This window comes from Thalassotalea fusca, assembly GCF_053485835.1.
The window spans coordinates 288,356-346,026 of sequence record NZ_JBQRUN010000001.1; the positions used below are offsets into that span (position 1 = coordinate 288,356).

Consider the following 57,671-nt stretch of genomic DNA (forward strand, 5'->3'; position numbering starts at 1 on the left):
CAAGCAGTTAGTGCTGTGCATATGACTTGAGTCTTAGGATTAGCGAATAAATTTTTTAATGTAATAGTGGCGGGCATTAATCTCAATTCCTTGTTTCTACTAAAACTGTTGTGCTTTAAAGCCTATTCTAGGGGTACGTACTAGGTATCTGGGCATGTCGTTAAACGTTGATGCTAAACGTCGCATTGCGAGGAAGCGTGTTTTTTGATCTTCGTTAAATATTACCCAAGTGCCATCGTTACTATGTGAAACGTCAAAATACAGCATGATAGGCCCTTTCTTCTTTGGTAAATCCAATTGCAGTAGCTCACTGAGTTCATCATTTGTTATTTTGATATCGCAACTTTGCGTGGTAAGGATTTTTGCCATTTCAGGGAACGATTTAACCGCTTCGTCATAAGATAACCAATGTTGCTTATCAGTATCGTAAATATAGGCTCGTACAAATACTAGTTTACAGTTATTAGTTAAAAAAAACTGCTCAAGCGTATCATATCTGCGAGGCTCAGCGAGCAACCAATGCTCGTTCGGATCTACAAGGGTTTCTGCTAGCCACTGGTTTTCTGGCAATATTTCAACTGAGTTACTTTTTGCGAGCGAGCTATTCCCTATAGAAATGCTAGATAATAGCGCAATTTTAGTTATTAATATTATCGATTTTATTGGCATTTTAATTTCCTTATTTTGAGAGGTGGTGAAATTTTCACACCACCTCAATAGCTTAATCAGTTACGGGCACCTAATTGTACAAGGGTTAGATGCTGTACAATCTACCAATCCTTGTGGGGTTTCCGCTGTACACGTCCATTCACCATTTTTATCTCCGCAAACGCTATCACCACACGCCGCATAAACGCCAAACGCCACTGAACTTGTCAATAGCAATCCCAAAAGTGCTTTTTTACTAAGCATAACTTTGTTCCTTTTCCTTGTTGATTAAACAATAAACTAAATTGCTAACGGATGTAAATGCCTTGTTAGCGGTTTGTGATTGTCGTGCTTGTGTGACAATGTTCAAGTTGTGATTGAAGAAAAAATATTGTTTTTTTGTAGGGAATTGTTGTGAACTAGGGTTTGAGAGGGCTATCGAAATTAAAGCGGAAATTTATTACAGGCTTTTTTGTATGTTTAATTTGACCCGTCCTAAATAAGGTTGACACTTTTCCACCACTAAATTGGAGAGTGTTATGAAATCAACCACTAAACGCATTGTGCTTAACTCTTGAATCAAAATCAATAGACAATAGTGCTCTGCGAGAACTTGGTCTTTTTTATTTAAAATTTCATATAGTGTCAATCTATTCGCATTTTATGGTAATAAGGTGCTGATTATTATGTGTAATTTTCCTGTCGTGGTCGCAGTTGATATTTTTTGCACTTGGAAGTTGGTTAAATTTTTTAACTAATGCGGATATATTAAAATCTTTGCCAACATGGCTCACAATTGCCATGCATTTTAAAGAACGGCATACAATAAGGTCAGTTGAAGCAGATTCGTTTGGAGAAAGGGAGAGAATTGCATCTCTCACATACTCTTCATTTTCACTACTGTAATTCCCAAAGGTGCCAGTTTCATTTTCGTTAAGTGTATTCAATTCATCATAAAACAGCGTTTCATTTATTTCATAAGCTTCATCTGTAAAGGTATTGATATTTATTTCGCGGAATGAAACTGTTCCATCTGAGTTATGTTCTTTCTCATAATATATTTCGCCATACAAAAAATACGGATCATTACGCTCGATAGAATTTTCTTTGAGTAAAGTTAACTGATTAGTTTTTGATTCTAAACTGGGTTTCGATATTTCATTGCTGGCGTTGAGTTTCGTGGCGGTGTCTTTGGAAATTAAGGCCGTGTTTATTTGTGCCATTATTTTCGATGACTCGTGAGGGTTGTTGTTGTTGTTGTTGTTGTTGTTGTTGTTGTTGTTGTTGTTGTTGTTGTTGTTGTTGTTGTTGTTGTTGTTGTTGTTGTTGTTGGCTCGTGTATTTGAATAAAGGTTAGGATCTAATTTATCATCTTCGATAAAATTCCAAGTAATAAGTGCCAATGAGAGGACTCCGATAAATAACAACGTAGTTCTTAACATGGAATATATCCTTCACTTTATTATTTAATTCAATCTGAAATTCAAATATTTTCGTTACTTTAAATGTAAACGTAAATATATAGATATCGAACATCAATGACATTTTCAACCCAAATCTAATTGTTGCTCATCTTCGCCTAGATTCGTATCTGATGTGCTTGTGGAGTGGATAAATAGGAAAGAAACACTTTGCCTATTGGCGAATATAAAATTGATGTTGAACCAGACCTTTCACCATGAACAAAAGGTATAGAGTTAGTTTTTCAGATTGTAACTGGATCAGGCTGCTGTTTTGACTGCCTAACAATGGGAGACAGTGAGCAGGTTACAGCACTGAAAGCAGCAGTCGCTGCGTTTATAAAAATCACCAAAGCGACGGTATATGAAGTATGCATTATTCAGTTGAGCAAGGATTCAGTACACCATACAACCTTCTTTATTTTTTCGGGATTTGATTGTTTAAGCGGTGAGTCTATGTAATTAATGGAAAGTGAGTTTGATTCCTTGATAAAGTTTTGGCATTCCTGTAGATGAATTGATTGGGGAAGAATATATTGGCAATTGTTAAACGTTTGTAGGTACAAAACCCAATACGCTTTTATCAATGAAACGATAAAAGCGCGTTTGGCTAGCCACAGTGATGAGGCTTTATGACAGAATATGCTTAGGAATAAGCCGTACTAAAACTTGATGGCAATACCAACAGACACCGCGGCTTCTAAAAACATACTGTCTTCAAAATGTGCAACGCAAACGCTGTCCTCACAGAATAGTTCGTCTTCATCGTCAACTAACGTCGCGTAGCCTCTAATTTCTGTGACAATGGCAAAGTTGTCAGACACTTCGTAACGTGTACCAAACGCTGCTGTGGCAGATAGGTAGAGTTCTTCGCCATTCCCTTCAATGAGTGCGCCACCAAGACCAATTGAAAAAGTCGTGATGTAATTTTGTTGTCTAAACAAGGCAACGCCATTGAAATGTGCGTAAGTTATGTCGATGTCATATTCTTGATTATCAAAATCACTGGTAAAGTCGTGTGACACGCGGTTAATGAGAATTTGTCCTTGACCATTGGGGGATTCTTGCCAAGCAATGCCTAATCCAAAGTGCGCAGCATTATCTACCGATAAGGTATTGTCACTACTGACACCTTGCATATCTGAACTAAACATCTGGCCAAACATTGGCGTGATTTCGAATTCGCCCGCTATAGCTGAAGCATTGCAGCAAAGTGCAGTGCTTAGGCATACTGCAAGGAGTGATTTTTGTGCTTTTAACATGGCTTTACCCTGTGTTTCCCTATTATCCAATAGTGATGATTTGGTGTTGTAATTATTGGATAAGTGATTTCAATTTATCGCTAACTTTATCTTGTAACTTATTTTTCAGTTTATCTTCTAATTTTTTTGACTGAATCGCTTTGGTTTCTTGCCAAATTTTATCAACTAATTGACCCAATATGACCTGCCCTAATTTTGATGTGGGTACACCATTATCGCCTCCAATATTGCTAAGCGCGATGCGTGGTAACGTTATTTGATGTACATCGCCACCCAATGCTGACAGATCAAGTTGAGCGTTAATATTGGTTAATGATAGCTGAGTTATCTTGATTTTGCGGTCTTTTGTTTCATCGACCTCTACTTCTTTTTCATTCGGTGAAGCTTCTGGTAAGTTGATTTGTTTTTTAAGTACTTGAATATTTGAACGGCCATCACTGTCTACTTCAATGTTCAGTAAAGAACCATCCACATTTATTGCGTCAACAACCAACGGTGATTCTTTCAGGCTTTTTAAGTTGATGTCTAAGGTTATGTGATCTAATTGATATAGTTTTTTAGTAGAAAAACCTGCAACATTATCAATCGTCACTTGCTCAATTGTACCAGCGGCTTGGGATAGCCTGATATCAACAGCTGCAACTTTAACTGGTACTGCTAAAACGGAAGAACCTTGCGTCTCAATTTGGTTTTTGATGAACGCATTGATAGATCCGCTCGCTAAGAACCACATGGCACCGCCACAAAGGAGTAATATAACAATCGCGATGGCTGATAAATATTTCATGACTATCTCTAAGTTGTTAAACCGTAAACAAATTGATATCAGTGTAAGCTTTTGCGCTGCTAAATCAAAACCTATCTATAAAATTAGTATGCGTTGTTTAAAAGTTGAACGTCTTGCTCAAACTTTATACATGAGGTATAAGAGTTGGGGCAATAAAATAGAACAACAATAACAATAACAATAACAATAAAAAGAATAATATGAATAAACCGATGTTTTCAGTAAATAAGAAATTATGGTCATTTAACTTTGGCTGTATGATAGCGGGTTCGTTTGTCTGGTTGGTTAGTGTAGGTGCGCAAATGCCGGTACCTGAGGTATTACATGACCATGTGATATTTGTGCATCAATATTATGAAGGACTTGTAACGGCAGTATTTGCGGTTGTAACTACGATTGCGATGTTACTGGTAATGCACAGAGGGTTTCGCATATGCGTGAGCGAACATCCGTTTTGGGTATTAGTGCCATCGCTGTTTTTTGTAGTGCTTACCGCCATATCAGCGTTTGAATTACTATCAATGATCCTATTCGCTGCAGTACCCACTATGATAATGCTCGCTTGTGTGGCGATTAGCTTGCGAGTTACAAGGCGCAAACTGAAAAATCGTATTTCTTTAGAAAATTAAAAAGGCTTCACCCGGTGAAGCCTTTTTAACGTCTTTTCGCACCCGAGGTTATTGCGCTAGGGCACTGCTCGGAACGCTAGTCGGGCTGATATGTTCGATAGGGTAGCAACCTAATACCTTGATGAAATTTGTAAGCGATGTTAACTCTGTTATCGCTTCCTGCAAGGTAAGGGTCTTAAGGTTGGCTTCAACGTCAAGGTAAAACATTTCTTCCCACGGTCTGCCTTGTATTGGGCGCGATTCAAGCTTGCACATGTTGATACCTTTATCTTTTAACACCAGCAAGCATTCAACTAAAGCACCTGGTTTTTGGCCAGTGGCTAATATGATGGCGGTTTTGGCTGGAATTTGTTCTGCAACATCAATAGGCTTACGTGCAACTAAAATAAAACGACTGTGGTTTTCAGATTGGTTAGCGATGGATTTTTCGAGCGGGTGAAGATTATACAATTTGCCGCCTTCTTCACTACCAATTACCGCAACTGTGTCATCTTGCAACTCATAGGCTTGTGCCATAGCATCAGCAGTGCTATCACAGTATTCAATCCTAATACCTTGCTGTTTATCCAAGAAATTGCTGCATTGGGTGAACGGTTGGCCATGCGCATAAATGGTTTTAATGTTTTCCAGTCGAGTATTTACTGCGGTGAGCAAGCAGTGCTCAATTGGTTGAGTTATTTCACCCACAATCGACAGATTTGTGTGTTGCAGTAAATCGTAAACTTGATTGATTGAGCCTGAACTCGTGTTTTCAATAGGCAGCATGCCGTAGTCAACATGTCCTGATTCAACTTGTTGCATGATGTCGGCAAAGGTCTGACAGCCATACTCAATAATGTTTTCTGCGCGTCGCGAAAAATAGCGGTGGCTGGCTAAATAACTGTACGAGCCTTTATCACCTAAAAAGGCAACACTGACTGTTGGCATTTCAATGTTAGGATTGGCCAATGTTTGTAAGTAAGCTTGCTGATTTAATACCGAATCTTCGATAATGGTTTGGAAAACACTGGTCACGTAATGAGCATCTAAACCAAGCTCTTTGCCATGCTTGATGAGTCTAATGAGAAGTTCTTGTTCCCGCTGTTGGTCACGGACTGGGCGAACAATATGCGCTTTGCTCTTAGCTACCTGCAACGTCAGTGAACGGCGTTTGGCAAATAGGGCGAGTAGATCTTGATCTAACTGGGTGATTTGTTCTCTGATTTTGTTCAAGTCTAATTCGTCGTTCACAAACGGCTCCTGTTGCTCAATATTAAGTTAATACACTTTAAATGTACTTGCGCAACCACGTGTAATTCGTGCCAATACGCAAGTATAAAAAAACCTCCTAAGTGGAGGTTTTGTCTTATTAACGTTGAAACGACAATACCCTCCCTACGAATCCGGGAAAATAAAAAATAGGGTAAAAAGAATGCGTGTATTTCGTTTCATGGTTCTACTGTAGCGAGCGTAGCGCGATTGTTCAACCTTTTTATCTATGCAAATTTACGCCTGTTTATGCCCTAAATTGAATAAGCGAACAATTTAGGGAAATGGATAATGAAAAATGTCTGCTGCATTGTTATGGAATGCATTGATATAACATCACGAATGAACTGCATGTGGCAACAAACCATACTAGTGACCGAAGTGTGCTCAAGTTATATAGATATAACAAATGATATGTGATGCGCGCGCCAACGTGAATCATAGCGAGTTGCTGAATAAACTCTCCCGTAGTGTGTGTAGTGATGGCACATAGCACTGCAATAGCAAAAATCAGCAACGATTCAAACGCATTTTGATGCGCAGCTAATGCTCTTGCGCCATAGCCTGTTAGCTTTGATTGCTGTTCGCGGGGATGTTCATTATCGTAACCTCCCTGTTTGCTCATAGCGACTGCTACGGGAAGCTTGGCTAAATAGGGTAATAGTGCAGCGGCAAATAAACATAAAATTAATACTTCCACAATTCGTCCTTAATTATCGTTGTTGTTTTCTTAGTTTGTTCATAGTGAGACTAATAGCTATGCAAGGTTAGAGTATATTGGGTTTCCCCCGGTAAAAATGGTGATGGCTTACCTTGCTCCCAATCTTCATGTCCTATGCGGTAATAAGGACTCCATGGATGGCCTGATTGACTGGTTGGCATATGAAATATACCTTGTGACTCATACCCGGGAGATACAACCATACGTTCTGACGCACCAAATGCTTTGCCCTGAACCCTAGGCATATATGTGTCGCCTGCTAGAGGCGTATTAGGCATATCTAACCAGTTGCCCAACAATGGTACGGCGGCACTGAGTGGATGTTTTATGTTACTGGTGTTTTCTTGTCCCCATGTTGCGCTTGATAAGGGTTGGCCATCCGTTAGTTCACTTATCGTGTTCGTTAACGCAAGCTCAAGTAATGCCTGCCAGCTTTCTTGCTGCTTAAGTAGGTAGTTGTCGGGTTGCTCACTGACTAATTGCCATAAGGGGGTTTCCAACTGATGGCGAATACTGTGAAGTGAAAAGTTTTCATCCAACTGTGACAACTGTGTTTCTAATGGCTCAAAGACTAACGCTCGGGTTTCAATACGAAATTGACTGACAAGGCGATAACCAACTGAATCTACACTGGCAAACAAAGGTTTTTGCTTAACAAATTCAAGCGCTTGTTGCCATTTTGGATGTTTCTTCAGATTTTCAGGTGTTAAAACTTGCTCCAATAGTATCTTTTGCCAACGTGTTAAAAAGATCGCTTCATCATCGAGAGCTATGGCCAATAGCGCTTGTTCATTGAACTGTTCTTTAGCAAACAAACGCTTTTTAATTTGTTGGGCACGTGCACCTAGTGCGTAGCCACCATTGCCAATCTTGTCATACATCTCGCCACCAATAACACGCGAATTAGCGGTCCAAAGACGATCTTGAGCAGGGTTGATTAATTTGGGGTATTCGCTTGGCTCGTAATATCCTAGCCATCCATTACTACCATCGGCCCATGATGTCGGCACTTCACCCAAGCCGTCTGTTTTTTTAGGCATTGGCCCCATAATTGTCCAACCAATATTGCCTTGTTTATCACCTACCATGAAGTTTTGTGATGGAATACCTGCCATTGCTGCAATTTCAATGGCTTCATCAACACCTTGAGTGGTTTCTAGTTGCATATGAGTGAGGTTGACAGCATTTAGGTCATGGGCGACCCAGCGGTAGGCCATTTTGTTGCCTTGGTGGTCAGTACCTATAACCGGACCCCAGCGGGTATCATAGGTTGTAATTTTGACTGAAGGCGCACCTTTAACCGCGATGATTTGTTCTCGCGGAATGAAAGGTTCAAATCCATCGGGTGTCAAATACTGGCTACCATCTTCATTTGTTTCTAGTGTGATAACGTCACTCCAGTCACCATAGCTATTGGTAAAGCCCCATGCAATATGACCATTGCTGCCCACCACAACTATCGGTGTACCCGGAAGCGTGGCACCTGTAACTTTAATCGGCATATCGTCTTGTTGATACTCAAAAGATGCTCTAAACCACGTGTTGGGTACTCTAATGCCTAAATGCATGTCATTTGCGACGATGGCACTGCCCGTTTGGCTAATATTGCCAGACACCGCCCAATTATTTGAACCAGGAGAATAATGGCGATCCTTAATACTAGTGCTATTTACTTTAGTTTCGGCACTTATATTTGCGAGACTGGCTGATGCAGAGGGCCATGGCATTGAAGGCAAAGGTGATGCAGAGAATTCTGTATGGTCTATAGCGGCATCCCATTGGCTCCCCATGGGATTAAGAAAATGATACGCTTGCTTACTGAGGGTCGATTGCAACAAGCCAAGCGTACGCTCTCGTTCACCATCAGAATATTGCAGATCAATGTACATGCTTAATACCGTTAAAATTGTATCGACTTCTTGCCATTCAACAGGCTCTTGCTGCAATAGGTAATATTCAAATGGTTTGGCGTATAAATGATTCAACCCTTCGTTAACACCTTGCGTGTAAGCTTTCAAAATCGTTTTTTGTACGTCGGGCAAGTTATTGAAAATTGATTGAGCGCGTTCCCTAAAGCGGTGCTGTCTAATCTCTGTGTCATAATCAAGGGCGATTTGGCCAAACAGGCTTGATAATTCTCCAGCAGAATTTCGGCGCAATAAATCCATTTGAAAAAAACGCTCTTGGGCATGAATAAATCCGGTTGCTACGGCTAGATCGATGCGATCCTTAGCAATAATTGTTGGAATGCCTTGTTTATCACGATTGACAGTAACTGAAGCCGACAACCCGTAAATTGATTTTTGCCCATCGAGTTGTGGTAAGGAGCTATCTATTCGACTGTATACCCATGTAATAAATACGGAGAACGCTAAAATAAGCGTGAGAAAAATACCGAGAATAATTTGCTTGGTTATATTCATGGCTTTAGCAAGTTTATGGCAGATTAAATAGAGGTTACATTAAATGCACAATGTTAACAATTGATGACCAAAAAAATGAATGTTACAACAGATATAGCGCTAATGTGTTGTTAATATTGATTAATCGAAAATTAATTAGAAACTGTTAGTGAATCTTGATTGAGAATGCAATAATACGTACCGCTTGGAAAATGAAAGGTTTGTGGTCATTTATACCAATTGACTGAGATCTTTAAGCCAATTGGCATCATGTGCATTAGAACCAGTTTCTTAGATGGTGATTTACTGTGTTCGTCGAGCGCAATTTATTCCAGTGAAATAATACGCTTGTGTTTTCGACTTTCAGGCCAATATATGAAAGTTCGTAAAGCGATAAATATGTTGTTAGTTGTTTTTGCTCAATTTAGTAGATATACATTTTTTATTTGAGCTATCGCTAGCCCCCAATAACAAATAACCTAAGCCAGTATTACATAATGAAAAATCACAACTCGCGCTATGTCCAGATCGGAGAATGGGTATTTGAGCTAAAGACTGTTAGAGCACTAAAAGTCGACCAATATGGAAAGCCATATACAGCCATCGCCAACTGCAACATAAATGGTGATCAAATGTATATAGATGGGTTACTAAATAAAGATGATGAAAACATCACTCGAGAAGACTTTGAAACCTTCAAGGCGTTTGCAGAACATTTAGAGCTGGATGGATTTTCTTATCACCGTTTTCAAAATGGTCAATCAATTACACGTCAAGTCAATTTGTCTTCTGATGCAGTAGAATCGGAAACAGAGGCTAAGAGCGATACTGACAAAGTACCAATGCGCTTAGTGAAATAAGTCGCTTGCTTTAAAGAAAGTTAAAGCACTGTGCGCTCATTCGAAAAGTTGTTTGCTTAATATACACAACCGTCTGTTTTTCTTTGTGATTGGGTTCATGGTCGTGATAGCCATAGATTCGGTTAATTTCGTCATTAATCGTTACATTTAACAGGTTGTTGACGTTTAATTGTCCTGTTAGCGTATTGGGATTATAAACCGACAATCCCTACTTATGTCTTATACAAGTCCATGGAAGCAAGATTTCCCAATTTTCTCGTCCCATGCGCAACCATTCATTTGTTATTTAGATAATGCCGCTACCACGTTCTTGCCCAAAAGTGTGGCTGATGCCATGTATCATTATCAATGTTATCAACATGCCAACAGTCATCGTGGTTTGTATCGGCTGAGCGCAAAAGCAACACAAATTGTTGAAGATGCACGTTCACTTCTTTCAAGCTTTCTCAATGCCAGTTCTTCCCAAGAAATCATTTTTACTGCGGGAACTACAGAAGCTATTAACCTTGTTGCACACTCATTTGTAAGGCCACGGATGCATCAGCAAGCGAATATTCTTGTGTCGCAAGCAGAGCACCACGCCAACTTTTTACCATGGCAGGCTCTGTGTGCAGAGTACGGTTGTGAACTACGCGTGATACCAATCACCTCAGAGGGAGAAATTGATGTGCAAGCCTGTGCTGAACTGATGGATGAAAATACGGTATTGGTTGCAATAACACATGTTTCAAATGTACTTGGTGTTGTCAATCCGATAAAAGAAATTTGCCAAATGGCGAGCAAGCGTGGAATTTTGTCAATTGTTGATGGGGCGCAAGGAATCGTTCATTGCGATGTGGATGTGCTTGATATTGGTTGTGATTTCTATGCTTTTTCCGCGCACAAGCTATACGGGCCTACTGGTATTGGCGTGCTTTATGCTAAACACAGTGTTCAGCATGAGGCTTTACCTTTTATACTCGGTGGTGGCATTGTTCAAAAAGTAACAACGGAAAAAAGCGAATTCATCGACGGGCCATTAAAATTTGAAGCTGGAAGTCATCACATTGCTGCTATTGTTGGCATGGTAGAAGCAATTGATTATTTGGAATTTATCTCATGGCGAAAATTACATCTATACACCAGCAAGTTGAATGATTATTTACAGCATGCGCTCGAAGAATTGCCATTTATCGACTATTTACTACCAAATAACGAAAAGCCTATCGACAAACCCGCGCGTTTAGTGCATTCATTTACATTAAAAAATGTGCATAGTCATGATGTTGCGTCTATCTTAGATAGTGAAAATATCGCAGTTAGGGCAGGACATCATTGTACACAACCTTTACATCAAGCGCTGGGGGTCAAATCTAGTGTTCGTGCTTCGATAGGGATGTATAACACCCACGATGATGTTGACAGGTTAGTGAGCGCGCTGGCAAATGCACATAATACTTTGACTTAATCGCTTTGCTGCTCAGGTATGTTAAAGAACTGTTGAGTAGCAATTGGGAGGAACATAGTGGCTGAAGATTTGTATCAAGCATTGCTGTTGGCACATCATAAATCTCCAACAGGATATGAATTAAAGGGTGACTTTACCCATTTTGCAGAAGGCGAAAATGGGGCATGTGGTGATGAGGTTTTTGTTAACGCTAAACTTTCTGATAGTTGTTTTGAAGCACTTGGATTTGCAGGCGAAAGTTGTGCAATTTGCCGGGCGTCCGCTTCTATCATGTGTCAACTAATACCCGGAAAAACACGGCAACAAGTGCAAGATATTATACAAATATCGCTTAATTACCTTAATGTAGATAATTCAAATAATGCGCTGTTCGAAGACTCGGTCGATTCAGAAATGAAAGCTTTATCCAGCGTACACGCCTATCCCATACGTTTGCAATGTGCGAGGCTTCCCTGGACAACGTTAGCTAAATTAATGGACAACTGGCACTAATATGCAACAGCAATGGTCATCCTTTTCAAACGTTTTTAATACCCACAATGCTTTTGTGCTGGCGGTGATTGTTGATACCCAAGGTTCAACTTATCACAAAGCTGGCGCTATGATGTTAGTTGATAGTGCTGGAAAAAGTACCGGATTATTGAGTGGAGGATGTCTAGAAGAGGACATTTGTTTGCACGCTCAGTCAGTGATGCAGGGGAACCAAGTCAAGAGGCTGAGTTACAATCTGCAGAGCGACGATGAATCATTATGGGGGCTAGGACTGGGTTGTGATGGTTCTTTGGATATCGCATTGCTGCCGCTAAATCAGCAAAACGCTTATTTGTCTTTCGATAAGGTAATTGATGCCGTCAAAAATGGACAGAGCGGGCAATATCAGTTTTCCGTTGGTGACAAGCAAACTGCCTGTGCAAGTTTTGTAAATGAATCTCAGGAATCTCGCCCATCATCTGTTGGTGCTGCCACATTTCCATATGAACAATTTCAACTGTCGATTGAACCATCTTTGCATATTGTTATTTGCGGTGCTGGTCCTGATGCAGAGCCACTCGTTGCGATGATGAAATTACTAGGATGGACTGTGTCGATTATTGATCATCGCAAAGTAGCTCTACGTCGTCATGCTTTTAACTCATGCCAAAACAAAGTGTTGATGAAATCAACGGCAGAAATGGCGTCATTGTTCATGAAAGCTAATGGTGTTGTCATTATGACCCACAGCTTAGAGCGAGATGGGCTGCTACTGTCCACAGTGCTCAATGAGAATGTTGACTATATCGGCCTGTTAGGGCCTAAAACACGTCGGGATAAATTACTGGAAAGACAGTGTATTCCTGCTAACCAAATTGAAAAAATTCATGGTCCTATTGGGCTAAATATTGGTGGACGAGGTCCTGAAGCGATCGCTTTGTCAATATGTGCTGAAATTCAAGCGTACTTCGCCAAAAGCGTAGAGAAAAATTCGGAATTGATCGTTAGCCGTTGTCATGGAGAAGTTGAGTTTGGCTAAGTTAGCCATTGTTGTGCTTGCAGCTGGGGCGTCTACGCGTCTAGGGCAACCTAAGCAATTGGTAGAATATGAAGGAAAACCGTTAGTTGTTCGCCAATGCGAACTCGCACTAGAATTGCAGTCGGATGTTTATTGCGTGTTAGGGTGCAATGCCAATAATATTTCACCGTTGCTAACCAATTTGCCAATAAACCTGATCGTCAATGAGCATTGGCAGCAGGGCATTGGGAATTCAATTGCGTGTGCGGTTAGTCATATTCAACAGCAACATCAATCATATGCCGGAGTGATGATAGTGCTAGTCGATCAATGGCGATTAACTGGACAGCACCTTCAGGCGATAAATGAAGCATGGCGCCACGATATGACAAATATCTTCATCGCCCAAGATGACACAAATAACAACATTGGCCCCCCCGTGATCTTCCCAAATAGGCAATTTGAAGAACTCATGCAGTTGTCGGGTGATCAAGGAGCAAAAGTTGTAATCAATAATAATAAAAACTCGGTGAAGCATTTTGCGCTGTGGCAGGCGTTTTGTGACTTAGACACACCGGAACAATTAGCACTAATGCAATCAAGTTGTCTGCAACAATAAAAAAGTTCGCAATTCTTTGCGAAAAACAATCAAGTTGAAGGAATCGAGCAATGATCACGTTACAAGTAAACGGTAAAAAACATCAGTTTGACGAGGATGACCAAATGCCCTTGCTATGGGTATTGAGAGATATTTTGCAGTATACAGGAACCAAATATGGTTGTGGCAAAGGGTTGTGCGGCGCGTGTACGGTTCACGTGGATGGCCAACCTCTACGCTCTTGTAGTATTCCTGTGGCCGCTGTTGCAGATAAAGCGATTACCACTATAGAAGGGCTTTCAGAGCAAGGCGACCACGCGGTTCAGCAGGCATGGCAAGCGTTAAATGTACCGCAATGTGGCTACTGTCAGTCTGGGCAAATGATGTCAGCTGCCGCGCTGCTTAAGCAACATCCTAAACCAACGGATGAGCAAATTGATACCGCGATGAGTGGCAATATTTGTCGATGTGGCACTTACACTCGCATTCGTCAGGCGATACACATGGCTGCGGATTTGGCAGATGAATTAGCGACAGAAGTTAAGGGAGTATAACGATGAAGCAAATTGAAAATGTGAGCCGTCGAGGCTTTCTAAAAGGATTGGGCATAAGTTCAAGTGCATTTGTGTTAGGTGTGCAATTTTCGTCTGTTCTTGGGATACCTAAAGCATTAGCGAGGGTAACTGAGTCTACTGTTTTTTCGCCAAGCGTCTATGTTCAAATTGGTGTAGACAACATTGTCAGCGTGATTGTTCATCGCTCTGAAATGGGGCAAGGGATCCGTACCAGTATCCCGATGATAGTCGCTGATGAGTTAGAAGCAGACTGGGAACAAGTGGCTGTGATTCAAGGACTAGGTGATAAAAAGTTTGGTAGCCAAAATACCGATGGTTCTCGCTCAGTACGTAATTTTTATCAACCTTTACGGGAAGCCGGCGCAATTGCCCGTACCATGCTAGAACAAGCTGCTGCGCAACAATGGCAAGTACCATTATCAGAGGTATACGCTAAAAATAATGCCATCTACCGTCGTAATTCAGGTGAAAAATTAACGTATGGTGAACTGGTCGCGATCGCCAGTACGCTTCCCGTTCCTGATTCGAATACACTGGAGCTAAAGGCCAAGAAAGACTTCAAGTTTATTGGTAAAGACAACATTGCACTGGTTGATGGTAAAGACATCGCTACCGGGAACACCACGTTCGGCATTGATGTGCAGTTACCCAATATGAAAACAGCAGTGATTGCACGCCCGCCAGTATTAGCGAGCAAGGTGAAGTCTTTTGATGCAACTAACGCTTTGAAAGTTAAAGGGGTTGTGGATGTTATTAAACTTGCTGACGTAGAAGAGCCTGTGCTGTTTAAACCGTTAGGCGGTGTGGCAGTAATTGCTGACAACATGTGGGCTGCCTTAAAAGGGCGCGAGGCACTGGAAATCGAGTGGCAAGAAAGCGCACATGCTTCTTACGACAGTGATGTGTATAAAGAGTCGCTAAAAAACAGCTGTAAAAGTCCTACTGCAGTGTTGCGTGACAAAGGGGATGTTGACACAGCGCTGGCAAGTGCTTCAAACACGCTCTCTGCGAGTTATTACGTACCTGAACTTATTCATGCACCTATGGAAGCCCCAGCCGCAGCCGCACACTTTCATGACGGAATGGTTGAGATTTGGGCATCTACCCAAACGCCACAGTCGGCGCAAGGTAATGTGGCGCAATTCCTTGGGCTTGAACCCGAGAAAGTAAAGGTAAATGTCACCTTGTTAGGCGGTGGTTTCGGCCGTAAATCTAAACCTGATTTTGTTGTTGAAGCGGCCGTCCTGTCTAAGCAACTCAATTTACCCATTAAGGTTGTGTGGACACGTGAGGATGAAATTCAAAATGGTTACTACCATGCGGTTAGTTACCAAACATTAACGGCAGGTATTGATCAACAAAACAAGGTTACGGCATGGCATCATGTCGCTGCTGCGCCAACAATTAGTTCCACTTTTAGCAAAGGCGCTGACTTAATTGGATTTGAAGGCGATTTGGGCTTAGTCGATATGCCTTATGATATTGCCAATATTCGTTGTAGTGCAGGTAAAGCCACTGCGCATACACGCATCGGTTGGATGCGATCTGTAACAAATATCAATCAGGCATTTGCGGTTTGTTCATTTGCAGATGAATTGGCGGTGAATGCAGGAGTAGATAGTCAACAGTACTTATTGTCGTTACTCGGAGAAGATAGACACATTGATCCTAATAAAGAAAAAGCCAAGTATGGCAACTATGGTGAAAGCCTATCTGAGTACCCTATCGATACGGCGCGATTAAAACGCGTAGTTAAAAACGTTGGGGAAATGGCGAACTGGGGGCGTGAGTTACCTAAAGGTCATGGATTGGGCATTGCAGTACATCGTAGCTTTGCCAGCTATGTTGCCTGTGTTGTTGAAGTGTCGGCCAATGCAGGGGGTAAGATAAAACTCGAACATATTTGGATGAATGTCGATTGCGGTACCGCGGTAAACCCTGAGCGAATTAGAGCACAAATGGAAGGAGCCGCGGTATTCGGTATCTCATTGGCATTCTACGGTGAAATTACTGCTAAAAAAGGCGTGATTGAGCAAAGCAATTTTGATGGTTATGCGATGGCAAGAATGCATGAGATTCCACCCACAGAGGTAAGCATCGTTGCAAGTGATGCGCCTCCGGGTGGTGTTGGCGAACCCGGTGTGCCGCCGGTAGCACCAGCGATCTGTAATGCCATTTATCAAGCAACAGGTAAACGCTATCGAGAATTGCCACTAAAACAATATGGCATTGTGTAAATCGTGTCATTTAGCCTAGTAGAAAAGCAGCATTACGCTGCTTTTCTTTTTTCTCGTGTTTTGGAGGTTGTTGCGCAATAACAATCCTTGATATTATATCGACAGCATTATGTCACATTGAAGAATTGAGTTATGGCATCTTTACAGGAACAACTACTTAAAGCAGGTTTAACAACCAAACAAAAAGCGCGTCAGGCAAATACAGACAAGCGCAAAAAAAATAAGCAAAAACGCAGTGGAGTGAAGGTAGAAACTAGCATTGAAGAGCAAGTAAAAGACAGTGTGAGTGCTACTAAATTAGAAAAACAACGCAAAGACCAGGCGTTGAATGCTGCCAAGCAGCAAGCATTGGCTGAAAAAGAAGCAAGCTTGCGAATCAAACAAATTTTAGAGCATCATCAAATTACTGGCATTGAAGGTGAAACGGTATACAACTACACGTTTGAGAATATCGTTAAAAAGCTTTATGTTGATGAAAAAACATTGCAAGCGTTGACCAATGGCAGACTCGCGGTTTGTGGATTGGAGCAGCAAGTTTATGTGGTGACTCGTGAAACTGCCGATAAAGTAGCTGAGTTAGCGCCTTCGGTAATACTTGTTAAGAATGACCGTGTAGAAGAGCAAGTAGACGAAGATGACCCATATGCGGAATTTCAAATTCCTGATGACCTTATGTGGTAATGTTGCCCTGCATCAAAAACGAGCTAGTCGTTCATTAACGGCTAGCGATTTGATTATTGTTACCACTTCAACGATTACCTTATCTCCAACCTAAACCTCAACTACAATCTAAACCTCAACTACTATCTAAACCTCAACTACAGTAAATGAAATACCACTATCGTTAGCGCAACAAATGCACTAGGGATAAAAAAGCTCTTGTTAAGTTTTACCACGGATAGTGCCGTAATGAACGTCATGAGCGGCATGTACACAAGCACTGACGTCGCAAAATTTAGCCAGACCATCATCAGATAACCCACCAGTAAACTAAAAAATAATGCCATCACTGTTTCTTGAATTAAGCAACGTCTTAAAGACAAATGCGCTAACGCCAGATAATAGTGATACTTCTTTTTAAACGTTTGGTGTTCAAATTGTAGTGAGCCTATGAGTAACCCAAGGACATAACAGCAAATTAGCTGAATCTCTAAGGTTGCGATCTTTGATAATTTCAGTTGCACAAAAGCGATTAACGCTAAAAAAATGCAAATGAGTACTAGCCGTATAACGACAGAAAATGGAGCTCGTGAGATATAAATAGCTCTAAGTTGCCAATAAGTCTTGGCACGAATTTTAAGTGTTGAAAGTACTTTATGCTCCAGTGCTTTTTGTCCGATAAATTCAAGTATAAGCACGAGCAATAAACTTAAGTTGAACGTGCTCAATGACGGAAATGCAGCCGATATTTCGCCAACCGTGACCACAGTTACAATGAATAAAGCGGTAAATATCGGAGGTCGCCGACGGGTGATGCAATAGACGGCAACAAGCAATACGGTGATGCTAAACAAAACAAAGTGTGCGTGCTGCACCAATTGTTCAGTCGAAGTCACATAGGAGAGCAAGTAAAGTGGCATTAATAGGGGAAGGTTTCCTGCAACAGCTGCGATTAAACATGACACAGCGCCACTTTTTACTGGTGATACAGGTAAAGTGGCAAAATAGAGCTGATTGTCACCTCCCATAATCGCCTTTTTTTGAATTCGAATAAGCAAATAGGTTACTGCTAGATATAAACCTTGGTATAACGCTTGAGTAGACACTGGCTCTCGAATATCTTCAATGATGCTTAATGAAACGAGTGCAGTAAAAACAATGGCAGGAATTGCCAAATAGAGTACCATCATCAAAAACGTCAATAACTCCGCCAGTGCGGACACTGTTGTTTTTACGCTATGTTGGTAAACTCTAAACCTTAGCGACAAGTAACTCATCACTGAACTTTTTCTCCCGTTCCTTCTCCTTTTTTCTCTCCCTGTCCTTGAAGTTGGGCAAAAGGAAGTTGTAGGTATAACGGGTTGTCAATGAAGTCAGCTTCGTGGCTGGTCACAATGACAATGCCATGATAATTGGTGATGTGTGTAAGTAACCACTCTCGTGAACTACTATCTAAACCCGTGGTTGGCTCATCAAGCAATAGACATTCAGGACGATGAGCTAGCGCTAATATTAGCGAGAGTTTCTTCAAGCTACCTAACGATAATGCATTTACCAGATTAGGCAATTGAATATCAAAAAATAAGGCATTAATAATTTCTGTCGGGTAAGCGCAATGGTGTTGCTGACAATGGAAACGGATTAATTGTTCTGCGGTCAATAATTCAGGTAAAACGATTCTATCGCTGGATATGCCAATTTTTTTTCGCGTGATAGTCGTGTGAATACTAGCGTTATTTAGTGTCACTTTACCTGCGGTTGCGGGCTCAATGCCAGCAAGTATGGTTAACAATGTGGTTTTTCCACAACCATTAACACCGCTAATACAATAGTGTCTGCGTTTAAACGACACATTGAGTTTTTCAATGACAGGTTTAGCACCATAGTTTTTTATTAGGTTTTGTGCGACTAACATCTTGTGATAACAGGTATTCTACTTTGGGTTAGCGCTTACTATGCGTGAATGCAAATACAAACTCAAGACAAGAGCGTAAGCAAACATTTCTATTTGGTAGTCTGTTAGTGGTAATTAAACGATTGTTCATACTTTGTGGTACAATTGGCCGCTTCGAGAGCAATTTCTTATGCGGATTGGTATTATACGGATTGGTATAATTTGCTACAAAACAGATTTGAGGTAAAAAGGTAGAGCTATGGTTGTACTTCGTTGGATAATTGGACGAATTATTTTGTTTTTTGATTTTATATTTTCACCTAAACGCGTCAAGCGAGCAGCGGACGAGCAAGAGAAAGTGAATGCCAGTACACAGCATCTTAGCTTATATCAATTGCCTGCGTGTCCATTTTGCGTAAAAGTACGTCGTGTAATGAAAAGAGACAATTTACATATTGAGCTTCGCAATATTAATCAAAAGCCGGAGTTTCGTGAAGAATTGATCGCACAAGGTGGTAAGCGCACTGTGCCGTGTTTACGAATTGAAGAAAACAACCAAGTTACATGGCTTTATGAGTCGTCAGATATCGTTAATTATCTCGAACAGTTCGTGCCAGAAAAAGCCGCATAAATCGCATATTGAATTGAGAAAGTCCGTTTCATCTAGCTAATAAGAGATAAGATGAAGCGGATTTTTTTTGCCTGTTACAATTGATATCGTATTTTTGATTGAATCGAAAAGTAATTTGGCTGAAAGCAAATGTAGATATTCACTTTCTTATTAGCTGAGGACAGGAGAAGTTATGCTAATTAAGATCCCTAAGACAAGTGAATTAACCGACAGTCATGTTACTGATGAAAGTATTTACTTAAACCGACGCCATTTGTTAAAGCAATTTGGCTATATTGGTGCCGGTACGCTATTAGCGAGTGCCAGCCAAAGTGCCAAAGCAGATTGGTTTTCTAAGAAGCAAGAACGCTTTACAACAACACCTTTGAAATATAGCGAAAGCGTATCGCAAGACACGCAAACGTTGACGCCCGAAACCAAAGTGATTTCACATAATAATTTTTATGAATTTGGCACGAATAAAAGCGACCCTATTGAAAATTCACAGCATTTTAAAGTAAACCCTTGGAAATTACGCATTGAAGGTGAATGTGAAAAGCCTATGACACTCGACTATGACGACTTATATCGTCAACTTCCTCTGGAAGAGCGTATTTATCGTCTACGTTGTGTTGAGGCGTGGTCAATGGTGATCCCATGGATAGGGTTTTCATTGCGTGATTTACTCGCCAAAGTTAAGCCGACCTCTAAGGCTAAATTTGTCGCATTCGAAACCTTATACGATCCTGAGCAAATGCCCGGTCAGGCGAGCAGAAGAATTGGTGGTGGTATCGATTATCCATATGTAGAAGGGTTACGTATCGATGAGGCGCAACACCCATTAACCATGCTAAGCGTAGGCTTATATGGCAAAACACTGCCACCACAAAATGGTGCACCAATTCGTTTGGTTGTACCTTGGAAGTATGGTTTTAAGAGCATCAAATCCATCGTTAAGATTAAATTGGTTGAACATATGCCGCCAACCACCTGGAATATTTTAGCGCCACATGAGTATGGTTTTTATGCCAACGTAAATCCTAATGTCGCACACCCCAGATGGAGTCAGGCAAGTGAACGCCGCATTACGACAGGCGGCTTGTTTGCGCGCAATCGTATAGAAACACAAATGTTTAATGGCTATGGTGAAGAAGTGGCGTCTTTGTACAAGGGGCTAGATCTAAAGGCCAATTTTTGATGTTTACCTCAATTGTCAAGAAACAGCAGGTAATACTGTTGAAGCTGTTAATTCATGGTGTGAGCTTATATTTAGTGATCTCAACATTTTACTTAGCTGTGATGGATCAGCTAGGTGGAGACCCGGTTGAAGCGTTACTTCATTTTACTGGCATGGGCGCTTTGAATTTGTTGTTGCTCACACTGCTCGTATCGCCATTAGCTAAGCATTTTAAATGGGCAAAACTCATGCAAGTGAGGCGGCTACTTGGCCTTTATGGCTTTTTTTACGCGCTTGTTCATGTGATAAGTTTCTTGGCATTTGAAGTACAGTTCGACTGGCTGTTTTTTATGGAAGAAATTATAAAACGGCCATACATTACCGTAGGAATGACAGCGTTTGTGATACTAATTGCACTAGCCATTACTTCTGTTCCACGCATCAGGCGACACATGGGAAAATCATGGCAAACATTGCATAATTATAGTTATTTAGCGCTATTGCTAGCGGGTGTGCATTTTTATTGGTCGGTAAAATCAGATATTGTTGAGCCATTGATTTATCTAGGGGTAAGCATCATGATTCTGGCATTACGCAAAGATAAAATTAAACGGTGGTTAGTCTCTGGTAATTAGCTGTGCTGGCGCGAGTGGTGTAGGATCGCTTGGCTTCTTGATTGGTACCACACTTAAATCATTGTAGATCTTAGGTAACAGCCACTCATCAAATTGTAAGATATCCGTAGATGCGCTTAACCATTGCGAAATTTGTTCGCCTTGTGGAGAAAGCATCATCGGACTCGCTTTAGAATGAAAAGGGCGAATTTTCTCATGGCTAGGTAACGTAATTACAGAGGTTGAAAACTGGGACTCACCGGTCGATTTATCAACCCACTGGCGATACAGGCCTGCAAAGGCGAGGGCGCTGTCGATCGCGTAAAAATTATGATAATGCACTGGCACTTTTCGATTTCCACGTTGTTCAAACTCTGTTTCCCCAAAACCCGATGCAACAATCAGACAACGCTGCTCTCGGTAGGCATGATAGCCCGCGCTACCTTTGACATTGAGCTTGTCGTAACGGGTATTAAAACTGGTATAGCGCGATGGTTTAAATCCGCCTTTTTCTGATGGTTCAAGCAGTAACCACCAAGTTGCGTCGTCAAGTTGACGCTCGCCATTAACTTCTCTAACAATAGAGATGGTGTCGGTTGCACGAACAAATTCAGATGTTCGAAATGTCTCTCTGTTAGTAACATTCAGTTCATCGAGCAGTGCTGTGACAAAGGGGTTGTCTGTTATATTAAGTCTTCCGCACATCTAATGGTTTCCTAACTTTATTCTCTTCGTTTTCCTCGTTAATCATACGCCAAATTTCCGTTAGTCGCATGTAATCGTTATTTGGTCGCAGGAAGATAATCACGCTATGCCAATGACTTGCTCATCATCGTAATTCGTAATATCGTGTAACGATTGCTAATGAAAAACAGAAAATATTAGTAACAAGCTCTAACTTCTATATAACGATAAAAATGACGAGACTGCATTAATTGTAGTTTTGCGCTATAGGGAATCTCTTATGCAAAAGTTTATACCATCGCTATTGGTTGCTACGGTATCGCTTGCGTTAACGGGTTGTTTGCAATCTGAAAAACAAGACGAAAAGGTCACAATCAATAAGAACCCATATCCGAGTACTTACCAACCATTATCACAACAAAAAGTACTGATTAAAAGTGCTACCGTATTAACAGGCACTGGTGCTCGATTAGATAATGCAGACGTGTTGTTGGTGAACGGCAAGGTTGAACAAGTAGGAGAGAACTTGTCTTCTACAGATGCTGTTGTGATTGATGCCAATGGTAAGTGGGTCACGCCGGGCATTATCGACGTGCATTCACATTTAGGGGTTTATCCTAGCCCAAGCGTTGAGTCTCACTCGGATGGTAATGAAGCAACTCAACCAAATACTTCTGAAGTTTGGGCTGAGCATAGTGTTTGGCCACAAGATCCTGGCTTTCAAACCGCACGTGCAGGTGGTATCACTACCATGCAAATTCTTCCAGGTTCAGCAAACCTTTTTGGTGGGCGTGGCGTAACGTTACGCAACGTACCAAGCCATACAATGCAAGGTATGAAGTTCCCAGACGCTCCGTACGGTCTAAAAATGGCGTGTGGTGAAAATCCAAAACGTGTATATGGCGGTAAAAAAGTGGCGCCTTCGACGCGAATGGGGAATATGGCTGGCTACCGCATGGCTTGGGCTGAAGCTACTGAGTATAAGCGCGCTTGGGACAAGTATGAAGCTGATTATGCCGCAGGCAAAAACCCTGAAGCACCTACGCGTGATATTGAGCTAGATACACTAAAAGGTGTGCTGGAAGGTGACATTCTAATTCACAATCATTGTTATAAAGCCGAAGAAATGGCGATGATGATTGATCTTGGCAAAGAATTTAACTACCACTCTGGCACGTTCCATCATGCCATTGAGGCATACAAAATTGCCGATTTATTAGCTGATAACGGTAACTGTGCGGCAATGTGGCCTGATTGGTGGGGCTTTAAAATGGAAGCCTATGACATGATCCAAGAGAATGTTGCAGTCGTTGATGCAGTGAAAAATTCATGTGCGGTTGTACACTCTGATTCTGGTACGACTATTCAACGCCTAAATCAAGAAGCGGGTAAAATACTATACCGAGCTAACGAAAGTGGCTTCGATTTAAAAGCCGAAGATGCTATTCGCTGGATTACGGCAAACCCTGCTAAATCACTAGGCATCGCTGATAAGACTGGTAGCTTAGAAAAAGGTAAAAATGCTGACGTGGTTATTTGGAATCAAAATCCATTCAGTGTTTATGCGCAAGCTGAGCAAGTATTTGTTGATGGTGCAAAGGTATATGATCGTTTTGACGAGAAATATCAGGCGAAAAGTGACTTCTTACTAGGTCAGAAGTAAAGCTAGGGATAATTATAATGAAACTATTTAAATCATCTTTGTTAGCATTAGCTTTGGCTTCAGCCACGGCAGCAAATGCAGAAAGTATTGCAATTACCAATGCCACAGTGCATACCGTTACTGAGCAAGGTGTGTTAACTAACGCAACTGTTGTAATTGACGATGGTAAAATTACGGCTATAAACCCAGAAAATGTCACAGCAGATGTTGTGGTTAATGCGCAAGGCAAAGTACTTACGCCTGGAATAATTGGTTCCATGAATCAATTAGGGCTTGTCGAAGTCAGTGCCGTGTCACGTAGCCGTGATGCGTCAGATAAAAAGGCTGATATTACCTTTGATCCAAGCATAGCGTTCAATCCTCGCTCTTCTGCGATAGCCTACACACGAAAAGGTGGTATTACGTCGAATGTTGTAGTGCCTCGCGGTGGTGAAAGCATTTTCAAAGGGCTGGCATTTGTTGCCGAACTTTCTGGCGAGTTTGACAGTATTGTGTCTAATGGCAATGCCGTTATTGTGGATTTAGGTGCGCAAAGTAAAGGTTCACGCGCAATGTCATTGCAAAAGCTTTATCGCGAGTTAGAAGATGCACAAAAGAAACTTGCGAAGGCTGAAAAAGATAAAAAGTCTGATGATGACAAAGCAGATGAAAAAGAACCGAAACGTGATGAAGCGATCATCAATGCGTTACTCGCAGGTGAGCAAACATTGGTGGCTTACGCAGATCGAGCTACTGATTTACTTGCGCTAATTGATATGAAAGCTAAGTTCAATCTTGATTTGGTTGTCGCGGGCGCAGGTGATGCCGTGTTAATTGCTGACAAATTGGCGAAAGCAGAAGTGCCTGTGGTCATGAGTGCGATGTCTAATTTGCCAAGCAGCTTTGATACGTTGCACCAGTCATTAAATAACGCCGCAGTGCTAACTAATGCAGGTGTGAAGGTAGTGCTAACCGTATCTGGCGATACTCACAATTTATATCAGCTTCGTTTCGATGCTGGAAACGCTGTGGCTAATGGCATGACCAAAGACCAAGCACTCGCTGCTGTAACCGCAAATGTAGCCGATACATTTGATATCAATGCAGGTCGTATTGCCGTAGGCAAACGTGCTGACTTAGTTTTGTGGAGCAGTGATCCATTTGAACTCAGTACTAAGGTTGAGCAAATGTGGATAAACGGGAAGTTGTACTCAACTGAAAGTCGTCATGACGCATTGCGTGAGCGCTACATGGCAAAAAGCGATATGCCAAGAGCGTATACTAAATAACGCATAATACTGATGAAACAAAGGTCGACGCAAGTCGACCTTTTTTATTGCCATAAACTTGTGCGCCTTGGTGATAGTCATCATGAATACTTTTACGCTTTATTCCGGAGTTGCTTTCTTTTAGTATCGTGCAATGCGTGTAAGAAATTTGTGATGTAATAAGTGAATATAATTCAAAGTAATGAATACGGAAATGTGTCGTTAACTCAACATACGGCGGATGTCGCGATATTGCATGTTGATCATGCGAAATCAAAAGCCAGTGTCAGCTTATATGGTGGTCAGGTGCTATCTTGGCAACCAAACGGACAACAAGAAGTGCTGTGGATGAGTACCGCAACGGAGTATAAATCAGGGAAGGCGATACGCGGTGGTATTCCACTTTGCTGGCCTTGGTTTGGACCATTCAATGATGCTGGAAATCATGGTTTTGCTCGTCAATCTCAGTGGCAGTATACAGACATAACTATTTGTGCTGAACAAGTAACGATCGTATTGGAATTTGATGGTGGCCAATGTCATGATGCATGGCCATATCAATTCAAGCTTACGCAAACCATAGTCTTTGGTGAGCAATTTAGTCAATCACTAGCTATAACAAACGCAACTGACAAAACAATTGAATGTTCGGGGGCATTGCACAGTTATTTTCGCGTGAGTGATCCGGAAAATGTGACAGTACCAAACTTAAATCGTAGTGTTTTTGATGACAAAATTACTCAAGGTAATGGTTTAACTGATGACTTAGTCAATTGTGTAGGGCCGATTGATCGTATCTATTACACCAATCAACATCAGAAAATCATAGATTCTGGGTGGCAACGTAACATTGAAGTTGTTTCCGGTGGATGTGAACAATGGGTATTGTGGAATCCTGGACAAGCAATTGCAGATAACATGCCGGATATACATGCGGGCGGTTTTAACGAGTATGTTTGCTTAGAAGCGGCCAATACTCAGTGGGTATCAGTGCCAGCACAACATACAATGGTAATGTCTCAGCAAGTTAAAGTGACTCCGATTGCATAGTGACCATCAGCCCTTTAGGTTGTATATGATGTTATTGGGGCTGATCTATTTCGACACGATTTCTGCCGTTCGCTTTCGCCGTATATAGCGCGCGATCGGCAGATGCGACTAACGCTTCTAGCGTGCAATCGTCTTTTGCAATTATTGATATGCCAAAACTCACTGATGTGTGCAGTGGTGGATTTTTGTCCGAAAAATAAAAGGGCGTTTGGGCAATGGTTTCACGCAGTCGGTTGATTATTTCAAGTGCTGAATCATGGCTGGCATTTGGCAGTAAAATGACAAACTCTTCGCCTCCCCAGCGTCCAACAATGTCATCCTTTCTTAAGTTATTGTGCATTAGCTTGGCAATGTCTTTTAGTACGATATCACCGGCAAGGTGACCGTAGGTATCGTTTAAAAGCTTGAATTTGTCGATGTCAGCTAGAACAACAACGACATGAGCGTATTTTGCGCATAATTCATCGAATCGCCAGTCAACGTAACTGCGATTAGGCAGTTTCGTTAAAAAGTCTATTTCGCTGCCTCTTACAATTAAACGCTTGTAGTAACCAAAGGTCCATAAAAAGCCCATATATAAACCAATTATTATGACAAAAAGTAATCCTAATCGACCCGCTAATAGCTGCCAATATTGAATTCTTTCAGACGCAGATGGGGCGATAATATAGAGTTGCCATTGAATATCACTCACGGGCATTCGTGAGATAAGTTTGTCTTCATAGGATACCGAGGTCACAATCTGTTCATCTAAATTGCTATCGTTTTGTTGGGAAAACACCTTAAACCATGGCAGCGAACTGATATGAATGATAGCGTCTTGTCGGTGGTGGCTATCGGTACGCATTAAGTGATTAGACGTGAGCGTAATTTCGCCCTCATGGTCGGTAAAAATAAGTTCAAAACCAAATTGCTGGTGATATAAAGCAAACCGTTCGGCAAAGTGATTCAAATCAAGTGCTACACCCGCAAAGCCAAGAAATTCTTTGTTGCTATTTCGCATTTTTATGTCGAAGTACAAGTGAGGATCGTTGACATTGCCTATATCGACATAGTGATCGTCTGGCAATGCTTTTATACGGTGAAACCACTCCGCATTGTCATCTTGTAAACTTACTATTTTTCCTGATGATTCAATGGTGAAGTCATGTTTTTCGCTGGCGACAAAACCAACCATTTGATAGCTCTGCGTGAGACGTTGTAAATAACTCAGTAATACCTTTTTCTCAATTTTCTCTTGGTCGATATAGTCAACCAAAAATTTATCGTTTGCCATAAAATGAGCGATATTTAGTGGACGGATTATTTCACTGTTGATCATTGAAAATAATGGGATGAGTGCTTCACGCTGGCGCTTATGGTAGTTGTCGATGACTTCTTTAAAAGTGAAGTAACAGGTAAAAACGACAGATATGATCGTTAAAACATATAAAAGAGAAATGTAACGGTCAAACTGTCGAACAAATTTCATCAAGCGCTTAAATCAAGGGCACATTGTTTATTTATAGCGGCTAAAAAGGGTTTTAGCTATCTAAGCGCAATACGTTTGGACTAAATCACCTTCAGTGCTGACATAATTGACATACCTTCAGCATTACAAAATGTCAGTGCTTGTTCGATGTCGTCGCTACTAATACCTAAGTCTTCCATTAGGTGTTGCCCAAGAAAGCTTTTCTTTGAGTACATGCCCGGATGAGAGTTAATTAACGCTAAGCGGGTAGTGATAAAAAGCAAAGAACTTGTAGGTGGTAGCTCTTGTGCATAGGCATGACGATAATTTTTAATTGGTTCAATAATTGATTCTGGCAGTTGCCATAAATCAAGCAACTCAGCTGAACAGTCTGAAAATGTGAAGCCAAACACGTCAAGTTGACGCTCCCAAGGCGTATCTTCTTTGCTAAATTGTTCACAATACTGCACTTTTTTAGGTGCGCTGTGAACAATAGCAAGCTCACCGATATTATGCATTAAACCTGACAGAAACAGACCTTCGCTATTTTTCAATTTAATTTTTTTTGCCAAAAACTTGGTTAATAAGGCGCAATCAATACTGATTTCCCAAAACCTGTCCATGTCTAATACTTCTGGATTGAGGCCGGAGAATGCTGCTGTGACGCCATATGCGTTAATGAGATTGGTGACTTCCGCCAAGCCTAAAACGGCCAGTGCGCGGGTGATGGAATCAATTTGCTTAGGAAAACCAAATAATGCGCTGTTGGCAATCTTTAGTAGTTTAGAGGCCAACGCAGGATCCAAAGCGATCACGTCCGAAATTTCAGCTAGCGTGGTCTCTTCGTCATCAAGCATTTGCTTAAGCCGTGTATATACATCGGGCAATACGCATAACTCTTGGGCTTGTTGTGCGTAATACTGTGCTGTATCTGCCATAATATGAGTCACTTTAGGAACAGAGTATTAATTAAAAATAACACCAAATTTGCATTATTTACAACGTGACTTCGAGCTATCAAAAGAAATTATTTCTACATATTGGAGAAAGAGCCTTTCCGTGGCGACGTCATAATTAGTCTGTTGATGCTTTAAAAGTTAAATTGCCAATTTTGAGATGTTTCCATTTTGGCGTGATTGCTTCAACATTGTTTTCAAGGAGTTGCTCCTTCAAGTAGTGATTCTTCTCGGGGTTGTAACTTTGCATGTATTTTGATTGCCATTTCTCTTCAACTAATTGCCATAAATGCGCCGACGTGGAGTGGTTGTTCTCAGTTATCACGATATGTTCAGCTTGTTGGTCATCATTTAAGTCTTGCGCGACAAAATAGTAACTATTGCTCTTAAAGTTTTCCCACTCTCTTGTTGAAACTTGATCATAAACCGCTTTAATCATTTCGGATGGAAAGTGCCCTTTACTTGGCCAAAACGTGACGAATGCTTCAAACTCTTCAATGTTACTGTCTTCTTGTTTAGTGCGCTGATATTCCCTATTGTGTTGATAATTAACATACATGCGCTCAATAATTGTGACTTTTTCAGGATGTGTTTGACGTAATTCTTCTTTAATTTCTTGTAGTTTTAAATAGCCTTGTCGCCCTAGTGAGTTGCCAAAATAATGATAATCAAAGTTTTCATATGTAACTTTGCCATCATGTAAACGTGCAAGTTGGCTGTTAGCAGAGATGCTTTGAAAGTTGAGTAGTGGAGAATTTACCAATAACATGGCGGCGAGGAACACCAGCCCCATTGATACGTTTACTTTGCACAATGTTTCTAGCCAAGCGTCTTTTTTTCTAAGAATACCAAACAGGTAACCCATAGAGAAACAGGCAAGGAGGAACCAGACTAACAAAGCCCAACAGCGATCAATGGTTAATCCATACTGTTCAATGCGTAACCACAATCCGTACGCTGCAATAACACTATAAATAGGAAGCAGAGCCACGCCTATAAATATGAGTCTATGAAGTAATTGGCTATAAGGGCGTTGATGTGAGTCGTCTTTATATACAGCGTTAACAAAAAATAGCGTTAATGCTTGTAGCCACATCACTAACAAGCTACCTGAGCCGGTTTTCCATAGTGTTGCAAGTCCTGTGAACGGGAGCGTCGCCAAAAATGCCAGAGATACTATAGTAAGTGCAGGCAATAAGAACTTAATTAGGGTTTGTAAAATGGTAGAAATATTATCAACCGTATGAATAATGTTTCTAAAGACGATAATTGCGAAACCAAACGCTACGTTAAGCACAGGAATAACGAACCAGTCTTGCCTTAATAATTCTTTAAAAATATTGATTTCGAGCACCGCAAACAATCCAGCGCCTAAGTGTAATATTCCCCAAAAAATGGCAACAAATAACCAACACTCACCGAAAATGATAAAATTTCGCCATGATAAGCGAAACAGGGAGCTGTACGTAATTGCTTGTTTACTAACATATTGTTGTACGTACATCAGCGCCTTAAATGACGCCAGAAGTGAAGTAAAACAAAATATAGCGATAACACCGCCGTTATTCACAAATTCGACAGGTTCCTGTTGATATCCAACATATCCGCCTAATACCGATACCAAAAAACAAAATGGCACGAGATATTTAACGGTGTCGCGAATATTACTTTTGGTGATGCATAGCAGTGTTAATAAGGGAAAACTTATCGCTAACGTGGTTAATGAAGTCAGCCAAACAGGCGCTGTAGCAGGCCAAATTCCTTGTTCAACACTCTGATAAAGTAATGTGAGTACGATACCTTGAACTAGTGAAATAGCAATGATGAGTGGTTTAGGTAATTGATTATCCATAACAGTGTTTTTAATCTGGCAAATGACTTCCATGGTCATCATTAAATCACAAAATCTGACGAAGGAGTAAACTGAATTATATGATTAAATAGTTTTAAACTGTTTTGTAATTACTAGCATGTTAGGACTAACCCACTATTCTAAATTGTTTTTTTAGTAAGGCGTGGGTAAAGCTTGTTTTAAGATAAAATCCTCTGGGTAATGTCATGAAAGGCTCGCCGCGATGGTTAAATGCCTTAGTACGAACAGAGCTGTTGGCTGCTTTCGGTCTTAATTGCAAAAATGTGCCGTGCTTGCCATTGATATGTTCAACTTCTCCAAGCGCGATCATATCGATTAGTTCTTGCCAATCCTGTGCAAGCGCTTGCTCTTCTTCTTCAGTTGGCGACCAAATAAAAGATGTGGCAATAACTCTCTCTGCGAGTGGAATAGAACGTTCAGCAACGATGGGTACCCATAAAACCCGAGATAGTTTATGGCGAATATGGCTGTTTTGCCATGTAACACCTTGCAGCCCTGTTAGTGGCGCTACACATACAAACGTTGTTTCTAACGGTTTTCCGGCTTGATTGATCGGTAACGACTTAAGTTCTATACCAAGCTCGGGAAAATCGGGCTCAGGCTTAGAACCTGCTGTTGCGCCAAGTACGTGTTCAAGTAACAATCCGACCCAGCCTTTTTCTCTTTTTAAGTTATTTGGCATAGCTATGCCATATTTTTCGGCAATTTCACCTATGGTCAGTCCTGCAAGCGAGTTGACACGATCCAAAAGTGCTTGCTCTGATGTTGGTGTAGGTTGTTTTTGCATAGTATTACTTGTTATGGCGCATTGCTGAAAAATCTCGCCTATTATCATTGCCATTGCTGTTTGATTCAAGCAACTAACAACTCGCATAAAGAATACTAATTTTGAGTTTGGGTGAATTAACTTATTCTTCACTGGCTGTAACTATTTAATCGGTAATTAATATTTGCTCCATTGGCATTTCTGTGGAAGAATCAATTCATAACTAAATTTTATCTGGGGTTCCTGTGATAGATGCCGAAGGCTATAGAGCCAATGTCGGCATAGTTATAATCAATGACAGGGGACAAGTGTTTTGGGCAAGAAGGTTTGGTCAACATTCTTGGCAATACCCACAAGGTGGCGTCGATGAAGGAGAAAGTGCAGAACAGACCATGTATCGGGAGCTTTACGAAGAAGTAGGGCTTAAACCTGAGCATGTGAAAGTGATTGCGACTACCAAACACTGGCTAAAGTATAAGCTACCAAAACGGTTGATTAGACACGATAGCAAGCCCGTTTGTATTGGACAAAAGCAAAAATGGTTCTTGTTAAAGTTAGTGTCAAAGGAATCGGCAATTAACTTAATACATTCCGATCATCCTGAATTTGATGATTGGCGTTGGGTAAGTTATTGGTATCCTGTCAGGCAAGTGGTGTCTTTTAAACGCGAAGTTTATCGCAAAGTGATGAAAGAATTTGCTAACCATGCAATGCCTTTTTATCGCCAGGAGCGACGCAAGAGACGCGCTTGATTATAATTATGTAGTAACGAAAGCTCACGCAAGTGAGCTTTCTATTTTAAAATTTGTTAATGCCGTAACAAGTAGCTTCTTAACGCGAGTATTTACCCTTAAGGATGTTGGTTAAATAGTCTATGAGTTAAGGTTCACTATAGGGAATTACATGCTCACGACATTACGACGAATAGTCATTGAATTTACGCAAGACAACGAATTAGAACAAGCGTTGTATCGCATGGTGTCGCAAGTTAAAGCGGCTATGGGAACTGACTGCTGTTCGATCTATCTTGCTGACCACCGTGAACAACACTTTGTCTTGATGGCATCTGATGGGCTTGCCATTAATTCGCTCGGGCAAACCACGATTAACTTTACTGAAGGTCTGGTAGGCCTTGTTGGGCAAAGAGAAGAGCCACTCAATATTGCCAATGCCCAAGAACACCCTCATTTTATTCATGCGCCTGAAGTACAAGAAGATGATTTAAACGCATTTTTGGGCACACCAATTATTCACCAACGAAAAGTACTAGGCGTCATTTCGATACAACAAAAAGAAGCGCGAAACTTTACAGAGAATGAAGAAGCATTTTTGGTCACGTTAGCTACACAAATTGCTGCGACGCTAGCCAGCATAGATTCGATTGGTGGGTTAATCGAATCAGATCACCAGAAAGGGCCGTGGAGTCGACCATTGAAAGGTATTGCAGGCGCGCAAGGATTAGCGGTTGCGCCATTGCATTTTGTTCAGCTAAAGGCTGATTTAAGCGCTATTGCCGTCATGAAAGTTGCTGATGTTGATGCAGAATATGACCGGCTAGATCTTGCCATACAACGAACGAGTGACAATTTTGAAGAACTTGCTGAGCATATGCGCCATTTTGTTTCGGACAATAGCTTAGATATTTTCGAAATGTATAAGCAAATGCTTAGCAATGCACATTTAGGCAAGGAAGTGAAAGAAAAAATTGCTTTAGGCTGGAGTGCAGAAAGTGCCCTAAAGCTAACCATTGATCATTATGTGCTGCAATTTGAGTCAATTGAAGAGAGTTATTTTAGAGAACGGGCAAGCGATATAAGAGATTTAGGCAATCGTATCTTGTTTCATTTGCAATCAAGGAATGAATCGATAGATGAAGTGCCAGAACGATTTATTCTAGTAGCAGATGACGTAACCGCTTCGTTAGTGGCAGAATATCAGCATAAAGGACTTGCAGGTATTGTCTCTCTAACTGGGTCTAATAACTCTCATGCAGCAATTCTCGCGAGATCTTTAGGTGTACCCGCCGTAATGGGATTAGAGTTCATTCCATTGATTAAACTTCATAATCAACTTGCGATTATCGATGGCTACAGTGGCGAAATAATCATTCAGCCTAGTGATGCCCTCATTGCCGAGTATCGTCACTTAATTGATGAAGAAACTCGGTTGGCAGATAAGGTTAATCAAGTCATAAACTTGCCTGCAATTACCAAAGATGGCAAATCTATTGAGTTATTACTGAATGCCGGCCTTACTAATGGGTTTGAACACTCTAAGCAAGTCGGTGCTGTAGGCATAGGGTTATATCGTACTGAAATCCCGTTTATGGACAGAAGTTGCTTCCCTTCTGAATATGAACAAACCCAGTTATACAGTGATGTTCTAACTGCTTTTCCACAACAAATGGTTACTATGCGAACCCTAGATGTTGGTGGGGATAAGTCGCTTCCATATTTTCCTATTGTGGAAGAAAACCCATTTTTGGGTTGGCGAGGGATTAGAATCACACTTGATCATCCCGAAGTATTCTTGGTGCAGATTCGTGCGATGCTACGTGCGAGTGCCGGTCACAATAATCTGGAGATCATGCTGCCCATGATTTCTAATGTCACTGAAGTCGATGAAGCACAACGACTTATCAATCAGGCTTTTTATGAAGTTAGCTCCGAACTTGAAGAGCAGGGTGTAAAATTAGTTAGACCGCGTATTGGCATAATGATTGAAGTACCAAGCGTGTTATTTATTCTCAAAGAATTGGCGACCCGAGTCGATTTTTTCTCGGTAGGCAGCAACGACCTAACGCAGTATCTCTTGGCTGTTGACAGAAATAATACCCGTGTAGCTAACCTATACAGTGCTTATCATCCGTCTGTATTAAGAGCACTGAATTACATCGCAGAACAGGCGCACCATTTACTTATTCCATTAAGTATTTGTGGTGAATTAGCAAGTGAACCTGCCGGAGCTTTGCTATTATTAGCAATGGGGTACGATAAGTTAAGTATGAATCCGCACAACATCGCCAAAATAAAATGGGTTGTGCGACACATTGAGCATATGCGTGCTAAGGCTATTCTTTCTCATGTACTGAAATTTAGTGATGAAAAACAAGTGCATAACTATCTGAATGAGCAGCTTGAAAAGTTGGGACTAGGTGGATTTATTAGAGCCGGTATGTAACCTCCCAAACTAAGTTGTTGAAGTTTTTACTGCAAATTAAGTTATAGACTATCAAGAATAGCCAAGCTGTTGATATAATTGAGATTGTAATTGCTTGTTTTACTCTTCTAACCTTTATCTGATGCCTGGGTTAATGAACATATGTTTTTTACCGTATTTTCAATTTTTTTAGTAGTAGGTTGTTTGATCGGATTTTTAGCCGGTTTGCTGGGCATTGGTGGTGGTCTACTGATTGTTCCTATACTTGTCTACGTATTACCGCTATTTAAAGTAGATGCCGCACTTGTAATGCCAATTGCGTTAGCTACCTCACTGGCATCGATTGTCTTTACCGCAACGTCTGCTACTTGGGCTCACCATAAAAATGCCAACATACCGTGGAAAACGGCTAAGCCGTTGGCTGTTGTAATGGCTTTAGGTGCCTTAATTGGCGCTAAAATAGCAGACTCTTTACCAAGTGACTTGTTAAGGGGCATATTTGCTACCGCGGTGATATTGCTTGCAGCTTATATGTTACTTTCGATTCGTGTTCACAAGACGAAACCTTTACCTGATATATGGGTATTAAGAGCTATTGGTATTTTTACCGGATTTCTCTCAAGTTTAATGGGAATATCGGGTGGCGCGATTTTAGTGCCAACACTGACTTACTATTCAATGTCTATAAGGTTGGCGATTGGAACGGCAACAGTATGTGGGTTTGTGGTTGCCACATTTGGTGCGCTTGGCTTTGTACTTACCGGGCTTGATCAAGACAACTTACCACCATGGAGCGTCGGGTACATTTACTTACCAGCATTGCTTGGCATGGTGACAACATCATTTGTTTTTGCGCCGCTTGGCGTTAAATGGGCCGCTAAACTTCCGGTTAGAACATTGAAAAAATGCTTCGCAGCGTTTCTGATTTTAGTCGCTGTGAGAATGTTCTGGCAGTAATACCAATTTTGTCGTCAATGCTATAGGTATCTTTTTCGCAATACGTTACACTAGCGTCACAAATTTTTAGTTCAACATGAGACGTAGTAGAGACGCACCAATGAAGCAATATTTAGCACTATGCCAAAAGATTATCGATGAAGGTGAGTGGGTTTTTAATGAGCGAACAGGCAAGAAGTGCCTGACATTGATTAATGCTGATCTAGAATACGATGTTGAAAATAACCAATTCCCATTAATCACTACACGTAAAAGTTATTGGAAGGCAGCTATTGCTGAGTTGCTTGGTTATTTGCGCGGTTACCGCAGCGCAGCTCAATTTCGAGCTATTGGTTGCAATACTTGGAATGCCAATGCAAATGATAACGAAGCATGGCTAAACAACCCACATCGTCAGGGAGAAGATGACATGGGGCGTGTATATGGTGTTCAAGGACGCAGCTGGCAAAAGCCGGACGGCACCACGTTAGATCAACTTAGAAAGGTCGTGGATGATTTAACAAAGGGGGTTGACGACCGAGGTGAAATTATCACTTTTTACAACCCAGGTGAATTTGAGCAAGGTTGCTTACGCCCATGCATGCACACCCACCACTTTTCTTTATTGGGCGGAAAGCTCTATTTAAATAGTATTCAACGCAGCGCAGATGTACCGCTTGGCATCAATTTCAACCAAGTACAAGTATTTTGCTTTTTGGCGCTGATGGCGCAGATTACCGGACACAAGCCGGGTAAGGCCTATCACAAGATTGTTAACGCGCATATTTATGAAGATCAATTGGAATTGATGCGTGACGTTCAACTAAAGCGTGAGCCATTTCCATCGCCACAATTTAAAATCAATCCTGATATTAAATCGTTGGAAGATATTGAAACTTGGGTAACAACCGATGATTTCGAAGTAACAGGATATCAGTGTCACGAGCCAATCAAATATCCATTCGCGGTATAAATTCTCAATAGGTAATTGGTACGCGTAAGTCTATCAATTACCTATCATTAGAACGTTTTGTTATGCATTATCGATAACCATGATAATCAAAGATTATATCTTAGATTGATATTGTTGTTAAAATGATGTTAAGTTGTCCTTTTGGACTTTTTACTAATCAATCATGGACATTAACTCTCTACGTTCTTTTGTTTTATTTGCTGAATATGGTTCGCTTAACAAAGTAGCAAATGCACGACACAAGACTAATGCTGCAATTAGTGCGCAGATGAAAAAACTGTCAGAGATATATGATATTCAACTGTTTGAGCGAAATGGCCGAAATCTAACTCTTTCAACCGATGGCGAAAACTTTTTAGATGTTGCTCGATGCATCCTGAGTTTCCATGACAAAGTCGTCGCGAACATCAAGAACAATACCGCTGCATTGCCTGTTAGTATCGGTATTCCAAGTGATTACGTTGGCACCTATTTACTTACCTTACTCAAATATCTTTCCGATAGTTTAGATAAGATTCGATTTGAACTAGTGGTTAAACCTTCGAAAGAGCTGTACGAATTATGGCAAAGTAAAGCAATAGACATCACAATTTACAGTGCTGAATTTGAAAGCTCTGAAGGCGTATTAATAGCTGAATCACAAGGAGAGTGGTTTGCTAGCAAGAATTATCAAGCCGATCTACAAAAGCCACTGAACATTGCCCTATACGATGATTCATGTTTGTTTCATCAGCAAGCCGTGAAAGGATTAATCGAAAAAGGGACTGTGTATAACATACACTCTACCACTTCGGATTCTCGAACAATTTGTGAATTAGTAGAAAACTTCAACGTCGTTGCGGCTATGTCCCGTATATCTAAAACCGATGGTATGAAGAAAGTAGAGGATGCACGACTACCTCCATTACCAACGGTTTATATCAAACTATTGTTGTCGGAGAAGCTTGCTGAGGTAAATACCTCGGTATTAGTGAATGTGCTTAAACCTATTGCTACCGATGGTCAGGTGTCTAGTTAAGGAAATGCAAAATTGAGCAAACGCTATAGCACCAGCTATTATTCGTATTGCCCAATTTCACTTTGGCTCTTTGCCTGTTCGGAAGTCAGTACGTTACATGTGGTGCGCAAACTAAGACTCAATTACAGGTACAGCTAGTGTTACTTCGTGAGCATTTGTATCGGCTTGCTGTAACTGCTCTGCAATTCGAACAGCATTAAGTGCTGCACCTACCCATAGGTTATTTGCAACCACCCAAAGCCATAGTCCTTTAGCATTATCAGGCTCGCGTCTTAACCGCCCTATATAAACGTTTTCTGGGCTTTCGATTAGTTTAGGGGTTGGGAATTGTTGTGCATATTCTGCTAGTTCAACATCAGCAATCGATTCATAAGCCGAAGTGAGCTCATTGATATCTATTTCTGATTCGGTTTCCACATAAACGGCCGCACAGTGCCCAGTGAATACGGGCACACGAACAGCAGTACACGTAATAAACAGCGAAGGAAGGCCAAGAATTTTTCGGCTTTCAAAACGCACTTTTTCTTCTTCAAAGGTGAAATCATTGTCCAAAAACTTATCGATCTGTGGAATGACGTTGTGAGCTAAAGGACGGCTGAATACATTGCTGTTATCATTGATCGTTTCACCGTCGTTTAACATTGACGCATGAAGTTCGTTAATACCCGCATTGCCTGCGCCGGAAGCTGCTTGATAGGTGGCAACTACGACTTTGCTTAGGCCAAATAATTGCTCAATAGGTGCTAGTGCCCTGACAATTTGAATGGTTGAGCAATTGGGGTTTGCGATCAGGCGTTCGTGATTGTAATCAGTTTGGTTAACCTCAGGCACGATGAGCGGCACCTGAGGATCCATTCTGAATGCACTGGTGTTATCTATCACGATTGCTCCTGCATCAACGGCGCTTTTTGCCCATTCTCTGCTGACATTCCCTCCAGCGGTGAAAAATGCATATGTCACTTGAGAGAAATCGAATTCAGCAATGTCTTGCACGACGAAGGAACCGAGCTCATTAACCACAACTTGGCCAGCTGAGCGTGAAGAGGCCACTAAGAATAGGTTGTCATAGTTAAATTTTAAGTGAGCGATTACCTTTATAAACTCTGTGCCTACAGCACCTGTTGCGCCGATTATTGCGATGTTTGTACTCATGTGTTTTCTCCTTCAACAGCAAGTTTGGGTTTGAATAATTGCAATTTATCTACAAAGTATGCAGCGCTAGCCAGCCAAATTAATCCAAATGTCACTAAATGAATGTTGGTGAATGTTTCATTGAACAGGAATACTGCAAAAAGGAAATTACAAGTCGGTGGGATTAGTTGGAAAAAGCTTAGCGTAATCATTTCCAGTTTTTGGGCTGCAATTGTGTACCACCATAACGGCAATACGCTGATTAAGCCTATCGCTAACAAAAATAGCCATTGGATACTGGTTATTTGCGCATATATTTCAATGCCACTCGTACTTGTTTGGTAGAGTAAAAATGCGATAGAAAACGGTAATAGAATAAAGCATTCTACACCTAAGCCAGGCAATGGCTTAATGGTTTGCCCCTTGCGAATTGCAGCATATAATGAAAAACATGCGCCTATGATGATCGCTATCCAAGGTGTTTGGCCATAGTTGTAGACTAAGTTGGCAATTGCAACAAACGTAATACTTATCGCTAGCCATTGACTCATGCTTGGGCGCTCTTTAAATAACACAAAGCCAAAAAATACAGAAATGATCGGGCTGATGAAATAGCCTAAACTGGCTTCAAGTACCAAAGAGTGGGCAACGGCATAGATGTATGTTAGCCACCAAACCGCTGTAACAATTGCACTGCTTACAACAATCTTTAGCGTTGATTTTCGTGTCACCAGTTGTTTTAAGTCAGCAAGAGAAACGTTTTTAATCGCGAGTAAAAATACTACCACGAAGATAAATGAGCCGATTACACGAAACGCCAATACATCCACCGCCGCAATTTCCCGAAGCGGGCTGTACCAAAGGGGATATGACCCCCATAAAATTGTTGAGAGTAGAGCAAATAGTACTCCACTGCTTTTTGCTGAATCAGCCATTAATGAACTCCTTAAAAATCTAACTCATTATCGAGCTAGCGAATGTCAAATCGCTTAATTGACACCATACGTTACACTGAAATTGACTAATGACAGCGAAATGCAAAAAGCGATGCAGCACGCTATCTCGCCAATTTTGTATTCAAATACTCCAGCTTTTTGATGGCGTTGCTATGGTCTATTTCAGCTTCAATGTGTAGTTCCCAGAAAAAGCGCGTTTATTTATCATGACCGTGATGTTTTAGCCATTTATTGTACTTGGCACACATGACGGCAAACTGCGTTTCCTCTACAATGTTTTGGTCTCGTTGAGGAACAAGCTAAAAGAATTCTTGCCGATGAAAAAGCAAATTATTCTATGCTCAATAGTCAAAAATAATTTAATGGATGATTCGCAATATTTGGTTTTTAATAACTAATTTTTAATAAAATGTACTTTCAGTTTGCGCATTTGGGCCGCTGAATTCATTGAGTTGGCTCATCGAATTTCTTTAGCTGATGACTAATTAAGTCAGAACTGTTTCTAATTTGTACATGATTGAAAAAATTGTATTTATTTCTTGATAAAAACGCAGCTTTCAAAAAATCTGTGCTACTTTTAAAGTTAAAGAGTCGCTAACAGAAGGCCAAGTAAAGATGGGAACAGAAAACGCACTTTATACCATTCTTGTGGAAAAAATTAAGCAGGATGCGCTGGTTTTACCTACATTACCTGAAATTGCGCTAAAAGTCAGAGAAGCTGCTGACGATCCCGATGTCAACTTGAATAGTATGAGTGATATTATTGCTCACGATCCTGCGCTATCAATGGGCATGCTAAAAGTTGCTAACAGTGCAATGTTAGGGCGTTCAGTAAAAGTTGAAACTGTTAATCAAGCTGTGACACGAATTGGTCTAAGGCAGATTAAAAGTATCGCAACAGCAATGGCATTAGAACAGGTTTTTGTCTCTGAAAATGAAATCGTTTCGATGTATATGAAAAAGTCATGGCAGAAGACCATTGATGTAGCATCGGTCGCTATTGCCTTGATGACTTTTTATCTGAAAGATCATAAGCACTCTTCTTTAATGCTGGATACGGTAACTTTGGCCGCATTAGTACACAACGTTGGTGTTTTGCCCATTCTTACAGAGGCTGAGAATCATCCTGATGTATTTGCTAACCCTACGTTTTTGCAACAAGCGATAATAAAGTTAGCAAGTGATATTGGCGCAGAGGTCACTAAAGCATGGGGGTTCACAGAAGAATTCACTCAACTGGTTAAAAGCTGGAGTGATTTAACAGTGCTGCCATCTGAAGCGCATTATTTGGATTTCATTCGTGCTGGCGCTATCTATCATGGAATTTTTAAGAACGAGTCAACTAGAGACGTCTTAATCAAGAGTTATATCAACAAAGGTATTTTGCCAGATGCAGAGTTTATGGATTCTGGTGAGTTTAAAGATGTGGTGAGTGACATTAAATCAATGTTTGGTTGATTCAATTGGTATAAGTTTGAACAACTGAAAGAGATTTAAGTTGGACAATCTAGAGGCTCTTTTTCAGCTCCGCGCTCAGGATTAACGCTTTCAGCATGAAAAGGTGAATTGGCCTGTCGACAAGCTCCGTGGAGCTTAAAACAAAGAGCTTAAAACAAAGAGCAAGGTATTTACTTGAAAGTATAAATACCTTGCGCCTCAATAAGTATTTACTTTTCTTCTAAATATTGACTCGCTTTTACGTCAAACTCGTTCAGTAAGTCGTCTATAAAGCGATTCAATTCACCCGCCATTAGCGCAAAATCAGCGTCTAATCGAGCAACTACATCGTCTTTGTCAATGTCGTCATTTTGCTCGTGCAAAACATCGAAGAACTTAACTCGTTTAATCGATAAGTCATCGCATAGCATGAATGACATCGCGTCGTCCCATTCAAGTGCAAGCTTAACAACAAACTTCTCTGCGTCTAAGTGTGCTTTAATTTCATCACTGGTTAATTCTTGATTCTTAACGCGAACAACAGCACCGTCATCACCTAGTGCGTGAAACTCTGCTTCCATACCCAGTTGGAAGTTTTCACCTAGATTGTTCTCTGTAAGCCAGTCAGTCATGATTTCATCTGGTGCTTTTTCAGGTGAAACGCTGGTTACTGGTAGTGTTCCTAATGCTTTTCGTAATAATGCTAAGAAATCTTCGGCCTTTGCGCGACTACTTGAGTTGATAACAATGATATTGTGTGCAGGGTTGATGTATGCGTGCATATCACTGATTTTTGAAAAAGCGCGCGGCAGTAATTCAAATATAATATCTTCTTTGAATTGCTCTTTTTCTTTTTTCGTCGCTGAACGAGATTGATCAGCTTCTAATTGCGCGATTTTTTCGTCCAACATATCTTTGATAACGGGACCTGGAAGGATCTTTTCTTCTTTACGTGCGCAAACTAAATGATTGCCATTGACGGAATGAACAACAGTACTTCCATGTTTACCCAATGCATTTACCCAACCAAAATGTGACATTTCTGTTGATGCACATGGGGTAAATAAATGTTCAGAAAGTTGCTTTTCCAGATCTTGCTCAGACCACTCGAATGGACGTGTAAAAGCAAAAAAATACAGATTCTTAAACCACATGAATGATTATTCCTTTTACCCATGACTTGGGCCTTGAGATTAAAGCGGCTAGTGTAACGTAAAATATGGGAGGGCGCACCTCGATAATTTAGCAATATTTACTTAGCGTAAATACTCGATGGCTGCACCCCTTGAATTAGGGGATAGGTTATTTTTGTAGGTCTTTAAAGTAAATGTCAAACGTCAATCCCATACCTTTTGGCACGCTAACATTTATTTCACCGTTTAATGTGTCTAAGACTAAATTATGAATAATGTGAGTGCCCAGCCCAGTGCCACCTTCGTTGCCTTTAGTTGTATAAAATGGATCAAACAAATGGGCTAGCTTGTCTTCACTAATGCCTACGCCATTATCTTGATATCTAAGGTGTACTTGTTCTCCAATTCGTTCGATAAAAATGTAAATGACGCCTCGGTTCATACCTTCAAAGGCATGAATAATCGAATTGATGATTAAATTCGTGAAAATTTGAGAAATAGCCCCAGCATGACAATATACAGAAACCTCTTCTGGGCAATCTACTTTGATTGTATGGTTTGTCTTTTTTAACTTGGGGTGAAGCGATTGTATGATCTCGTCAATATATTTAGCCACATCAATTTGTCTGACTTTATCGCTTGTTTGATCGACCGCAACCTGTTTGTAGCTGGCGATTAATTCAGAAGCCCTTTGTAGGTTATTCAATAATAATCCCAAGCTCTGATGAGCATTTTGAACAAAGTCATCCAAGCTGCGTTTACTCAGTTTATTACTCTGAACCTCATTAGAAAGTTTAGTTATTTGGTCAGCCAAATAAGTTGTTGAAGTAATGCTAACACCAATTGGTGTGTTGATTTCGTGAGATACTTCAGCTGACAGCGTGCCTAAAATTGCCATTTTTTCAGCATCGAGCAACCTGTCTTGTGCCTTATTAAGTTCTTGAATCGAGTTCTTTAATTCTCTATTGGTTTCTATCAGTGTTTTTTCGGTCAAGCTTCGGCGTTCGTTTTCTCCCCTAAGTTGCTTTTGCTGTTCAAGCAGTTCACGCTGTTGTGTTTCCATTTTTAACATTGTGGTACTTAAAGAGGACGTTTTTCTCGCGACCTCTTGCTCCAACATCAAGTTTTGCTCATCAAGTTTAGTGTTGGTTTCTTGCACTTCTTTTTGGGCGATAGCCAATTGTTCCTGGTATTTAGCGAGCTCGTTTACCAAGTTATTGTAGGCATTTTGTAGTATGCTTAGCTCATTTTGTTCATAGTTGTCGATATGTAACTTAGAGGCTTCCGGATCGTCAATATCAAATTGATTGATCTGATCTGTCAACTCATTTAGCGGGTTCGTTAATAATCGAGAAAATGCTATCGAAAATAAAAAGACTAGTGCGGCTGTTTTTACCATCGCATTACCAATGAGGAAATAAATGCCAACTTCAATACGATTGAAAATAACCTGGTTGCTCGATAGCAATGTTACTGTTCCTACACGAGTAGTGCGTCCAGAAAATTCAAAAATGAGCGGGAAGGTGTGTCCAAATAAGCCTTCAGATACGGAGTTTATATTGAAATAGTCGGTGTCGGCATCTTCACCTGCTTTTACATCGAAGTCGTCCAAATTAACCACTTCACCTAACTGAGTGATGACTTGGTTATTCTCATCTGTAACTTTAATGCCCTTAATCATTGGAATCGCGACTAAGCCTTCGGCAATATCAATCGCTTGTTGCGTGTTTAATTCCCAGACCGCCCTGGTCAAACTGCTACTAAAGGTTTTTTCTAAAGTAAGGAGTTCGCTATTGATATGACTTTTAGTATTAATATACTCGGCACCAATTTGCACACAGGTAACCAAGAAGGTAAGCAAGAAATAGAATGACAGTACACGGGTGAGTAATTTTCTAGAAATACTGGTTACTTTCATTCAGTTAGTCTTTTATTTGGGCTTATTACATTTGATTTTAGCTTTTTTAACGCCAGTGAAAAGGTTTTTCTGCCTTTATAGGGCAAAAAAGATAAATTTTTTCTTTGCTGTTATGGAATTAGACTATAGTTAACAACTAGTAAAGGTGATTAAATGTGGCGGATTTGTAACTGTTTATACATAAAAGTTTCTTTTTGTTGTCATGGTTGCGTAAAAAAAAATACACATTGTCACAAAAGTGTCATAGTTCATTGGCACAATAGATATAAATAAAATTTAATAACACTTGTTCTTAAAGGTAAACACATGAAACTTACACCAAGCATGCTTACGGCTGCGCTTATCTCTACTATGTCTGTAACTTCTTATGCGGCAGAAGTTGATATTTACGGTAAGGCAAATTTAACTGTTCAGTCTTCAGATGAAGGGAACGGTTCATTTACGGAAGTGAAAAGTAACGCTTCTCGCATTGGTTTCAAAGGAACACACGAGTTATCAGACGGTTTGGAAGTGGTATTTCGTGCAGAATTCCAAGTGGATCTAGATGGCGACAGCAGTAGTGGCGATAGCATCACAGATCGTAACCAATATATTGGCTTACGTGGTGCATTCGGTGAAGTGTTGTTAGGTAAAAACGATACAATGCTGAAGCAGTCACAAGGTAAAGTTGACCTGTTCAGCGATTTAAATGCCGATATTAAAGAACTTTGGAAAGGTGAAAACCGCATGGCTGATACGATTTCGTATAAGTCGCCAAAATTCTCTGGCTTCCAGTTAGGCGTAACATACGTTGCTGAAGATAGTGTTGACGGTGAAGACGCAACATCAATTGCGTTATTTTACGGTGACTCTGGCCTTAAAAAATCAAAAGTATTTGCGTCAATTGCACACGATGCTGACATGAAAGGTTACGATGCAACACGTGCTACAGTGCAAACCAAGGTTGCTGGCGTAACGCTAGGTGCGATTTTACACACGCAAGAATCTGTTACTTCTGGTGCTGAAATGGACGGTTTCATGGTGTCTGCGAGGTATTCTTTAACAGAAAAAGTTTCGCTTAAAGGCCAGTATCAAGCAGCAAATCACGATGGTGGCGATGACAAGTCAGGTATTACAGTGGGATTAGACTATAAACTAGCTAAAAGCACTAAACTATTTGGTTTCTATACGTCATTTGATATGGATAGTGATTCAGACGAAGACTATTTAGCAGCAGGTATTGAATACAAGTTCTAAATAGCGTTGCAATCGACAAACAGCTAACGGGAAAGTCTAATGCGACTTTCCCGTTTTTTATTGCTTGAAAATATTCGAAATATTTTCTTTAAAATATGGTGCGCTTTAATTACTATGAAAGCGCTTCAACCCGTGTGTTGATGTGGGATTCACAAAAATGCGCTAAAATTTCTAGTGTGTCATGAAATTGTCATAAAAACTTATCACAATGTTCATTAGATAAACTAAAGAATTAGTATCGGGAAGTTGAAATGAACAGACAAATTTTGGTTGTAGAGGACGAAGCGCCAATTAGAGAGATGATCACTTTCGTGTTGGAGCAAAATGGATTTAATACTATTGAAGCTGAAGATTTCGATCAAGCAAAAGCAAAAATAGTTGAACCTTATCCTGATTTAATATTGCTTGACTGGATGTTACCAGGTGGTACAGGCGTTAAGTTGGCTAAATCTTTGAAACAGAATGAGTATACGCGCTCAATTCCTATCATTATGCTCACTGCACGTGCAGATGAAGAGGATAAAGTGAAAGGATTTGATGTTGGTGTAGATGATTATGTTACCAAGCCATTTTCACCTAAAGAGCTCATCGCACGTATTAAAGCTGTAATTAGACGTGTTTCACCTACTGCGTTGGAAGAAGCGATTGAATTTCATGGTATGAAGCTAGATCCCGTTGCGCATAGAGTGTCAATCAATGACCGTAGCTTGGACTTAGGACCAACAGAGTTTCGATTATTGCACTTCTTTATGACACACACAGAACGTGTTTATAGCCGAGAACAATTATTAGATAATGTGTGGGGCACGAATGTTTATGTCGAAGATCGCACAGTAGATGTACATATACGACGCTTAAGAAAGGCGATTGCCGGTGAAGGACATGAGGATTTTATCCAAACAGTTCGCGGTTCTGGATATCGTTTCTCAGGCAAGGTAAAAACGACCGCATAGAAAGGTAATATGTATTTAAATTTATCGATTAGCACTGTTTTATATCGATTAGTATTCATTTTAAGTGTAAGTGCGGCAATTGGTTATCTCTTAGGTTATCCACTATTAATTGTATGCCTAAGTTCGTTAACGATTCTGGCGTTGCATTATCTTCATTTAATTAGATTATTCAATTGGCTGTGGCGAAGTCGAAGTATTTCGCCCCCTCAAGCTGATGGTATTTGGGGACGTATTTTCGACGGCCTGTATCGACAAACCCGCATACATCGACAAAAACAAAAATTATTGAATGATAAAATCAGACAATTTAGAGACGGTGCTGAAGCTTTACCTGACGCAGCGCTTGTATTAGCTGATGATTTATCCATTCAATGGGGAAACAAAAAAGCACAACGGATATTGGGCATTAAATGGCCAAGTGATGTTGGTTTACGTATTGATAACCTCATCCGTTTTCCTGAATTTTCGAAATACCTTGAAAAAGGGGATTTTAATCAACCGTGTCATATATCTTCTCCTGTGAATGCTGAGCTCATGTTGGAGCTGAGAATGATGTCATATGGTACTGATCAAATCTTATTTCTCGCTCGCGATATCAGTAAAATTCATCGACTTGAAGAAATGCGTCGTGACTTTGTTGCCAATGTATCACATGAGCTGAAAACACCGCTGACTGTGATGCGTGGCTATGTTGAAATGGTGCAGACGACCGAACATGCACTTGACCCATACTGGCAAAAAGCTTTTGGGACCATGGAAACTCAGGTTTCTCGAATGGATAGGCTGGTAGAGCAACTACTGGTACTTTCAAGGGTAGAAATTCATGCAGATGAAGAGCAATTGCAAATTATCGATATGCCTAAAATGTTGCATGGGCTAATTGATGATACCCAATGGCTCAACCAAGATAAGCAACACATTATTACTTATGATATTGACGATAGCTTAGCGATAGAAGGGGTTGAAAACGAACTGAAAAGCGCGTGTGTCAATTTACTTTCAAATGCCATCGCCTATACACCACAGCATGGTGATATTCATATCATCTGGAAAATGGATGGTCATAAAGCAAAATTTTCGGTCAGAGACAGTGGCCCAGGGATTCGACCCGAGCATGTGAATCGATTAACCGAGCGTTTTTTCCGTGTGGATAAATCGCGTTCGCGTGAAACCGGAGGCTCAGGTCTGGGGTTAGCAATTGTTAAACATGTACTCAATCATCATCACGCTGAACTTTCGATAAACAGTAAGTGGGGGCAAGGCAGTGAATTCATTATCTATTTCGACGCTAAATGTATTCGGTCGCTTACTGCCGCTAATAAAGTTTCGTAGTAATGTCATTTGGCTAATGGCGATGTTCAATAACATCGCCTTTTTTGTTTCTTATAGCGATAGATAATTTTCGCGCCAAAATGCCCACTCGACAAACGAACTGATAGTTTTTTAATCTCTGTAATATAAGTGTCATAAAGTCTAAATATAATTGTCACAATAGCTTTATATAGTAGTCACAATTAAATTATTCGCTCATTGGAGAATATTATGAGTTTTAAACGTGCATTAGGTGTTATTGGTTTAGCTAGCTTAGTTAGTTTTTCATCAATAGCTGTAGACAAAGACCTTCCAACATACAAAAAAGTAAGTGGTGTTTCTGGTAACCTTTCATCTGTTGGTTCAGACACATTAGCAAATATGATGACATTTTGGGCGGAAGAGTTTAAACGTGCTTATCCTAACGTAAATGTTCAAATTCAAGCGGCGGGTTCTTCAACTGCTCCACCAGCGCTGACTGAATCAACTTCTAACTTAGGCCCAATGAGCCGTAAGATGAAGTCTCGTGAAATCGAAGCATTTGAAAAGCGTTATGGTTATAAGCCTACACCAGTACGTGTAGCGATTGATGCATTGGCTGTTTTTGTTCATAAAGATAACCCAATCAAAGGGTTACGTATTGAACAAGTAGATGCTATCTTTTCTAATAACCGCAAATGTGGTGCGAACGAAGACGCAGATCGCTGGGGCGATTTAGGCCTAAATGGCGACTGGACTGGTAAAGACATTCAATTATACGGCCGTAACTCTGTATCTGGTACTTACGGTTACTTCAAGAGTAAAGCGCTGTGTAAAGGTGATTTCAAAAATACAGTAAATGAACAACCTGGCTCGGCTTCAGTGGTGCAATCTGTATCAGCATCGCTTAACGGTATTGGTTACTCAGGTATTGGTTACAAAACATCAGGTGTTCGAGCGTTACCACTAGCCAAAAAAGGTGACAACTTTGTTGAAGCGAATATGGCGAACGCGGTAGCTGGCAAATACCCATTATCACGTTACCTTTATGTTTACGTGAATAAGCACCCGAACAAGCCTTTAGCTCCTATGGAAGCTGAGTTTTTGAAAATGGTACTTTCACAAACTGGTCAGAAGATTGTTGAGAAAGACGGATACATTCCACTTCCTCGAAAGGTTGTTGAAAAAGAATTCAAAAAGTTAGGTTTAACGCTTTAATCACTTAACTTCCAAATTGAAACCTAAAAACCAGCGCATTGCCGCTGGTTTTTTGTGTTTACTCTATCACCTGTTTTGTCACGACTTGCGTCCATTTAATGACATAAAAACATGCGATAGCGGCAGCTAAATGCTTTAGGCTATGTCCGCTGATGAAGTTGGTGAAATCAAGTATATATGAATCAGCAAACTCGAGTGTTTTGGCGAGAGAATACCATAGAAGAACTATGATCAATTTACTCTTGTTAATACCTTCGGCACGGAATGTAGACAAGATAACAAGCATCAATACCATAGGTAAAAATTGGACTAACGCATACAATCTTAAATCGCCAACACCAGCAGCTTCAGTAAATGCCCAATAGATGACACTAACAACGCCGACAACAATTAACCAAGGCAATACAGCTAGACCACTCTTTGCCCTTACAAACGCTGACAACACCATAGCGTAAAGCCCCATGAAGCTAATTGTCATTGGTAGTCTGTCCCAAACTAGTGTTTGATTAGTCGGTTGCCAATGGTAATAGCCCGAGCCAAACGCAACTAAAATTACACCGAGCGTAAACGTCAACGCCCCCCAATAAAGTGATTTTAAAGTATGCTTATTTTCTACAACAACACGTAATCCATAAATACCAATGATCAAAAAAGGGAGGTTAGAAAGTACATTCCACATATTCGGGATACCCAAGTATGCTTTGTTGTCAGCAAACTGATGGTAAGCTAAATCTTGGCTAATTGGAGGGATTTGACCAACACTTACCACTGCGAGTATCGCGATGCACCATAGTAAGATTCTTTTGCTTGTGATTGGTGTCATGTAGATTCCTAATTACCCTAAAACTAATAGTTAAATCGTTTAGTCGCCAAATGCAAACAATCTTAAGATACTCTATTCGTGCAAAAGATTGAAGCAATGGATTCGATGATGGGGTAATCAGCGTTTATGTAATGGGATATTTGGACAAAGTCGCAATATGTATCAGCGTTTCTTGTTCAAGCTCAATATGTGAAACCACAACAGAACTAAAGTGCTGCCGTGGCTGATATTGAACTAAGTGCGTCATGTATAAAACTTACACCGTCTTCAGTGGAAAAACCTAGCTTTTCCGCAACTATTACACCGTTTTCATCAATAACAAACGTTAAAGGGAGGGAATTACCCGATAAAATGCTTTCGTCTGATTGCCAGCCTTTTCGATAGATAGCCATCTTATCGCCAAGTGACCTGTTCACTTTCATAATTTCTTCGTCGTTTGAACGTACGGCAATATATATGAAGTTTGCTTCAGGTGTTAATTCTTGCTGTTCAACCATTTTTGGTAACTGCATTTCACAGGCTTTGCACCAGGTAGCCCAAAACATTACCACCAGAGGTTTACCACTAAACGTGGATAATTTTGTTTCCGTGCCATTTAAACTTAAAAGGTTATGAGACAGATTGATTTTTTTACCCGTTGTTTTTTCGTGAGCATCCAATGCTTGTTGTATTACATTTGAATCAACAGTCTGCACTTCACCACTGCTACCAAATTGTTTTGAAAGTAAATATACAGACGTTAGAAATAAAATCGAAACAATAAGTTTTTTCATAAATTTATTTTTTAAGTAGGTAAATCCAAAGTCACCTTTCCCTTAGAAAAGGTGACTTTACAATAAACTTTAAAAGTTTTCTGTTTTAGAAAACTTTACAAAGACACACTACAACGTCACCAGCACGGCCACAAGCGCAGACAACTACAGCTGCCGAAGCATTTGCAGAAATTAGTGCTAAAGTTGAAGTTGAAACGGCTGCAAGCATTTTGTTTAATTTTTTCATTTGTCTTTCCTTTTATTCTTATTTGGTTAATTACCATTGTGTTGTAAATGTATTGTTTACATTTTGTATAAATAAAGCGTCGCGACGGGTTTTACTGTATTGAATTATATCTTTCTTATCAAATAACTCTTTGTTTGGTATGGTTTATTTCGAAATTGCACATTCTGTTCGATTATGCGTTCCATAATTGGACAAAATTAATTTGAAATGAGTTTTTTATTGAATAAATTCGAATTTTAAATCTGTAATTGAACAAATTTCTGTAAATAACTACCAGTTGGTAATAATGAACATCACAAGGGAAGCTTGTTGTTCATTTCCGTTATAGAAAGGTGTGGTTTATATGTTTAATTGATATAAAGATTTAAGCGATAAATTCAAAATTGTGAGAGGCCAATGGTGTTGAACGTTGGTTGCCTGTTAATTCAGACACGTAATTCAGGAAAACAATCAGGATACAAAGCACTGCTCATAATTTGAGTAATCACAAAAGCCTTAGATACAACACAAATAAGGGTGTTCAGAAGGAAGAGGCAGCGCTCTTGAATTTGTTAAGTTTGTAGGTTGAATAGCCAAACTGGGCTATCGCTGAAGGCGTGACAACGACAAAGTCGCTTGGTGTTAACAACCTCAGTTGAATAAGTCTTAACTTGATCTACCAGATTTGATTTTTAGAGTTGAATCAAATCTGACAGTGAATAGCTGCTTAGTGCCATTGGCCGATATTCATATTCACGCCCTGTTCATTCAAAATTGAGAATAAGCAGACGAAAAATTTCGACTTAATTTCTTAACTTGCCACATTGGTACCTTAGTTAAAGCGTAGTTGAAGTCAGTATTTTGATCTTAAAGGAGTCGCTCTGTACTGTATTAGTTAAGTTCATCATAAAACGGTCGTATCCTATCCGTGACAACCGAATCCATAAATTTATCGTTATGATGATAAACTGTCTGAGTAAAATTCTAGATTAGATTACTAACGTCTTTTTACGGTGAGATTTATTTGTTTTAAACTAATATAAATTTAGAACAGAATTTTATTAAAATGGCCAAAAATAGATATTTCATTCAACGTTTTAGAGCTCAAAGTAAAGGAGATTGTGATTGGTGCCGCCAACCGATAAATAACCAAGCATTGCTCTGTCATAATTGCGGTAAATACACTAATATTGCATTGGCTACTTTACAGCAGTTTATTGGTGTTATTGCACCTTTCATATTATTGTTTTTGTCTATTGGAGCATTAGTTATATCTGGTGTGCAACTCCGACATGCTGATGATATTCAGCAGGCAACAAACGACATTCGGATAGATGCGGAAAACGCTAGGACGGATGCGCTGGAAGCCAAAGCTGGTGCAGAAAAAGCGCAAATTCAAATCCAAGAAACTGTGGAGCAATACAATAATATAGTTTACGAACAACAAGGATTAGAACTTTCGATAGAACGAAGCCGCTTGAATTTAGGCTACTCCGCCACAATCCCGCAGATCGTTAACCTTACCGCTTTAATAGGACGACAACCTTTATTTTTGAATCTATTTGATATTTTATCTTTTGAAGCTTCATCTCTTGGGTTTCGTTCAAACGCCATAACAGCAGTGCTAGAATTGCCTAAAGATGACGAACAAGATACTAAAGTCAATAAAAACACAATTTATTTCCTTGAAACTCTTAAGGACTTGAATCACAAAAAGTATGAGATCAAAAACTATTTTTCCAGTTTGACAACACTGCAGCATGATATTTGCGAACATATAGTAGCCAAGGAAGTATTTGACGATGCTGAGCTAACCCGATGTAGTAAGATTTTTGTTGGATTTGCTTTCTATCAGTTCTTAACTGAACTACATTATAGTCGATTTTCTGAATACATAAATCAACCAAAAATCGACAGCGTATTTGAACATCATAAGGTACTTGAAAAATACGTTCTTAACCAAGTCTCTGAAAAAAGTTGGTCTCAAGAGTTCACAAAGAACTACTATTCAGTTCTCAAGCGATTATCATCTTCCTCTAGAGATAACGTATTCAGCCCCCTATTCTATAATGTTGAAACAGTTTCAAGAGCTTTTATAGATGCTAACGAAAACTTCGGCTTACCTGATGAATATCTCAAAGCCTTAACACAAGTTCTGCCGGTCTATGCATTTCCTGCCGACATGGAGGAATATCGTACTTTAAAAAATATATGGTGTTCTCTACAGAAGTTTAGTGAATTTTGTAATGCTTTGAAATTGTATAAAGAGAAGCACAAAAATTTATAATTCAAATAAAGCCACAAGCTGCACTGTCAAGGTTGATTTTTTTAGAGGTAGTTTAGCTATTGAATTTAATTGTAGAAATTTAGTTTTCTATAATTAAATCGATATCTTGTCCAAACTTGTGTTGAAAGAGTAGTGACTGCAATTTGATCATATACCATTAGTTCATGCCCACCATCAGTTAGACCGCTTTCGGCCTAAAGTGACGAATCTGCTTAGTAATGATGTACGTCTGCTTCTGAGATAGGGCGTTTATGAGTAAAGTTATCAGCGAACGTCCGCTCTTCGCTCATAGCTGCCTGTCAGATCAAGTTTAAACCTATTCACACGTCTGTGTTAACACCAAGCGCCTTTTGGGGTTAGATATTCTCTACGTGTTTGTATACATGATTGAGTTCTTCAATTGGTGTGGGTAACCATACAGTTGCAGTTACACCTAAACCATCAGAATTATTTTTAATGAAAATTGTGCCGCTATGTGCGTCAATAATTTGTTTGCACAGCGGTAAGCCAATACCGGAGCCATGTTCTTTCGTAGTGTAAAATGGAACAAAGAGGTTATTTTCTTCGTAAATCCCTGTGCCTAGGTCTTTTATGGCTATTTTGGTGCCGTTGTTATATTCGAAAACGCTAACTAATATTGGTGACTTTTCAGTCATTGACTCGTCAGCGTTCTTAATCAAATTAAGTAATACTTGCTCTATCTGGATTGGATCTGCATAGACGTATTGCGTACTAACTTGGATTTCGTAATCCACACCTGAAATCAAATCACAACATTCTTCAATTTTTCTCTTGATATCAATAGCTTCGATTTTTGGTTTTGGTATGTTGGCTAATTCGGTGGTTCTGTTAATGAACGATTGTAAGCTCTTACTGCGATTAGCTATCACAGTTAATGCCTGATGTTTGTTTTCATCGTGTTTCAAGTCGTCTGCAAGTGCATGACTAAGCGCATATATTGGTGTTAGTGAATTACGCACTTCATGACCAATAACTTTTATTAGTTTATGCCAAGAGCTTAACTCTTTTGCCCTGAGTTCTTGCTCAATATTTTGCATTAGCACTAAGTGAAATTTATTTTCCCCTGATGTAGAAATACAACTCTTCACTGACCATACATCGTTTTGTTCTATGCATTTAATTTGATTGTTACCTGTTATTGTTAAACCAATTGACTCCATACTCGTGCCTTTGAGTATTCGCCAGTCCTGGCCAAGAAACAATTTTGATGTTGGGTTGGCGTTGACTAACAGGCCTCGATGATCAAATAACAAAATAGGGGTTTCAAGTTGTTCAATTAATTGATACATGATGTATGCATCTTTTTGACGATCAAAATTTGCTTGTTGCAACTGCTCTTGTAGTTTTGCGTATTCGATATTTAGTGAATGGAGAACTCCCTTCTTATACGGAAGGTAAGGGGATGTATTAAAACTACTGGAATTAATATGTTCTAGGCTATTGACCAAAACACATAACAAGGAGCGAACTTTGCTTACGATTATCCTACTTTGCCATATCGCAATGGCCATTATAGGAGTTGCAATGGCAAGAGATTGAGCAAAGGTCCAACTGGAAACAAGACAGAATAATGCTAATGAAATGAATTGTAGCAGTAATAGACAACTGAATTTGACATGAAGTTGCTGCTCAAAACTAGAATAATTTTTTATGTTTGACTCCATGCTTTTCTATCCTTCGGTAAAGTGCACTGCGACTTATGCCTAATAATTCAGCAGACACATTGATGTTGCCGTTGGCCTGTTCCAATGCCTTTTTAATCAGCTCTTCTTCTATTTGAGCTAGAGGAACTATTTGTTGAGTCTCTGTTTTTGTTACGGGCTGCGAACTAAAATCTAAGTCGTCCAGCCCAATGGTACTTGCGTCAGTGAAAATGACTGCACGTTCAATAATATGCTTTAGTTCCCTAGTATTGCCAGGCCAAGTGTGTGCGAGCAATTTGTCTTGACAGCCTTTGCTTAAGCGCATTTCAGGTTTTTTGTATTCTTCACCTAATTTTGCCAAATAGTAATTTGCGATAGGGAGTATGTCTTCTATTCTTTCTCTCAATGAGGGGACGTTTATTTCAACTGTGTTTAGTCGATAATATAAGTCTTCCCTAAATTCTTTACTTGCGATGAGATGTCTTAAGTTTGCATTTGTTGCTGATACAACTCGGCATTCGACATGATTCGTTTGGCTGCAGCCAATTCGCTCGTACTCTTTAGATTCAAGCACTCGTAGTAGTTTAGCTTGATTGCTTAAGCAGGTTGTAGCGAGCTCGTCTAAGAACAACGTTCCTTTTCCTGCAGACTCAAAACGTCCAACTCTATCTTCGATAGCATCTGTGTATGCGCCTCGCTTATGGCCAAACAATTCACTTTCAAAAAGCTGCTCGGGTACGGCACCTAGATTCACACTAACAAACGGATGTTCATTGCGTTGAGAACATTGGTGAATATGTTTGGCTAACAAACTCTTACCGGTGCCATTTTCACCAGTAAGCAATACATTTGCATGAGAAAGGCTCACCTTTTCGATTTTTTGCAAAACATGATTAAATGCATCTGACTCACTGATAATGCCGCTGGTAAATTGTAACGTTTCATTTTCAAACTTTTTTTGGGGAGGGATACGGAGTTGTTCTGAAATTATGTCGAAGAGTTGTTTATTTTCCCAAGGCTTTTCAATAAAGTCCCGTGCGCCAAGTTGCATTGCTTGGACCGCAAGCGATACGGTTGACCATGCCGTCATTACCAATACGGTAATATCTGGGTATAACTGATTTAAGGACTTTACAAATGCTAAACCTTCTTTGCCAGAAGTTGTATCTTTGCGAAAGTTCATGTCAGTTAGCACCATGTCAACTGGGTGACTCTCAATAATTGATAGTGCCTGACTTGGGCTCTCGGCATTTAATACTTGGTAGTTTTTTTCTCTAAGTAAGTACTGCAAAGTAGTGCGAATATCAACTTGGTCATCGACAACCAATATGCTTGCTGTTGAGTGAACGTCGTTATTCATACTAATTTAGCCTCCTTACTTTTAACTAATAACTTACAAGATAGTAACAAAACATTTGTGAGAGTGAAATGTTTATTATGATAGAGGAGTCTGCTAAAGCAGCCCTCTATCACGGATAAATTACTCAATGTTAGTTACAGTAACATTAGCGCCTGACATCTTTTTAGGATCCACATCTAATTCTAGCCAAAGGATGTCTTGGTTTTGAATCTTAGCGAAAATCTCTTCTAGTTCTTTGCGTTGCTTTTGGCTATCTTCGAACCAGTCAACATAGCTTTCAACAATGATAATTTCTTTGTTTTTAATATTGTCTAATGTAATCGCATTGCCTTGTTTATCAACAATACCTGCTAAGTGCTTATTAAAATGGTTATCACCTTGCTTATTTAATTTTGAAACAGCATTGAGTACGCTTTCTTTGAGAGCATGGTCAGCCTTGTCGGTGCCATAAAGTAAAACGCCGTCACTGTTGTAAACTTTTAGTTGAGGCATAGAAATGGTCTTTTCTACAAACATACGTTTAAATAAAACTTCTTCTGATACCGCTAGCTTTTGTTTTTCAATGCCAGCATTAGCGGCCCAAGATGTCATCAACGATACGAAAGTTAATGCAATAATAGTTTTGATTTTCATTATATTTCCTTTTGCTTGTTACTGGATTAGTTTGAGTTTATGTTTCGATCTTCAACGCCTGCATTGGTGAGTCATTTACGACGTTGGTGACAGGTTTTAGTATTGCGAGGAAAGTCGTTACTGCCATGGCGGTAATCATCGGAACTAAGTAAGTTAACTGGAGCTTTCCAAATAAATTAAAATGTATAGCGTTTAGCTGGATTATTATTACGGCAATGCAAACGCCACATAAAATTCCAAATGTTAATGGTTTAGCATTTTCTACCAACATCATTTTTAAGAGGTGCTGCTTTTTAGCGCCTATTGCCATGCGAATGCCAAATTCAAAGCGACGCGTTTTAGCGTTGTAATTTACTATTCCCCAAACGCCTATGGCGGCCAATCCTAAGGTAAGCAAACAAAACGAAATGGCTAATATGGCTGTCGTTTTAGCCAAGTAAATTTCTTTTTCTAACATATCTTGCAAGCTATCTAATGACTTGATTTGAAATGCACTACTTGGTGTGTTTACTATTGCGTCAATTTGGCTAAGGTTTAGATGTGCGCTATCGGCGTGATGAATGTTAAGCACGATCTGTTCAGAAGGTAACATGTCTCCATTGATGTCATTATATGGAAGTATGACAAGTTCATTGCCAAGTTGAGCACGTAAGTATCTCGGCCTAAATGTATCCTTAATCACACCTACTAGCTTATAAGGCCTACCCGCTATTATCACTGTGTCACCGACAGACCATTGATCACCTAACAACAGTTCCGTACTACTTTGGTTGAGAATTACCTCATATCTTGCTGCTGATTGTTTATTTGTAAAGGTGCTACCCGCAACAAATTCAACACCAAGTACGTCGAAAAAGTTATTGTGTACCTTGTTTACCGACAGCATATATTCTGGTGAGTCGATATGTTTTTTGACGGGGAAAATGACACCTGCCATTACTATTGGGCTAGAATTACTCAAAGCGACGCTACTTATTTCAGGAATTTGCTTAATTTCTGATATTACCGTTGGTAGGGCTGCTGCCAATTCGCCACTGGAGAGTTTATTATTCTTTGTTTCCAGCGTTAATATCGTTCTATTGTTCGTTTCAAAGCCTGTCACTTTGTTCAATTCTGATAGCGATTTCTGCAAAAAAAGTGAAGAGAAACAAAGTAGCATCGCGACTAATGAGGACTGAGCTATGAGTAGGGCGGATCGTGAAAACGATGACCCTTGCTGGCCTATACCTTTACCTGACGACTGCATTTGCTGGCTCAAACCTGATTTTTTTGATATCCAAAAAGGTAAATACGAAAAACATAGGGCGAGAACACAACAAACAACCATAGAAAAAAATAGCGTATAGCCATCAATTGTTAAATGGTTCAACCTCGGCAAAGTATCGCTAGCGATATATTTTATCAACTCAATACCCCACACCGTTATAAGCAATGCCATAACGCCTGAAGCCAGTGATAACAGACTGCTTTCCATCAGGAGCTTGTTGAATAGCTGTTTTTGTTTGGCGCCAACGGCCTTGTGAATCGCGAAGTTTCGTCTTGATTCAACAGAGCGTGCTAT

Annotated in this window: 53 protein-coding genes (2 of these 53 running past the window's edge); 26 read left to right on the plus strand and 27 right to left on the minus strand. The window is 40.1% G+C overall.

The window, feature by feature from the left end; translation table 11 throughout:
• The 6 genes from ACSLUK_RS01245 to ACSLUK_RS01270 all read right to left on the minus strand — a co-directional run.
• Window positions 1–77, minus strand: partial view of a hypothetical protein gene (locus tag ACSLUK_RS01245; RefSeq protein WP_448546674.1) — the 5' end (the start) only. The gene continues 508 nt to the left of window position 1, outside the view; only the first 77 of its 585 coding nucleotides appear in the window; it begins with the start codon at window positions 75–77; its stop codon lies off the left edge, out of view.
• Window positions 78–99: 22 nt separating this feature from the next.
• Window positions 100–669, minus strand: coding sequence for a hypothetical protein (locus tag ACSLUK_RS01250; protein ID WP_448546675.1), 570 nt, complete (start codon window positions 667–669; stop codon window positions 100–102).
• A gap of 60 nt (window positions 670–729) precedes the next feature.
• Window positions 730–912, minus strand: a complete 183-nt coding sequence (locus ACSLUK_RS01255) for a hypothetical protein (protein ID WP_448546676.1) — start codon at window positions 910–912, stop codon at window positions 730–732.
• A gap of 386 nt (window positions 913–1,298) precedes the next feature.
• Complete coding sequence (locus ACSLUK_RS01260) at window positions 1,299–2,090, minus strand: hypothetical protein (RefSeq protein WP_448546677.1); 792 nt, start codon at window positions 2,088–2,090, stop codon at window positions 1,299–1,301.
• A 680-nt stretch (window positions 2,091–2,770) separates the two neighbouring features.
• On the minus strand, window positions 2,771–3,370 hold the full coding sequence (locus tag ACSLUK_RS01265; RefSeq protein WP_448546678.1) for a hypothetical protein: 600 nt from the start codon (window positions 3,368–3,370) through the stop codon (window positions 2,771–2,773).
• A gap of 52 nt (window positions 3,371–3,422) precedes the next feature.
• Entirely contained in the window at window positions 3,423–4,157 is a 735-nt protein-coding gene (locus ACSLUK_RS01270; protein ID WP_448546679.1) for an AsmA family protein, read from the minus strand.
• A gap of 200 nt (window positions 4,158–4,357) precedes the next feature.
• On the opposite strand from ACSLUK_RS01270, the gene ACSLUK_RS01275 reads away from it, so the two are divergent.
• Window positions 4,358–4,786 (plus strand): hypothetical protein, encoded by a 429-nt coding sequence (locus ACSLUK_RS01275; protein ID WP_448546680.1) that lies wholly within the window; start codon window positions 4,358–4,360, stop codon window positions 4,784–4,786.
• 48 nt (window positions 4,787–4,834) lie between these two features.
• Here the strand turns inward: ACSLUK_RS01275 and ACSLUK_RS01280 are convergent, their stop codons facing one another.
• The 3 genes from ACSLUK_RS01280 to ACSLUK_RS01290 form a co-directional block, all read right to left on the minus strand.
• Window positions 4,835–6,016 carry a chorismate mutase gene (locus ACSLUK_RS01280; RefSeq protein WP_448546681.1) on the minus strand — a complete coding sequence of 394 codons (1,182 nt, stop codon included), beginning with the start codon at window positions 6,014–6,016 and terminating at the stop codon, window positions 4,835–4,837.
• Window positions 6,017–6,347: 331 nt separating this feature from the next.
• On the minus strand, window positions 6,348–6,734 hold the full coding sequence (locus tag ACSLUK_RS01285; RefSeq protein WP_448546682.1) for an MAPEG family protein: 387 nt from the start codon (window positions 6,732–6,734) through the stop codon (window positions 6,348–6,350).
• A gap of 50 nt (window positions 6,735–6,784) precedes the next feature.
• On the minus strand, window positions 6,785–9,178 hold the full coding sequence (locus ACSLUK_RS01290) for a penicillin acylase family protein (RefSeq protein ID WP_448546683.1): 2,394 nt from the start codon (window positions 9,176–9,178) through the stop codon (window positions 6,785–6,787).
• 476 nt (window positions 9,179–9,654) lie between these two features.
• Here ACSLUK_RS01290 and ACSLUK_RS01295 point away from each other — a divergent pair, with 476 nt between their 5' ends.
• The 8 genes from ACSLUK_RS01295 (at window position 9,655) to ACSLUK_RS01330 (ending at window position 17,044) form a co-directional block, all read left to right on the plus strand.
• Window positions 9,655–10,017, plus strand: coding sequence for a hypothetical protein (locus ACSLUK_RS01295; RefSeq protein ID WP_448546684.1), 363 nt, complete (start codon window positions 9,655–9,657; stop codon window positions 10,015–10,017).
• Between the two features lie 214 nt (window positions 10,018–10,231).
• Window positions 10,232–11,464, plus strand: a complete 1,233-nt coding sequence (locus ACSLUK_RS01300; RefSeq protein WP_448546685.1) for an aminotransferase class V-fold PLP-dependent enzyme — start codon at window positions 10,232–10,234, stop codon at window positions 11,462–11,464.
• A gap of 57 nt (window positions 11,465–11,521) precedes the next feature.
• Complete coding sequence (locus ACSLUK_RS01305) at window positions 11,522–11,956, plus strand: iron-sulfur cluster assembly scaffold protein (RefSeq protein ID WP_448546686.1); 435 nt, start codon at window positions 11,522–11,524, stop codon at window positions 11,954–11,956.
• A 1-nt stretch (window position 11,957) separates the two neighbouring features.
• Window positions 11,958–12,974 carry an XdhC family protein gene (locus ACSLUK_RS01310; protein WP_448546687.1) on the plus strand — a complete coding sequence of 339 codons (1,017 nt, stop codon included), beginning with the start codon at window positions 11,958–11,960 and terminating at the stop codon, window positions 12,972–12,974.
• The gene (locus tag ACSLUK_RS01315; protein ID WP_448546688.1) at window positions 12,952–13,572 is read left to right on the plus strand and encodes a nucleotidyltransferase family protein; all 621 of its coding nucleotides are present in this window, start codon (window positions 12,952–12,954) and stop codon (window positions 13,570–13,572) included. The genes ACSLUK_RS01310 and ACSLUK_RS01315 overlap by 23 nt, the downstream gene beginning before the upstream one ends.
• A 50-nt stretch (window positions 13,573–13,622) precedes the next feature.
• Window positions 13,623–14,105: a (2Fe-2S)-binding protein gene (locus ACSLUK_RS01320; RefSeq protein ID WP_448546689.1), complete on the plus strand. Its 483-nt coding sequence runs from the start codon at window positions 13,623–13,625 to the stop codon at window positions 14,103–14,105.
• Between the two features lie 2 nt (window positions 14,106–14,107).
• On the plus strand, window positions 14,108–16,363 hold the full coding sequence (locus ACSLUK_RS01325) for a xanthine dehydrogenase family protein molybdopterin-binding subunit (protein ID WP_448546690.1): 2,256 nt from the start codon (window positions 14,108–14,110) through the stop codon (window positions 16,361–16,363).
• 132 nt (window positions 16,364–16,495) lie between these two features.
• Complete coding sequence (locus ACSLUK_RS01330) at window positions 16,496–17,044, plus strand: DUF2058 domain-containing protein (protein ID WP_448546691.1); 549 nt, start codon at window positions 16,496–16,498, stop codon at window positions 17,042–17,044.
• Between the two features lie 137 nt (window positions 17,045–17,181).
• Here the strand turns inward: ACSLUK_RS01330 and ACSLUK_RS01335 are convergent, their stop codons facing one another.
• Window positions 17,182–18,300, minus strand: a complete 1,119-nt coding sequence (locus ACSLUK_RS01335; RefSeq protein WP_448546692.1) for a DUF6136 family protein — start codon at window positions 18,298–18,300, stop codon at window positions 17,182–17,184.
• On the minus strand, window positions 18,300–18,938 hold the full coding sequence (locus ACSLUK_RS01340; RefSeq protein ID WP_448546693.1) for an ABC transporter ATP-binding protein: 639 nt from the start codon (window positions 18,936–18,938) through the stop codon (window positions 18,300–18,302). The genes ACSLUK_RS01335 and ACSLUK_RS01340 overlap by 1 nt, the downstream gene beginning before the upstream one ends.
• Before the next feature lie 238 nt (window positions 18,939–19,176).
• Between ACSLUK_RS01340 and ACSLUK_RS01345 the strand changes: the two genes are divergently transcribed.
• The 3 genes from ACSLUK_RS01345 (at window position 19,177) to msrQ (ending at window position 21,339) form a co-directional block, all read left to right on the plus strand.
• The gene (locus tag ACSLUK_RS01345) at window positions 19,177–19,548 is read left to right on the plus strand and encodes a glutaredoxin family protein (protein ID WP_448546694.1); all 372 of its coding nucleotides are present in this window, start codon (window positions 19,177–19,179) and stop codon (window positions 19,546–19,548) included.
• Window positions 19,549–19,720: 172 nt separating this feature from the next.
• Window positions 19,721–20,725 (plus strand): protein-methionine-sulfoxide reductase catalytic subunit MsrP, encoded by a 1,005-nt coding sequence (gene msrP / locus ACSLUK_RS01350; protein ID WP_448546695.1) that lies wholly within the window; start codon window positions 19,721–19,723, stop codon window positions 20,723–20,725.
• Complete coding sequence (msrQ, locus tag ACSLUK_RS01355) at window positions 20,725–21,339, plus strand: protein-methionine-sulfoxide reductase heme-binding subunit MsrQ (RefSeq protein ID WP_448546696.1); 615 nt, start codon at window positions 20,725–20,727, stop codon at window positions 21,337–21,339. Before msrP ends, msrQ begins: the two co-directional genes overlap by 1 nt.
• On the opposite strand, the gene ACSLUK_RS01360 is transcribed toward msrQ, so the two are convergent.
• Window positions 21,322–22,023, minus strand: coding sequence for an SOS response-associated peptidase family protein (locus ACSLUK_RS01360; protein ID WP_448546697.1), 702 nt, complete (start codon window positions 22,021–22,023; stop codon window positions 21,322–21,324). The two genes, msrQ and ACSLUK_RS01360, sit on opposite strands and share 18 nt — an antisense overlap.
• Before the next feature lie 259 nt (window positions 22,024–22,282).
• Between ACSLUK_RS01360 and ACSLUK_RS01365 the strand changes: the two genes are divergently transcribed.
• The 3 genes from ACSLUK_RS01365 to ACSLUK_RS01375 all read left to right on the plus strand — a co-directional run bounded on the left by ACSLUK_RS01365 (window position 22,283) and on the right by ACSLUK_RS01375 (window position 25,962).
• Window positions 22,283–23,665, plus strand: a complete 1,383-nt coding sequence (locus ACSLUK_RS01365; protein ID WP_448546698.1) for an amidohydrolase — start codon at window positions 22,283–22,285, stop codon at window positions 23,663–23,665.
• Window positions 23,666–23,682: 17 nt separating this feature from the next.
• On the plus strand, window positions 23,683–24,933 hold the full coding sequence (locus tag ACSLUK_RS01370; protein ID WP_448546699.1) for an amidohydrolase family protein: 1,251 nt from the start codon (window positions 23,683–23,685) through the stop codon (window positions 24,931–24,933).
• 162 nt (window positions 24,934–25,095) lie between these two features.
• Window positions 25,096–25,962 carry a D-hexose-6-phosphate mutarotase gene (locus ACSLUK_RS01375; RefSeq protein WP_448546700.1) on the plus strand — a complete coding sequence of 289 codons (867 nt, stop codon included), beginning with the start codon at window positions 25,096–25,098 and terminating at the stop codon, window positions 25,960–25,962.
• A gap of 31 nt (window positions 25,963–25,993) precedes the next feature.
• On the opposite strand, the gene ACSLUK_RS01380 is transcribed toward ACSLUK_RS01375, so the two are convergent.
• The 4 genes from ACSLUK_RS01380 to mutH all read right to left on the minus strand — a co-directional run bounded on the left by ACSLUK_RS01380 (window position 25,994) and on the right by mutH (window position 31,028).
• A complete protein-coding gene (locus ACSLUK_RS01380) occupies window positions 25,994–27,433 on the minus strand; it encodes a sensor domain-containing diguanylate cyclase (protein WP_448546701.1) in 1,440 nt (479 codons plus the stop codon).
• A gap of 80 nt (window positions 27,434–27,513) precedes the next feature.
• Window positions 27,514–28,350 (minus strand): HDOD domain-containing protein, encoded by an 837-nt coding sequence (locus ACSLUK_RS01385; RefSeq protein WP_448546702.1) that lies wholly within the window; start codon window positions 28,348–28,350, stop codon window positions 27,514–27,516.
• Between the two features lie 136 nt (window positions 28,351–28,486).
• Window positions 28,487–30,220: a DUF4153 domain-containing protein gene (locus ACSLUK_RS01390; protein ID WP_448546703.1), complete on the minus strand. Its 1,734-nt coding sequence runs from the start codon at window positions 30,218–30,220 to the stop codon at window positions 28,487–28,489.
• 127 nt (window positions 30,221–30,347) lie between these two features.
• Window positions 30,348–31,028 carry a DNA mismatch repair endonuclease MutH gene (gene mutH / locus ACSLUK_RS01395; RefSeq protein ID WP_448546704.1) on the minus strand — a complete coding sequence of 227 codons (681 nt, stop codon included), beginning with the start codon at window positions 31,026–31,028 and terminating at the stop codon, window positions 30,348–30,350.
• A 224-nt stretch (window positions 31,029–31,252) separates the two neighbouring features.
• Here mutH and rppH point away from each other — a divergent pair, with 224 nt between their 5' ends.
• From rppH to ACSLUK_RS01420, 5 genes are all read left to right on the plus strand, one after another.
• On the plus strand, window positions 31,253–31,759 hold the full coding sequence (rppH, locus tag ACSLUK_RS01400) for an RNA pyrophosphohydrolase (RefSeq protein WP_448546705.1): 507 nt from the start codon (window positions 31,253–31,255) through the stop codon (window positions 31,757–31,759).
• A gap of 151 nt (window positions 31,760–31,910) precedes the next feature.
• Entirely contained in the window at window positions 31,911–34,187 is a 2,277-nt protein-coding gene (gene ptsP / locus ACSLUK_RS01405; RefSeq protein WP_448546706.1) for a phosphoenolpyruvate--protein phosphotransferase, read from the plus strand.
• 141 nt (window positions 34,188–34,328) lie between these two features.
• On the plus strand, window positions 34,329–35,123 hold the full coding sequence (locus ACSLUK_RS01410) for a sulfite exporter TauE/SafE family protein (protein WP_448546707.1): 795 nt from the start codon (window positions 34,329–34,331) through the stop codon (window positions 35,121–35,123).
• Between the two features lie 100 nt (window positions 35,124–35,223).
• Window positions 35,224–36,075, plus strand: a complete 852-nt coding sequence (locus ACSLUK_RS01415; RefSeq protein ID WP_448546708.1) for a thymidylate synthase — start codon at window positions 35,224–35,226, stop codon at window positions 36,073–36,075.
• 163 nt (window positions 36,076–36,238) lie between these two features.
• Window positions 36,239–37,093, plus strand: coding sequence for a LysR family transcriptional regulator (locus ACSLUK_RS01420; RefSeq protein WP_448546709.1), 855 nt, complete (start codon window positions 36,239–36,241; stop codon window positions 37,091–37,093).
• A gap of 111 nt (window positions 37,094–37,204) precedes the next feature.
• Here ACSLUK_RS01420 and ACSLUK_RS01425 read toward each other — a convergent pair whose 3' ends face one another.
• Both ACSLUK_RS01425 and rarD read right to left on the minus strand, forming a co-directional pair.
• Window positions 37,205–38,245 (minus strand): aspartate-semialdehyde dehydrogenase, encoded by a 1,041-nt coding sequence (locus ACSLUK_RS01425; RefSeq protein ID WP_448546710.1) that lies wholly within the window; start codon window positions 38,243–38,245, stop codon window positions 37,205–37,207.
• Window positions 38,242–39,159: an EamA family transporter RarD gene (rarD, locus tag ACSLUK_RS01430; protein ID WP_448546711.1), complete on the minus strand. Its 918-nt coding sequence runs from the start codon at window positions 39,157–39,159 to the stop codon at window positions 38,242–38,244. Before rarD ends, ACSLUK_RS01425 begins: the two co-directional genes overlap by 4 nt.
• A 636-nt stretch (window positions 39,160–39,795) precedes the next feature.
• On the opposite strand from rarD, the gene ACSLUK_RS01435 reads away from it, so the two are divergent.
• Window positions 39,796–40,638: an HDOD domain-containing protein gene (locus tag ACSLUK_RS01435; RefSeq protein ID WP_448546712.1), complete on the plus strand. Its 843-nt coding sequence runs from the start codon at window positions 39,796–39,798 to the stop codon at window positions 40,636–40,638.
• A 209-nt stretch (window positions 40,639–40,847) separates the two neighbouring features.
• On the opposite strand, the gene rdgC is transcribed toward ACSLUK_RS01435, so the two are convergent.
• Both rdgC and ACSLUK_RS01445 read right to left on the minus strand, forming a co-directional pair.
• Window positions 40,848–41,771: a recombination-associated protein RdgC gene (gene rdgC, locus ACSLUK_RS01440; RefSeq protein ID WP_448546713.1), complete on the minus strand. Its 924-nt coding sequence runs from the start codon at window positions 41,769–41,771 to the stop codon at window positions 40,848–40,850.
• A gap of 148 nt (window positions 41,772–41,919) precedes the next feature.
• Window positions 41,920–43,668: a sensor histidine kinase gene (locus ACSLUK_RS01445; protein WP_448546714.1), complete on the minus strand. Its 1,749-nt coding sequence runs from the start codon at window positions 43,666–43,668 to the stop codon at window positions 41,920–41,922.
• Window positions 43,669–43,974: 306 nt separating this feature from the next.
• On the opposite strand from ACSLUK_RS01445, the gene ACSLUK_RS01450 reads away from it, so the two are divergent.
• From ACSLUK_RS01450 to ACSLUK_RS01465, 4 genes are all read left to right on the plus strand, one after another.
• Window positions 43,975–44,904: a porin gene (locus ACSLUK_RS01450; protein WP_448546715.1), complete on the plus strand. Its 930-nt coding sequence runs from the start codon at window positions 43,975–43,977 to the stop codon at window positions 44,902–44,904.
• Window positions 44,905–45,155: 251 nt separating this feature from the next.
• Window positions 45,156–45,857: a phosphate regulon transcriptional regulator PhoB gene (phoB, locus tag ACSLUK_RS01455; protein WP_448546716.1), complete on the plus strand. Its 702-nt coding sequence runs from the start codon at window positions 45,156–45,158 to the stop codon at window positions 45,855–45,857.
• Between the two features lie 9 nt (window positions 45,858–45,866).
• Entirely contained in the window at window positions 45,867–47,189 is a 1,323-nt protein-coding gene (gene phoR, locus ACSLUK_RS01460) for a phosphate regulon sensor histidine kinase PhoR (protein WP_448546717.1), read from the plus strand.
• A 210-nt stretch (window positions 47,190–47,399) separates the two neighbouring features.
• Window positions 47,400–48,365 carry a PstS family phosphate ABC transporter substrate-binding protein gene (locus tag ACSLUK_RS01465; protein WP_448546718.1) on the plus strand — a complete coding sequence of 322 codons (966 nt, stop codon included), beginning with the start codon at window positions 47,400–47,402 and terminating at the stop codon, window positions 48,363–48,365.
• 58 nt (window positions 48,366–48,423) lie between these two features.
• Here ACSLUK_RS01465 and ACSLUK_RS01470 read toward each other — a convergent pair whose 3' ends face one another.
• The 3 genes from ACSLUK_RS01470 to ACSLUK_RS01480 form a co-directional block, all read right to left on the minus strand.
• Window positions 48,424–49,188, minus strand: a complete 765-nt coding sequence (locus ACSLUK_RS01470; RefSeq protein ID WP_448546719.1) for a ceramidase domain-containing protein — start codon at window positions 49,186–49,188, stop codon at window positions 48,424–48,426.
• A gap of 206 nt (window positions 49,189–49,394) precedes the next feature.
• On the minus strand, window positions 49,395–49,961 hold the full coding sequence (locus tag ACSLUK_RS01475) for a TlpA family protein disulfide reductase (RefSeq protein WP_448546720.1): 567 nt from the start codon (window positions 49,959–49,961) through the stop codon (window positions 49,395–49,397).
• An 85-nt stretch (window positions 49,962–50,046) separates the two neighbouring features.
• Window positions 50,047–50,187 carry a hypothetical protein gene (locus ACSLUK_RS01480; protein ID WP_448546721.1) on the minus strand — a complete coding sequence of 47 codons (141 nt, stop codon included), beginning with the start codon at window positions 50,185–50,187 and terminating at the stop codon, window positions 50,047–50,049.
• A 1,045-nt stretch (window positions 50,188–51,232) separates the two neighbouring features.
• On the opposite strand from ACSLUK_RS01480, the gene ACSLUK_RS01485 reads away from it, so the two are divergent.
• On the plus strand, window positions 51,233–52,453 hold the full coding sequence (locus ACSLUK_RS01485) for a hypothetical protein (protein WP_448546722.1): 1,221 nt from the start codon (window positions 51,233–51,235) through the stop codon (window positions 52,451–52,453).
• 356 nt (window positions 52,454–52,809) lie between these two features.
• Here ACSLUK_RS01485 and ACSLUK_RS01490 read toward each other — a convergent pair whose 3' ends face one another.
• The 4 genes from ACSLUK_RS01490 to ACSLUK_RS01505 form a co-directional block, all read right to left on the minus strand.
• Window positions 52,810–54,138 carry a sensor histidine kinase gene (locus ACSLUK_RS01490; RefSeq protein WP_448546723.1) on the minus strand — a complete coding sequence of 443 codons (1,329 nt, stop codon included), beginning with the start codon at window positions 54,136–54,138 and terminating at the stop codon, window positions 52,810–52,812.
• The gene (locus ACSLUK_RS01495; protein ID WP_448546724.1) at window positions 54,110–55,477 is read right to left on the minus strand and encodes a sigma-54-dependent transcriptional regulator; all 1,368 of its coding nucleotides are present in this window, start codon (window positions 55,475–55,477) and stop codon (window positions 54,110–54,112) included. Before ACSLUK_RS01495 ends, ACSLUK_RS01490 begins: the two co-directional genes overlap by 29 nt.
• Before the next feature lie 120 nt (window positions 55,478–55,597).
• Window positions 55,598–56,110 (minus strand): hypothetical protein, encoded by a 513-nt coding sequence (locus ACSLUK_RS01500; protein ID WP_448546725.1) that lies wholly within the window; start codon window positions 56,108–56,110, stop codon window positions 55,598–55,600.
• A 37-nt stretch (window positions 56,111–56,147) separates the two neighbouring features.
• On the minus strand, window positions 56,148–57,671 hold the 3' portion of the coding sequence (locus ACSLUK_RS01505; protein ID WP_448546726.1) for an ABC transporter permease. Its footprint extends 909 nt past the window's final position; only the last 1,524 of its 2,433 coding nucleotides appear in the window; its start codon lies off the right edge, out of view; the stop codon is at window positions 56,148–56,150.

Coding starts and splice junctions, on each gene's coding strand:
- ACSLUK_RS01330 (WP_448546691.1), top strand. CDS start 16,496: ATGGCATCTTTACAGGAACAACTACTTAAAGCAGGTTTAACAACCAAA.
- phoR (WP_448546717.1), top strand. CDS start 45,867: ATGTATTTAAATTTATCGATTAGCACTGTTTTATATCGATTAGTATTC.
- ACSLUK_RS01420 (WP_448546709.1), top strand. CDS start 36,239: ATGGACATTAACTCTCTACGTTCTTTTGTTTTATTTGCTGAATATGGT.
- phoB (WP_448546716.1), top strand. CDS start 45,156: ATGAACAGACAAATTTTGGTTGTAGAGGACGAAGCGCCAATTAGAGAG.
- ACSLUK_RS01465 (WP_448546718.1), top strand. CDS start 47,400: ATGAGTTTTAAACGTGCATTAGGTGTTATTGGTTTAGCTAGCTTAGTT.
- ACSLUK_RS01390 (WP_448546703.1), bottom strand. CDS start 30,220: ATGGATAATCAATTACCTAAACCACTCATCATTGCTATTTCACTAGTT.
- ACSLUK_RS01380 (WP_448546701.1), bottom strand. CDS start 27,433: ATGAAATTTGTTCGACAGTTTGACCGTTACATTTCTCTTTTATATGTT.
- ACSLUK_RS01435 (WP_448546712.1), top strand. CDS start 39,796: ATGGGAACAGAAAACGCACTTTATACCATTCTTGTGGAAAAAATTAAG.
- ACSLUK_RS01490 (WP_448546723.1), bottom strand. CDS start 54,138: ATGGAGTCAAACATAAAAAATTATTCTAGTTTTGAGCAGCAACTTCAT.
- ACSLUK_RS01410 (WP_448546707.1), top strand. CDS start 34,329: ATGTTTTTTACCGTATTTTCAATTTTTTTAGTAGTAGGTTGTTTGATC.
- ACSLUK_RS01345 (WP_448546694.1), top strand. CDS start 19,177: ATGGTTGTACTTCGTTGGATAATTGGACGAATTATTTTGTTTTTTGAT.
- ACSLUK_RS01265 (WP_448546678.1), bottom strand. CDS start 3,370: ATGTTAAAAGCACAAAAATCACTCCTTGCAGTATGCCTAAGCACTGCA.
- ACSLUK_RS01450 (WP_448546715.1), top strand. CDS start 43,975: ATGAAACTTACACCAAGCATGCTTACGGCTGCGCTTATCTCTACTATG.
- ACSLUK_RS01425 (WP_448546710.1), bottom strand. CDS start 38,245: ATGAGTACAAACATCGCAATAATCGGCGCAACAGGTGCTGTAGGCACA.
- msrP (WP_448546695.1), top strand. CDS start 19,721: ATGCTAATTAAGATCCCTAAGACAAGTGAATTAACCGACAGTCATGTT.
- ACSLUK_RS01500 (WP_448546725.1), bottom strand. CDS start 56,110: ATGAAAATCAAAACTATTATTGCATTAACTTTCGTATCGTTGATGACA.
- ACSLUK_RS01250 (WP_448546675.1), bottom strand. CDS start 669: ATGCCAATAAAATCGATAATATTAATAACTAAAATTGCGCTATTATCT.
- msrQ (WP_448546696.1), top strand. CDS start 20,725: ATGTTTACCTCAATTGTCAAGAAACAGCAGGTAATACTGTTGAAGCTG.
- ACSLUK_RS01340 (WP_448546693.1), bottom strand. CDS start 18,938: ATGTTAGTCGCACAAAACCTAATAAAAAACTATGGTGCTAAACCTGTC.
- ACSLUK_RS01275 (WP_448546680.1), top strand. CDS start 4,358: ATGAATAAACCGATGTTTTCAGTAAATAAGAAATTATGGTCATTTAAC.
- ptsP (WP_448546706.1), top strand. CDS start 31,911: ATGCTCACGACATTACGACGAATAGTCATTGAATTTACGCAAGACAAC.
- ACSLUK_RS01480 (WP_448546721.1), bottom strand. CDS start 50,187: ATGAAAAAATTAAACAAAATGCTTGCAGCCGTTTCAACTTCAACTTTA.
- ACSLUK_RS01385 (WP_448546702.1), bottom strand. CDS start 28,350: ATGGCAGATACAGCACAGTATTACGCACAACAAGCCCAAGAGTTATGC.
- ACSLUK_RS01320 (WP_448546689.1), top strand. CDS start 13,623: ATGATCACGTTACAAGTAAACGGTAAAAAACATCAGTTTGACGAGGAT.
- ACSLUK_RS01325 (WP_448546690.1), top strand. CDS start 14,108: ATGAAGCAAATTGAAAATGTGAGCCGTCGAGGCTTTCTAAAAGGATTG.
- mutH (WP_448546704.1), bottom strand. CDS start 31,028: ATGCAAAAACAACCTACACCAACATCAGAGCAAGCACTTTTGGATCGT.
- rdgC (WP_448546713.1), bottom strand. CDS start 41,771: ATGTGGTTTAAGAATCTGTATTTTTTTGCTTTTACACGTCCATTCGAG.
- ACSLUK_RS01260 (WP_448546677.1), bottom strand. CDS start 2,090: ATGTTAAGAACTACGTTGTTATTTATCGGAGTCCTCTCATTGGCACTT.
- rarD (WP_448546711.1), bottom strand. CDS start 39,159: ATGGCTGATTCAGCAAAAAGCAGTGGAGTACTATTTGCTCTACTCTCA.
- ACSLUK_RS01475 (WP_448546720.1), bottom strand. CDS start 49,961: ATGAAAAAACTTATTGTTTCGATTTTATTTCTAACGTCTGTATATTTA.
- ACSLUK_RS01315 (WP_448546688.1), top strand. CDS start 12,952: ATGGAGAAGTTGAGTTTGGCTAAGTTAGCCATTGTTGTGCTTGCAGCT.
- ACSLUK_RS01335 (WP_448546692.1), bottom strand. CDS start 18,300: ATGAGTTACTTGTCGCTAAGGTTTAGAGTTTACCAACATAGCGTAAAA.
- ACSLUK_RS01470 (WP_448546719.1), bottom strand. CDS start 49,188: ATGACACCAATCACAAGCAAAAGAATCTTACTATGGTGCATCGCGATA.
- ACSLUK_RS01360 (WP_448546697.1), bottom strand. CDS start 22,023: ATGTGCGGAAGACTTAATATAACAGACAACCCCTTTGTCACAGCACTG.
- ACSLUK_RS01445 (WP_448546714.1), bottom strand. CDS start 43,668: ATGAAAGTAACCAGTATTTCTAGAAAATTACTCACCCGTGTACTGTCA.
- ACSLUK_RS01310 (WP_448546687.1), top strand. CDS start 11,958: ATGCAACAGCAATGGTCATCCTTTTCAAACGTTTTTAATACCCACAAT.
- ACSLUK_RS01495 (WP_448546724.1), bottom strand. CDS start 55,477: ATGAATAACGACGTTCACTCAACAGCAAGCATATTGGTTGTCGATGAC.
- ACSLUK_RS01300 (WP_448546685.1), top strand. CDS start 10,232: ATGTCTTATACAAGTCCATGGAAGCAAGATTTCCCAATTTTCTCGTCC.
- ACSLUK_RS01370 (WP_448546699.1), top strand. CDS start 23,683: ATGAAACTATTTAAATCATCTTTGTTAGCATTAGCTTTGGCTTCAGCC.
- ACSLUK_RS01255 (WP_448546676.1), bottom strand. CDS start 912: ATGCTTAGTAAAAAAGCACTTTTGGGATTGCTATTGACAAGTTCAGTG.
- ACSLUK_RS01485 (WP_448546722.1), top strand. CDS start 51,233: ATGGCCAAAAATAGATATTTCATTCAACGTTTTAGAGCTCAAAGTAAA.
- ACSLUK_RS01270 (WP_448546679.1), bottom strand. CDS start 4,157: ATGAAATATTTATCAGCCATCGCGATTGTTATATTACTCCTTTGTGGC.
- ACSLUK_RS01365 (WP_448546698.1), top strand. CDS start 22,283: ATGCAAAAGTTTATACCATCGCTATTGGTTGCTACGGTATCGCTTGCG.
- ACSLUK_RS01290 (WP_448546683.1), bottom strand. CDS start 9,178: ATGAATATAACCAAGCAAATTATTCTCGGTATTTTTCTCACGCTTATT.
- ACSLUK_RS01295 (WP_448546684.1), top strand. CDS start 9,655: ATGAAAAATCACAACTCGCGCTATGTCCAGATCGGAGAATGGGTATTT.
- ACSLUK_RS01415 (WP_448546708.1), top strand. CDS start 35,224: ATGAAGCAATATTTAGCACTATGCCAAAAGATTATCGATGAAGGTGAG.